We start from the raw sequence: 56,101 nt of genomic DNA, 5'->3' as shown, positions 1-56,101 counted from the left end.
CGTCGGCGGTGAGCGTGGCGGGCACCGCGTCCAGCGTGAGGACGTCGTCGACGGGGTTCAACGCGTCGGCGGGGATATCGAGTTCGGCGACGGTGAGGGCGTCGTACTCGGTGACCTCACCGCTGGTGCGGTCCTTCGATGACACGTCGGCGATCAACTCGCCCTCGGTACCGTCGATCTCGATGGCGAGTTCGCTGAACCGCAGGTCGAGCGCGCCCTCGTGGCCGGTGAAGCGGACGCCGCCGGTGAATTCGGCGTCCAGGGCGGGCGCCTCGGGGTCGAACTCGCCGCCGGCGGCCGGGAAGCGGTAGCCGTCGGCGATCTCGGTGGCGCCGCCGGAGAGTTCGACGTCGCCGCCCGCGATCGGGCCGGTCACATAGCTCCGGAAGGACTCCTTGACGCCCCAGTCGAGCCGGCCCTCCTGGACGGTGCCGGAGGTGTCGGGGTCCTGGGTGCCGGGCTCCTCGGGGTTCTCCGGCTCCTCGGGCGAGGGGTTCTGCGGCCCCTCGGGGGTGCCGGGCTGCTCCGGTTCCTGGGGCGTGCCGGGCTGCTCCGGGGTGCCCGGCTGCTCCGGCGTGCCGGGCTCCTCCGGGGTGCCCGGCCCCTCGGGTTCCTCGGCGACCGGGGTCACGGTCAGCGTGGCGGCGTCGAGCGCGGTGCCCGGCTGGTACATCGGGGTACCGTGGTACTCGAACGCCTCGGCGCCGTCCTCGGTGAGGGTGGCCGGGATGTCCTCGAAGACCATGGCGCCGCGCTCGCCCTGGCCCGGCGCGACGGCCGACAGATCGAGGCTGGCGAACTCGACGTCCTCGGTGGTGGTGCCGGCGACCGTGACGTCCGCGACGATCGATCCCGTGGTGCCCTCGGTGACGACCCGCAGTTCGGCCAGTTTCAGGTCCAACTCGCCGCCGTGGCCCAGGAAGTGGACGCTGCCGTCGAAGCCCGTGTCCACCGCGTGGGTGGTCGGGTCGTAGGTGCCGGTGCCGTCGGTGAAGCGGTGGCTGCCGTCGCCGTTGGTCTCGGCCCCGTCGGCGACGGTGATGCTGCCGCCGGCGATCGGGCCGCTGATGTAGCGGCGGAAGGACTCCTTGACGCCCCAGTCGAGCGTGCCGTCGGTGAGGCCGATGGCCGAGGGCGCGGGGGCGTCGGTGCCGCCGTCCTCGGCGAACGCCGGGGCGGCCAGGGCGGTGACACTCAGCACGGTGGCGGTGGCCGCCGCGAGCAGCAGGGGTCTGGTGGGCCTCATGCGGGGTCTGTCTCCTCGGATGGGGTGGTGTCGGTCGTTGTCTTTGGCCCCGCGCGGCGGTTGCGGCGCAGGATGCCGAACGCGAGGGCGGCCAGGGCGAGTAGGAGCCCGGCGACGATCGCGAACAGGGTGAGGGCCGAGGCGCCGCGGTCGATGTCCTCGGCCTGGACGGACTCCTCGTCGGCGTACGGCTCCCCGGTCGCCGGCTCGGCCGCGGCGGTGGGTTCGCTGCCCAGGTCGGGCAGGGCGGGCAGTTCGGCGTCGGGGTCGAGGGCGACGGCGAGGGTGATCGGGTCCATCTCGGTGCCGGGCCGGTAGAGGCCACCGAAGGCCGCCGCGCCCTGCTCGGTCAGTTGGGCCGGCACCTCGGTCAGGAGGATCAGGCCGTCCCGGGGGGCCAGTCGCTCGGGCTCGGCGGCGAAGGTGACCAGCGGCAGGTCCTCCTCCTGGCCCTGCTCGCTCGCGGTGACGTCGGCGGCCAGGGTGCCGGTGCCGTCCGCGACGGAGACGGTCACGCCGCCGAGGGTGAGGTCGAGGTCGGTGCCTGTGAAGGTGACGGCGCCGTCGAACTCGGCCTGGAGCGTGCCGGCTTCGGGGTCCGCGGTGCCCCGACCCGCCGGGAACCTGAAGAGCGCGCCGCCGTCCTGTGCGCCGTCGGTGAGCGTCCATCCGCCGGCCGCGATCTCGCCGGTGACGTACTCGCGGAAGGTGCGGCGGACGCCCCAGTCGACCACGGCGTCGGCGAACTCCCCGGTGCCCTCGGCCGGTTGGTCCTGCTCCTCGCCGGTCTCCTCGGGCTCGGGCTCGGTCTCGGTCGCGGCCGGCTCGGGGTCCTCGGTGTCGGCGGTGAGCGTCACGGGGTCGAGGGCTTCGCCCGCCTGGTAGTAGCCGGCGAAGGCGGTCGCGCCCTCGGCGGTGAGGGTGGCGGGGATGGCGGAGACGGCGATCCGGGTGCCGCCGCGCAGGTCGACGCCGGTCAGGTCGAGCGCGGCCAGCGGCACCTGCGTCGACTCGGTGATCTCGCCGCTGCCGCGCGCCTTGCCGCGCATGTCGGCGTAGAGGGTGCCGGAGCTGCCGGCGACGCTGACCGTGGGGTTGCTGATGGTGAGGTCCAACTCGTATGAGCCGTCGTCCTGTTGGTGCCCCACGAAGCGGACGCCGCCCGAGTAGCCGGCGGTGAGGGCGCCGGTCTCCGGGTCGTAGTCGCCGCTTGCCGAGTGGAAGCGGAACTGGCTCTGGCCGACGGTCGCTGCGCCGCCGCTCAGCGTCCAACTGCCGCCGGCGATGGGGCCCGTGACATAGCTCTGGAACGACGAACGGATGCCCCAGTCGAGCCGGCCGCCGGCCACGGCGCGTTCGGCGGCGTGCGCGACGCCCGAGAGCGGCGCGAGCGACAGCGCGAGCAGCACGGGCAGCGCGAGCGGCAGAAGCGTGGCGAGTGACAACAGGGCACGTGGACGCGGGTGTCCGGGCAGCATCCTGGACAGCATCGAAGGGACCCTCCCGACAACCAGGGGCGACAAACTGAGGTTAGGCTAACCTAAGTCTCGGCGGCAGATGGCCACCCCGGGAAAGAAGCAGGGAGAGGTGCGGAGACATGAAGCGAGCTGGTCCCCTGACGGCCGTTCTCGGCGCGCTGCTCCTGCTGCCGGCGCTGGCCGCCTGCGGCGGCTCGGCCGCCGGCTCGGGGGACGACGGCCCGTCCACCAGCGTGGTGGAGACCGTCGTCGACCGGGTGGAGCCGCTGTCAGGGCCGGCGCCGACGCCGGAGCTCCCGGTGACGGTCGACTCGGCGGACGGCGAGCGGGTGACCGTGGAGTCCGCCGGGCGCATCGTGCCGCTCTCCGGCTCGCTCTCCGAGATCGTCTTCACGCTCGGGCTCGGCGAGCGGGTGATGGCCCGCGACGTCACGGCCACGTTCGAGCAGGCGGCGGAGCTGCCGGTGGTCACCAGGGGCCACGACGTCTCGGCCGAGAGCGTGCTGTCGCTGCGGCCCGACGTGGTGCTGGCCGAGTCGACGAGCGGGCCCGCGGAGGCCGTCGACCAGATCCGCTCCGCCGGCGTGCCGGTGGTGGTGCTCGACGCGGCGCTCGACCTGGACTCCGTGGCGAGCAGGATCGAGGCGGTGGCCACGGCGCTCGGCGTGCCGGCCGCCGGCGAGGAGCTCAACTCCCGCACGGCGGACCGGATCGCGGCCGTCCAGCGCGACCTCCCGGCGGACGGCGACCGGCCGCGCGTGGCGTTCCTCTACCTGCGCGGCTCGGCCTCCGTCTACCTGATCGGCGGCGCCGAGTCCGGCGCGACCTCGCTGATCGAGGCCGCGGGCGGCATCGACGCGGGCGCGGACTCGGGCCTCGACCGGGACTTCACCCCCATCACGAGCGAGGCGCTGGTCGCCGCGGCGCCGGACGTGATCCTGGTGATGACCAAGGGCCTGGAATCGGTCGGCGGCGTCGACGGCCTCCTCGAACTCCCCGGCGTCGCCCAGACCCCCGCCGGCATGGACCGCCGCGTCGCCAGCGTCGAGGACGGCATGCTCCTCAACTACGGCCCCCGCACGGACCAGGTGCTCGCCTCCCTCACCACCCAGATCCACGAGACGGGCTCCGCCCGATGAGACGTCCTCGGGCCGGACGGGCCACGCCCCGCGCCGCAGGCGCGGAGGTGGCCGCCAGGCCCGCCGCCGGTGCGGCGAGCGCCGAAGGCGCGGGGGTACGGCCGGCCGGCGCCCAGGGGCCTGCGGAGCCGGGCGCCTTGGCGGCGCAGCCGTCCGGCCCTGCCGCGGAAGACGAAGGAACCCCTCGGCCGGCGTCGCCCAACTTCGCACAAGCGACCGGCGAAGCGGAACCTCTCCGGGGCGGCACGGGCGACGCCCGCCGAGCAGCCCGCGAAGCCGGCACGGACGCACGGCCTCACGTCGCCGAAGCCGCGCCGCGGTCCCGCGCCGGAGGCGCGGACCCGCGGCCGGCGGCCGAGCCCGTCACGGAAGCCGACAGCGTCGGTTGGCCGGCCGGTGCGGCAGGTGCCGCCAGCGCGGCTACGCCGGGGCACCCGCCCCGCTCCGCACGGGCGACCGGCGAAGCGGAAGCCCCCGCCGGCTCCGCCGGGGGCGCGCCGGCGCGGAGGGGTGGGTGGGTGGGGGCGGTGCTGCTGGTCGCGCTCGTCGCGACGGCGACGTTGGCCGCCGCGGTCGGCGCGTACGAGATCCCGCTCGGTGAGCTGGTCGGGTCGGTCCGGCACCGGCTGCACCTCGGTGGGCAGCCGCTCGACCGGATCGGGGAGAGCGTGCTGTGGGACGTCCGGCTGCCCCGCGTCGTGCTGGCGATGCTCGTCGGCGCCTCGCTCGGCTGCGCCGGCGCGCTGATGCAGGGCGTCTTCGGCAACCCGCTCGCCGAACCCGGCGTGATCGGCGTGTCGACGGGCGCCGCCGTCGGCGCGGTCGCCGCGATCGCGTTCGGCATCGACGTCCTCGGCAACTGGACGGTCACCGTCTTCGCGTTCGTGACCGGTCTGTTCACGGTGGGGCTGGTGTACGCGCTCTCCAGGGCCGGCGGTCGGAGCGAGGTGGTGACGCTGATCCTCACCGGCATCGCCGTCAACGCCTTCGCCATGTCGCTCGTCGGCCTGTTCATCTTCTTCGCCGACAACGCCCAGGTCTCGCAGATCACCTTCTGGCAGCTCGGCTCGCTCTCCCAGGCCACCTGGCCCAAGGTGCTCGCGGTGCTGCCCTGCGCCGCCCTCGGGCTGCTGGTCGCCCCCGGCTACGCCCGGCGCCTCGACCTGCTGGCGCTGGGCGAGCGCCCCGCGCGTCATCTCGGCGTGAACGTCGAGCGGTTGCGGGTCTCGCTGATCCTGGTGGTCGCGCTCCTCACCGCCGCGGCCGTGGCGGTGGCTGGCGTCATCGGCTTCGTCGGACTGGTCGTGCCGCACCTGCTGCGCATGGTCGCCGGTCCCGGGCACCGCTTCCTGGTGCCGGGCAGCGCCCTCGCCGGGGCGCTGGTGCTGCTCGCGGCCGACCTCGTCGCCCGCACCGTCGCCGAGCCGGCCGAGCTGCCGCTCGGCGTGATCACCGGGCTGATCGGCAGCCCGTTCTTCTTCTGGCTGCTCCGCAGGACCCGCGGCCGGCAGGGGGGTTGGGCGTGATCGGCCGGCTGTTGCGCGCCAGGGCGCCCGAGCCACCGGCCAGGCCCGCGCCGGGCGAGCCGCTGGCCCAGGCCGTCTCGCTCGGTGTCGACCTCGGCGGCCGTGCCGTGCTGAACGATGTCGACCTCACCGTGCGCGCCGGCGAGTTGCTGGCCCTGGTGGGCCCCAACGGCGCCGGCAAGTCCACGCTGTTGGCGGCGTTCGCCGCCGACCTGCCGCCCTCGGCGGGGAGGTTGACGATCGCCGGCCGCCCGCCGGGCGCCTGGGGCGCGCGGGGGCTCGCGCTGCGCCGTGCCCTGTTGCCCCAGTCGGCGACGCTGGCCTTCCCGTTCACCGTCGCCGAGGTGGTGCGGATGGGGCGCGCGCCGTGGGCCGGGACACCGGCCGAGGACGAGGACGACGCGGCGGTCGCCGAGGCGATGGCCGCCACCGAGGTCACCCCGTTCGCGGCGCGGCCCTTCTCGGCGCTCTCCGGCGGCGAACGCGCCCGGGTGGCGCTGGCCAGGGTGCTGGCCCAACGGGCGCCGCTGCTGCTGCTCGACGAGCCGACGGCCGCCCTCGACCTGCGCCACCAGGAGCTGGTGCTCGGCGTCTGCCGGGCGCGCGCCGCGGCGGGCGACGCCGTCGTGGTGGTGCTGCACGACCTCGGCCTGGCCGCGGCCCACGCGGACCGGGCCGCCGTGCTGCACGGCGGCCGGATCGCGGCCGACGGGCCGCCGGAGGCGGTCTTCACCGAGGAGTCGCTGAGCCGGGTCTACCAGCACCCGGTGGAGGTGCTGCCGCATCCGGAGACGGGGGTGCGTCTGGTGGTGCCCCGTCGCGTGGCGCGATCCGGCCGGTGAGCCCCACAAGCAGGGAAAGTTATAGCCAACGCACGCCAAACGGTAGTTGGATGCCCTAGCCTTTTCTGCGGCCCGGCGCGAACTCAGGGGGAGATGAGGACGCGCCGTTCTTCTTCGTATCTCCGCCTCATCAACGCAGTACCGTTGCACTCCTGCCGCAACGGCTTCACCGCTCTCGTGTTGTCGCATCACCTTGGGGGGTCCATGCGTCATCATCAGCCCGACAACTCGGCGACCGGGCTCGTCCGAAGACCAACGGCGGCGCCGCGGCCCATCGGCCGTCGTGAAACCTCCCGCTGGTACCCGCCACTCGCCGTCGCCGCCGACGTGTCGGGCGTCTTCGTCCCCGTCCTCGCCGTCTACGGCCTGGCGGCCGAGCCCCGCCCGCTGGCCGCCGCCACCGTCGCGACCGTCTCCTGGGTCACCGTCCGGGTGATCCACCACCGCTACCGCCCCCGTTCGCTGGGCGAGACCCGCGGCCTGCTGCCCACCGTCCACGACTGGCTGATCTTCCTGGGTCTGTTGGCCGGCCTGCGCGCCGTCACCGGCGAACAGTCGGCCGTCGCCTCGGCGTTAGCCGCCCTCCTGCCCTCCCTGCTGATCACCGCGGCGACGGGCGCGCTGATCCACCGTCACCTGCTGGCGCAGCGGCACCGGGCCCAGGCCGTGCGGCGGGTGCTGGTGGTGGGAGAGCCGGGGCCGGTCGACGAGGTCACCGCGCAGCTGGCCGCCCGCACCGACCACGCCTATGTCGTCATCGGCACCGTGCTGGTCGGCGACGCGGGCGAACTCACCTCGGGCGTCCCGGAGATGGGACGGCTCCCGGCGGCCGTCGACCGCTCCCCCGCCATACCGGACCTGATACCCGAGGGCCCGGACGGCTCCACGGTGCTGGCCGCGGCCCGTCGGCAGGACGCGGACCTGGTGCTGGTCGCGCCCGGCTGCCTGCTCACCGGCGAGCGGCTGCGCCGCGTCTGCTGGGCCGTCCAGGACGCCGGCCTGCAACTCGCCGTCGCCTCCGGCCTCTCGGAGGTGGCGCTGCGCCGGCTGACGGTCTCCACCGCCGCCGGGCTCAACCTCCTGCACATCGCCCCGCCGCTGCGCAACGGCCCGCAGCCGGCCCTGAAGTCGGTCCTCGACCGGGTGGCGGCCGGCGTGGCGCTCGTGGTGCTCTCCCCGCTGCTGCTCACCCTGGCGCTGGCCGTCAGCCTGGACTCGCGTGGGCCGGCGCTCTACCGGCAGACCAGGATCGGCTACCGCGGCACCCCGTTCACGTTGTGGAAGTTCCGCACCATGGTCGCGGACGCCGAGTCGCGGCGGCCCGAACTCGAGGGGCTCAACGAACATCTGAGTGGCCCGCTGTTCAAGATCCGCCGCGATCCCCGGGTGACCAGGCTCGGCCGTTTCCTGCGCCGCACCTCGCTGGACGAACTCCCCCAGCTCGTCAACGTGTTACGCGGCCAGATGTCACTGGTCGGGCCGCGGCCGCCGCTGCCGGAGGAGGTGGCGCGCTACGGCGCGGTGGAGCTGCGCCGGCTCGGCGTCAAGCCGGGGATCACCGGCCCCTGGCAGGTCAGCGGCCGCTCTGACCTGTCGTGGGACGAGGGCCTGGCGCTCGATCTCTTCTACACCGACAACTGGTCGGTGACCGGCGACCTGGACGTCCTGGCCCGCACCTTCCGCGCGGTCGTCGACGGCCGGGGCGCCTACTGATGGCCCGTGCGGGCCGGCGCGGGCACGGTGGCGTAGCTGCGGGGACGCTCACCGGCCGCGCCCTCACCCAGCCACCACTCGTAGGTCTCCCGGACGCCGCGCGGCAGCGGCGTCCGGGGCGTGAAGCCGAGCGCGGCGAGCCGGGAGACGTCGAGCAGCTTACGGGGGGTGCCGTCCGGCTTGCTCGGGTCCCAGGCGATCCGGCCGGTGAAGCCGACGGCCTCCGCGATGACCGCGGCCAGCTCGGCGATCGTCAGGTCCTCGCCTACGCCGACGTTGACCGGCGAGTCGCCGTCGTACTCGCGCAGCAGGGTGACGCAGGCGCGGCCGAGGTCGTCGCTGTGCAGGAACTCGCGGCGCGGCGTGCCGGTGCCCCACAGCGTCACCTCCTCGCGCCCGTCCCGCTTCGCCTCGTGGAAGCGGCGGATCAGCGCGGGCAGCACGTGCGAGTTCTCCGGGTCGAAGGTGTCGCCCGGGCCGTAGAGGTTGGTGGGCAGGGCCACCACGTAGGAGCGCCCGAACTGCCGCCGGTAGGACCTGACCTGGGAGATGCCGGCGATCTTGGCCAGCGCGTAGGGCTCGTTGGTCGGCTCCAACGGGCCGGTCAGCAGGGCGTCCTCGGTGATCGGCTGCGGCGCGTGCTTGGGGTAGATGCACGAGGAGCCGAGGAACAGCAGCCGGTCGACGCCGGCCGCGTGCGCGCCGGCGATCACGCTGAGCTGGATGCGCAGGTTGTCCTCGAGGAACGGCACCGGGTAGCGGTCGTTGGCCAGGATCCCGCCGACCGTCGCGGCGGCGAGGACCACCGCGTCGGGTCGGGTGTCGCGCAGGTGGCGCAGGGTCGCGTCGGCGTCCCGCAGGTCGAGCTCCGCGCGGGTCCTGGTCAGCACCTCGTAGCCCTGTTCCGCGAGTTGGCGGGCGATGGCGCTTCCGGCCAGGCCGCGGTGCCCCGCGACGAAGATCCGCGCGTCGGGCGGCAGCAGTGTCGTCATGGCAACGGATTGTTGCATAACCACACATATCTCTCTGTTCTTCCCGAAGAGAAAGGCTGGGGCCGCGATGAGTGGCGGTAACAGGACGGCGTTGATCACCGGCGTCACCGGACAGGACGGCTCGTACCTCGCCGAACTGCTGTTGGCCAAGGGCTACACGGTGCACGGCCTGCTGCGGCGGTCCTCCTCGTTCAACACCGAGCGGATCGACCACGTCTACCAGGGGCCGCAGGAGCCGTCCCGGACGCTGGTGCTGCACCACGCCGACCTCTCCGACGGCGTGGCCCTGGTGAACCTGCTGCGCGAGCTGAGACCGGACGAGGTCTACAACCTGGGCGCCCAGTCGCACGTCCGGGTCTCGTTCGACGTCCCGATGTACACCGGGGACGTGACCGGGCTCGGCACGCTGCGGCTGCTGGAGGCGATCCGCGCCAGCGGCATCGACACCCGCATATACCAGGCGTCCTCGTCCGAGATGTTCGGCGCGACGCCGCCGCCGCAGAACGAGGAGACGCCGTTCCACCCGCGCAGCCCGTACGGCTGCGCCAAGGTCTACGGCTACTGGTCCACCGTCAACTACCGTGAGGCGTACGGCCTCTACGCGGTCAACGGGATCCTGTTCAACCACGAGTCGCCGCGCCGGGGCGAGACGTTCGTGACCCGCAAGATCACCCGGGCCGTGGCCAGGATCAGGGCCGGGCTCCAGGACCGGCTCTACATGGGCAACCTGGACGCGGTGCGCGACTGGGGCTACGCGCCGGAGTACGTCGAGGCGATGTGGCGGATGCTCCAGCAGGACGAGCCCGGCGACTACGTGGTGGCCACCGGGGTGGCGGCCACGGTGCGGGACTTCCTGGAGGCCGCCTTCGCGGCCGGCGGGCTCGACTGGACGGAGTACGTGCGGTTCGACCCCAAGTACGAGCGGCCGAGCGAGGTGGACGCGCTGATCGGGGACGCGTCCAAGGCGCGGGAGGTGCTGGGTTGGAAGGCGGAGGTGCGCTGGCGCGAGCTGGCCGAGCTGATGGTGGCCGCCGACATCGAGACGCTGGACGCCGAGTTGAGCGGCCGGCGGGTCCGGATCGACCGCTGAGCGACCGCGTGCGCCGGGGCGTCACCACGCGCCCCGGATTCACCACCGTTCGCGCACAACCTGACGGGCCGTTGGTTGGTCCTAGTTGCGCCGGATGGCGGCACAGTGCGGATCGGTAAGGCTGGTTGGGTAGTGGGTGAGGCGATGAGAGCCAGGGGCTTGCGGCGGTTCCTTGCGCGGCGGACACGGCTGGGCGGGGCCGGGGTCGTGGTGGCGTTGGCGGGTGGGTTGTTGGCCGGGCCCGCCGCGCCGGCGGCGGTCGCGGTGACGGAGCCGGTCGGGATGACCGCCGACGAGCTGCCGACCTGGCAGACCAACGGCATCGTGTACGCCCTCGCCGAGGCCGACGGCGTCGTCTTCGTCGGCGGCACCTTCTCCGCCGTCCGGCCGCCCGGGGCCGAGGCCGGCACGCAGGAGCGTCCCGCCGGCAACTTCGTCGCCCTGGACGCCGCCACCGGCGAACCCGTCGACTGCGACCTGTCGTTCTCGGTGGGCTCGGGCACCGCCACCGTGCGGGCGCTGGCCGTCTCACCCGACGGGCGCACCCTGTACGTCGGCGGCACCTTCGGCTCGGTCAACGGCGTCGGCGCCAGCAGCGTCGCCGCCTTCGACATTCCGAGCTGCACCCGCAGGCCCTTCCCGCCGGCCGCCAACGGCATGGTGCGGGACATCGCCGCCACCGCCGACCGCGTCTACCTGGCCGGCGACTTCACCCAGATCGGCGGCACGGCCCGCGGCCGGTTCGCGGCCGTCACCACCGACGGCGCCGTGGTGCCCGGCTGGGTGGCCAACGCCGACGAGATCGGCAAGGCCGTCGAGCTCACGCCCGACGGGCGCAACGTGCTGCTCGGCGGCGACTTCTACACCATGAACGGCGCCAACTCCCACGCCCTGGCCGTGGTCAGCGCCAGCACCGGCGCCAACGTCCGCACCTACCCGCTCGGGTTCATCGACGACGGCTCCACCGTGCAGGACATCGCGGTCGACGCCACCGGCTTCTACACCGCCAACGAGGGCACCGGCGGTGGCGTGTTCGACGGCCGCATCGCGCTCGACCTGGCCACCTTCAACGAGCGCTGGCGCGACACCTGCCTGGGCGCCACCCAGGACGTCGCGGTGCACGGCTCCGTGGTCTACAGCGCGCACCACGCCCACGACTGCTCCAGCATGGGCGAGTTCCCCGACCAGGAGCGCTACCACCTGTTCGCGCAGGCCGTGGACACCGGCGAGAAGCTGGGCTGGTTCCCCAACACCAACGACGGCCTGGGCGAGGCGCTCGGCCCGCGCACCCTGCTGGCCGTCACCGACCACCCCACCGACGACCGGGACTTCATGTGGGTGGGCGGCGGCTTCACCACCGTCAACGGCGCCCCGCAGTGGGGCCTCACCCGCTTCGCCACCTCGCCCGACGTCGGCGCCCCCTCAGTCCCCGAGGCGCACGCCGCCAGCACCACGCCGGGACGCATCGACGTGACCTGGCGCCCCAGCCTCGACCTGGACGACAGCCGGCTCACCTACCGGGTCTACCGGGACGGCGGCAGCCAGCCGATCCACACCGTGCAGGCGTCCTCGGTCCCCTGGCGGCGCGCGCAGCTCAGCTTCGCCGACACCGGCATGTCGGCCGGCGAGAGCCACAGTTACCGGATCACCGCCACCGACGGCGCCGGCAACACCAGCGCGCTCTCCGCCCCCGTGACGGCGACGGCGGCCGGCGGCACCCAGCCGTACGTGACCGCCGTGCTGGCCGACAGCCCGCTGCTGTACTGGCGTTACGACGAGACCGCCAACAACTTCGCCTCCGACGCCTCGGGCAACGGCAACAACGGGGTGCACCGGGGCGGCCCGCAGCGCGGCGTGACACCGGGCGCCGTGCCGGGACCCGAGGCGACCGCCGTCGGCCACGACGGCGTCGACTCGTACACCTACAGCGACCGCTCCTTCTCCGGCCTGCAACGCTTCACCGTGGAGACGTGGTTCAGGACCACGACCACCTCGGGCGGCAAGCTGATCGGCCTCGGCAACCGCACGCTGCAGCCGAGCACCGCCCGCGACAACAACCTCTACATGCTCAACGACGGCCGGCTCTCGTTCGGCATCGTCAACAACAGCAACCGGGTCATCACCAGCTCCGGCCGCTACAACGACGGGCGTTGGCACCACGTCGCGGCGTCCGTCGGCGCGAACGGCATGCGGCTCTACGTGGACGGCCAGCAGGTGGCCAGCAACCTGCTCTACACGACCGCCCGCAACGTGACCGGCTACTGGCGGGCCGGCGGCGACTCCCTGGTCAACTGGGCCAACCGGCCGGCCAGCGACCTCTTCGCCGGCCAGCTCGACGAGACCGCCGTCTACCCCGCCCAGCTGTCCGCCGCCCGCGTCTCGGCGCACTACCAGGCGGCCTCCCAGCCGACCGACACCGTGACGACCGTGACGCCGACGGCCGACACCTATGTCAACGGCGCGGCGGCGACCACCACCTACGGCGGCCACCAGCAGCTGGCGGTGCGCGGCAGCAGCGCCTACGAGAGCTACCTCGGCTTCCGGCTGCCGGCCGCCCCGGCCGGGCAGGTGCTGAAGAGCGCCGCGCTGCGGGTGCGGGTCTCCGACGACTCGGTGGCGGGCTCGGTCGACGACTTCCAGGTGGTGCCGATCGACGGCGCCTGGGACGAGGCCACCACCACCTACGCCACCCGGCCCGCGCTCTCCGCCACGACACTCGGCACGCTGAGCGCCCCCGAGGCGCCCGGCGGCGTCCACTCGGTGCCGCTCGACCTGGCGACCGTGCGGGCCGCGCTCGGCGGCGACTTCGACGTGGCGCTGCGCGGCGCGGGCACGGACAGCCTGTGGCTGTGGGCCAGGGAGGCCGCCCAGAGCGGCTACCGGCCGCAGCTGGTGCTGACCTTCGGGGCACCCTGATGAGGGCCCGCGCACTGGCCTGCGGAGTGCTCCTGGCCGCCGTCGTCTCGCTGACCGCCTGCGGCGGCGGGGACGACGGCGGCCGGGCCGCCAGCGAGCCCGAGTCCGAGCGCACGGCGACCGCGACGGAGGGCCCCGAGGCGGCCGGCGACGAGGCCACGGCGGGCGCCACTCCCGACGCCGGCGCGGGCACCGGGCCGACCGACGACGGCGTTCCGGACGAGACCGTGCCCGAGGGGGAACTCACGCCCGCCGAGGGAGAGTTCGCCGAGGAGGAGCGGGAGTACCTGACCGACCGGGTGCCGGTGGGCGCCGACCCGGCCGCCATCCTGGAGATGGGCGACGAGGCGTGCTACCGCATCGGCTACCTGGAGCGGCACGACCGGGAGGGCGCGGTGCGGGCGTTGCGCGAGGGCGAGATCCCGGACGCGGCGGCCGCCGTCGAGCACCTGTGCCCGGAGTACGCCGAGCTGCTGGCCGAGGCGGAGTCCGAGGCGGCGACCGAAGAGTGACAGCGCGACAGGGAGACGAGTGACCCGACTACCGATCGTGGTGGCGATCCCCACCAAGAACGAGGCGGCCAACATCACCGGCGCGGTGCGTTCCGTCATCGACCACTTCGCGGCCGTGGTGGTCGTGGACTCCGACAGCACGGACGACACCCGCGCCCTGGCCAAGGCGGAGGGCGCGGAGGTCGTCCCCTACACCTGGGACGGCCGCTACCCGAAGAAGAAGCAGTGGTGTCTGGAGAACGTCCACCCGGAGACGGACTGGATGCTCTTCCTCGACGGGGACGAGACGCCGAGCGGCGAGCTGATCGCCGAGCTGCGGCGGATCTTCCACGACGGCCGACCGGTCCGCCCGGCGGCCTTCGACATCCCGCTCGGCTACTGGTTCGCGGGGCGGCGGCTGCGGCACGGCCACACCATTGTGAAGCGGGCGCTGCTCGACCGCACCCGGGCCAGGTTCCCGGAGCCCGACGACCTGGCCGCGCCGGGCATGGGCGAGCAGGAGGGTCACTACCAGCCGCTCGCGGAGCCGGTGCACCGGCTGCGGGCCCCCATCGAGCACCGGGACCTCGACCCGGTGCGGACCTGGTTCGACCGGCACAACCGGTACTCGGACTGGGAGGCGTGGCTTGAGCGCCACCCCGAGGTGCGGGAGCAGATCCGCACGGCGAAGACCCGGCAGGGGCAGATCTTCCACCGGGCGCCGTTCAAGCCGCTGTTGTCGTTCGGGTACTCCTACGTGTACCGGCGGGGCTTCCTCGACGGCCGGGCCGGTTTCGACTACGCGCTGGCCATGAGCTTCTACCGCTGGCAGATCGGGGTGAAGGCGCGGGAGGCGGCCGCCGCCGAGCGGCCGACCGACTGACCGGACGGGGCGGGGTCGGCTCCCCCGCTGATGCGGCGACCGGGTGGCAAACATATGTTTGCTTCCGTGAGCAGCAGTGGATCCAGTCAGCGGACTGTCGAAGCCCCGGCCCCCGCCCGGCTGCCCCCGGCGGCCGGGCGGCGGGCCACGCTGGTCGCGGCGGGCGTCTGCCTGGCGTCCTTCGTGGCCTTCTTCGTGGCGCAGCGGATGGCCGGCGTCACCTGGTTGGACCTGGACGTGTACCGGGCCGAGGGCTGGGCGATCCGCACCGGCGACAGCCTCTACGACCTGCGGGTCACCGAGCACGGGCTGCCGGCCACCTACCCCCCGTTCGCGGCGCTGCTCTTCGTCCCCCTGACCTGGGTCGGCGTGGAGACCATGCGGGTGGCGGCGACGGTGGGCAACCTGCTCCTGCTGCTCGCGCTGGTGTACCTGTCGCTGCGGCTGATCGGCCGACGGCCCCGGGGGCTGCCGCTCCCGGCGGCGGCCTGCGCGGTGGCCGCCGTGGCCGTCTGGTGCGAGCCGGTGTGGACCACGCTGCGGTACGGCCAGATCAACCTGCTGCTCGCCGTCCTGGTGCTGTGGGACCTGACCCGCAGGACCGGCCACCGCTGGGCCGGCGCCGGCATCGGCGTCGCCGCCGGCATCAAGCTCACCCCGGCGCTGTTCGCCGTGCTGCTCGCGGTGGCCGGCGGCGTGCTCGCGGTACGGCGGCTGCGGCGCGGCGCCCCGGCGTGGAACGAGCAGCTGCGGCGCGCGGCGGTGGCGGCGGGCGCGTTCTGCGCCACGGTGGCGATCGGGGCGCTGGCCGCGCCAGGCGACTCCCGCCGCTTCTGGACCGAGGTGGTCTTCGACAAGAACCGGGCCGGCCGGATCGAGGGCACGGCCAACCAGTCGCTGCGCGGGGTCATGGCCCGCGCCCTGCACACCGTCGACCCGGGCGGGGCGTGGCTGCTGCCGGGCCTGCTGGTCGGCCTCGTCGGCCTGGCCACGGCGGTGGCGGCGCTGCTGGCCGGGGACCGGCTGCCACACGCCCGTGCCTGGGCCGCCGTCAGCTGCGGGGTCACCGCGCTGGTGGTCAGCCCCATCTCCTGGTCGCACCACTGGGTCTGGGCGGTGCCGCTGGTGCTGCTGCTGGCCGCCGAGGCGGCACGCCGCCGGCACCGGTGGTGGGTGGCGGGGGCGGCCGCCACCGGGGTGCTGTTCTACACCTTCGCGCTGTGGTGGGTGCCGCACTTCAGGGACGACCACCCGGAGCTGCGGCAGTCCCCCGGCCAGATGCTGCTCTCCGGGATCTACCCGGGGATCGGCCTGGCCTTCCTGACGCTGGCGGCCGTGGTGGTCGCCAGGGCCTGGCTGCGCCGCCCGCCGGGACCGCTCATACCCGCGGTGGACCGGCCGCGCCGGTTACTCGCCCGTACACCGTGAGCAGCTCGTCGAGCACCGCGTCGATGGTGAAGTGCTCCTCGACCAGCCGGAAGGCGGCCTTGGAGGCCCGTTCGTTGGCCTCGGGCGCCAGCAGGTCGAGGATCGCCCCGCCGAGCCGGGGCCCGTTGTCCTCGTCCGCCCGGGAGGCCACCACCCGACCGGCGCCGGCCCGCGCCACGTCGGGGGCGAGCCCGGTGGTCTCGGTGACCACGACGGGCGTGCCCACCGACATGGCCTCCAGCGCCGAGACGGAGAAGGCGTCCTGGACCGACGGCAGCACGAACACGTCGGCCCGCCGCAGCCACGCCATCACCTCGGCCCGGTCGAGCGCCCCGACCCGGTCGAGCGAGCCGCGCACGCCGAGCGCGTCGGCGCGGGCCAGCGTGTCGGCGAGCGCGCCGGTGTCGGGTCCGGCCAGCACGAAGCGGGCGTCGGGGTGGCGGGCCAGCACGGTGGGCATGGCGGCCACGAAGTCCGCCGGGCGCTTGCCGGCCTGCACCCGGGCCAGGTAGAGCACGGTCGGCGGTCCCGACGTCTTGCGGCGCCGCTCCTGCGCCGGCACGCCGTTGACCAGCCGGTACTGCGGCGCGATGGGCTCCGGCGCGACCACGGCGGCGGTCTCGGCCCGCTCCCGCTCGGTCAGGTGGAGCACGGCGTCGGCGCGGCGCAGCACCCGGCGCACGCCGAGCGCGTCCACCAGCCTGGCCACCCGCTTCTCGGTCGGGTCCACCATGCCGTGGGTCTGCAGCACCAGCGGGGTACCGGCCTGGAGCGCGAGCAGCGCGACCGGCAGCGTGATCAGGTCGCGCATCAGGTGCACGTGGACGAGCTCGGCGGACCTGACGTAGGACCAGGCGCGGGCCAGCAGGGTCGGGGAGGTGATGCCGCTGACCTCGAACCTGGGCAGCACGTGCCGGGCCTGGAAGAGCCGGACGTGGGCGCCCTCCACCTCGCGCGGCAGTTCCGCACCCGCCCCGAAGCCGTCCCCCAGGGCGGCGAGCACCGCCCGGTGCCCGCGCTCGCGGAGCCCCCGGCACTGGCTCAGCGCGACCCTGGTGGGGCCGCCGAACTCGTGCGTGGGCGTGTGCAGGGTCACCACGTGCAACACCTTCATGCCACGAACTCCCTCCCCCCACCACGTCGTTGGCCGATCGGTGGACGTCCCAGGCTACTGGTCGTGGCCGGCCGCAGCGGCCCGGCCCGGGTGGTGGCGGCCGAGGGGCAGCACCATCGGGGTGTCGCTGACCGGGTCGACGGTGACGCGGCAGCGCAGCGCGAACACGTCGGTGACCGTCTCCTCGGTGATGACCTCGGCCGGGGTGCCCTCGGCGACGATCCGGCCGGCCTTCATGGCGACGACGTGGTCGGCGTAGCGGCAGGCCTGGTTGAGGTCGTGGAGCACCATCACGATGGTCCGTTTCCGGTCCCGGTTGAGGTCGGTGACGAGATCCAGGACGTCGATCTGGTGGGTGAGGTCCAGGTAGGTGGTGGGCTCGTCGAGCAGCAGCACCGGGGTGTCCTGGGCGACGGCCATGGCGAGCCAGGCGCGTTGCCGCTGCCCGCCGGAGAGTTCGTCGACGGTGCGGTCGGCGTGTTCGGCCATGCCGGTGGCGTCGAGGGCGTCGCGCACGGCTCGTTCGTCGGCGGTCGACCACTGGCGCCACCAGGTCTGGTGCGGGGCGCGGCCGCGGCTGACCAGGTCGACGACGGTCAGGCCCTCGGGGGCGATCGGGGACTGCGGCAGGATGCCGAGGTGCTGGGCCAACTCCCTGGTGGGCAGGGTGTGCAGGGCCCGGCCATCGAGGTGGACGGCGCCGTGGCGCGGCGTGAGGAGCCGGGCCAGGGCGCGCAGCAGCGTCGACTTGCCGCAGGCGTTGGCGCCGACGATGGCGGTGATGCGGCCCGGCGGCACGGTCAGGTCGAGGTCGGTGACCACCGTGCGGTCCCCGTAGGCCAACGTGAGGCCGGTGGCGCGGAGTTCGGGATGGGACGGCACGGCGGGTCAGCCTCCTTGGCCCGAGCGGTTGGCCCGGGCGAGCAGCCAGAGCAGGAAGGGGGCGCCGAGGACGCCGGTGACGACGCCGACGGGGAGTTCGACGTCGGCGAGCAGCCGGCGGGCGGCGAGGTCGGCGGCGAGGACGACGAGGGCGCCGGTGAGTGCCGAGGCGACCAGCGGCGGCCAGGCGGTGCGCGCGAGCCGCTGCGCGATCTGCGGCGCGGCCAGGGCGACGAAGGCGACGGGTCCGGCGGCGGCGGTGGCGAAGGCGACGAGGCCGACGCCGGTGAACATCAGCCCGAGGCGCACCCGTTGGACGGGGGTGCCGAGCCCGGTGGCCACGTCGTCGCCGAGTTGGAGGATCCTGAGGTGGCGGGCGAGCAGCAGGGCGGCGGGGATCAGCACCGCCGACGCCCAGGCGAGCGGGGCGACATGGGCCCAGTCGCGGCCGTTGAGGTTGCCCACCAGCCAGCCGAGGGCCGCCTGTGCCTGGAACCGGCCGCCGCGCGCCAGGAGGTAGTCGGTGACGCTGGCACAGACCCAGGAGACGCCGACGCCGACCAGCACGATGCGGTAGCCGGTGGTGCCGCGCCGCCAGGCCAGGGCGTGCACGAGCAGCGCGGTGGCGAGGGCACCGAGCAGCCCGAGGGTCTGGGTGCCGAGGCCGGTGCCGAAGCCGAGCACGAGGCCGGCGACGACGGCGGTGCCGGCGCCCTGGGTGATGCCGATCAGGTCCGGGCTGGCCAGCGGGTTGCGGGTCATGGTCTGGAAGATCGCGCCCGACATGCCGAAGGCGAGTCCGGCGAGGAGCCCGACGAGCGCGCGGGGCAGCCGGAACTCCCGCACCACCAGGGCGGTTCCCGGGTCGGCGGTGCCGGTGAGGGCGGCGACCACGTCGCCGAGCGGGAGCGGGATGTCGCCGACCGCGAGTCCCCAGCAGAAGAGGAGCAGCACGGCGCCGAGCAGGCCGAGGCAGACGGCGAGTTGGCGGGGCCGCAGCACGCCCGAGACGGGCGGGGCGGCGAGCCTGAAGTGGGTGGGCCCGGAACGGGTGGGCCTGAAGTGGGTGGTCATGGCGGTCACACCTCGGTCAGGCGCTGGCGGCGCACCAGGGCGACGAAGAACGGGCCGCCGACGAAGGCGACCAGGACGCCGGCCTGGATCTCGACGGGCCTGGCGACCAGCCGGCCGGCCACGTCGGCGACGAGCAGCAGGCAGGGCGCCAGGGCGGCCGAGATCGGCAGCAGCCAGCGGTGGTCGGGGCCGATGCCGGCGCGCCGGGCGAGGGCCCTGGCCAGGTGCGGCACGACGAGGCCGACGAAGACGACCGGGCCGATCAGGGCGACGGAGCCGCCGGTCAGCAGGGTCACGGCGACCACCCCCTGGGCCCGGACCAGGCCGACGCGCCGGCCGAGCGAGGTGGCCACGTCCTCCCCCAGCGCCAGGCTGTTGAGGGCGGGCGCGCAGGCCAGCGCGAGCAGCGCGCCGAGCACCAGGAACGGCAGCACCCGGGTCAGCCCGTCGCCGTTCTGGCCGGCGAGCGAGCCGGCGGCCCAGAACCGGTAGCGGTTGAGGGCGTCCGGGTCGGTCAGCACGATGCCGCTGGTGAGGGAGGACAGCAGCGCGGTGACGGCGACGCCGGCGAGCGCGAGCTTGACGGGGGTGAGCCCTGAGGCGCCGAGCCGGCCGAGGAGGTAGACGGTGACGCCGGCGACCAGCGCCCCGGCGAGCGCGAACCAGATCCGGCCGGTGAGGGTGGAGAGGCCGAGCACCCCGGCGGCCAGCACGACGCCGAAGGCGGCGCCGGCGCTGATGCCGAGGATGCCCGGGTCGGCGAGCGGGTTGCGGGTGAGGGCCTGGAGCAGCGCGCCGGCCAGGCCGAGCGCCACGCCGACGGACAGGCCGAGGGCGGTGCGCGGCACCCTGGAGGACCAGATGACGTCGTCCACGCGGGCGTCGGGGGCGTCGCCGAGCAGGGTGCGCACCACCTGGTCGGGTGGCACGCTCAGCGCGCCGAACGCGATGGACAGCAGGCAGGTCACCGCGAGGGCGCCGAGCAGCCCGGCCACCAGGGGGACGCGCCCGCGCACCGCACCGCTCACCGCGCGACCGGGACTTCGGTGTCCGGGTCGCCGTCGACGGCGGCGGCGAGTCGCGGTACCAGCTGGTCGAGGACGTAGGGCAGGCTCAGCACGCTGGAGAAGCCGTAGGCGACGCCGAAGTCGCTGTTCTCCTCGACGAAGACCTCGCGGCCCTCGGTGACCACGGCCAGGTCACCGTAGAGCGGGTCCTGGTGCAGCTGCTCGGCGCCTTCCTCGGGGTCGGGCACGCTCCACACGACGGTGCCCTGGTCGAGGAGGTCGGTGCGCTCCTCGCTGATGTTGGCGCCGAACTCGTCGCCGATGACGGCGTCGACGTCCTCGGGGTAGGTGAAGCCGAGGTCGGTGAGCATGCGGGAGCGCGGGTCCTCACCGCCGAAGACCCAGTAGCCCTCGTAGGGGGAGGCGGGGATGGCGGTGGCCTCGGCGAACTCCGGGTGTTCGGCGCGGGCTTCGGCGAAGAGTGCGTCGACGTCCGCGATCAGCTGCTCGGCCTCGTCGGCCCGGCCCAGGATCCGGCCGATGGTCTCGGTCTGCTGCCGCCACGGCACGCCGTAGTCGACGTACTCGGCGGGCTGGGCCACCACGGGGGCGATCTCGGAGAGGCTGTCGTACTGCTCCTGGGTGATGCCCGCGTACTGGGCGATGATCACGTCCGGCTGGAGGAGGGCTATCTCCTCCAGTTGGGGCCCGGTGCCGGTGTCGGTGAGCAGGGTGGGGAGTTCGGCGTCGCCGAGCAGGTCGGTGGCCCAGGGGCCGATGGCGGCCTCGTGGGTGCCGTACCAGTCGGTGGTACCGACGGGGACGGTGCCCAGCGCGAGCACGGCATCGTGGTCGGTGAGGCCGACGGTGACGACGCGCTCGGGTTCGGCGTCGACGGTGGTGGAGCCGTACTTGTGGTCGATGGTGACCGGGAAGGCGCCGCCGGCGGCGTCGGCGCCCTCGGAGGTGTCGGCGCCCTCGGAGCCCGAACCGCAGGCGGTCAGCGGGAGCAGGGCGGCGGCGAGGGCGACGGCGGCCAGCCGTCTGGGTGAGCGGTGCATCGTTCTGGTTCCTTCTGGAGCGGACGGGTCGGGGTCAGTGGGCGGTGCGGTGGTCGGACCAGGCGTCCCAGAGCGCGGCGTACCGCCCGCCGGCCGCGCGGAGTTCGTCGTGGGTGCCGCTCTCGACGATCCGGCCCCCGGCCATCACCACGATCCGGTCGGCGGTGGCGGCCTGGGTGAGCCGGTGGGCGACGACGAGGGCGGTGCGGCCGTCGAGCGCGCGGTCGGCGGCGCGCTCCAGCGAGCGGGCGCCCGTGCTGCCGGCCTCGGCGGTCGCCTCGTCCAGCACGGCGATCGCCGGGTCGGCCAACACAAGCCGGGCCAGGGCGAGTTGCTGGGCCTGGGCGGCGGTGAGCCGGTGGCCGCCGGCGCCGACGACGGTGTCGAGTCCGCCGGGCAGCGCCTCGGCCCAGTCGAGCGCGCCGACCAGGTCGAGGGCGGCGCGCAGCTCGGTCTCGGTGGCCTCGGGCCTGGCGAGCCGCAGGTCCTCGGCGAGGGGTCCCGCGAAGACGTGCACCTCCTGGGTGACGAGCCCGACGGCACCGCCCCTGCCGATCCGTCCCGCGGTCGGCCGGTGGACTCCGGCGATCAGCCTGGCCAGCGTGGACTTGCCCGCGCCGCTCGCGCCGACCAGCGCCACCCGCTCCTTGGGGCGCAGCGCGAGGTCGACCTCGTGCAGCACGGTCCTGCCCGGCTCGTAGGCGTGGTCGAGCGCGGTGACGGTGACCCGGCCCGGGTCCTCGGTCGGGGCGGCGGGTTCCGCGTCGGCGGCGGGTTCTGGCTGGGGGTGGTGGGCGACGCCGACGATGCGGGCGAGGCCGGCCTGGGCGCTCTGCGCGTCGTCCATCAGCACCAGCGCGGCGTTGATCGGCGTGAACAGGCTGTGGAAGTAGAGGGCGGCGGCGGTGGCGGTGCCGACGGAGGCCGAGCCGTCGCGCACCAGCAGGTAGCCGGTGACCAGCACGGCGGCGAGGCCGGCGAACTCGGCCAGGTGCAGCCGGGAGTAGAAGCTGATGACCAGCCGCACCTCGCGCATGGTGAGGTCGAGGGCGGCCAGCGAGCCGCGTTCGACCCGCTCGGTGTGGTGCGCCTCGTGGCGGAACGCGCGGACGGTGCGGGCGCCGCCGAGCGTCTCGAGCAGCCGCTGCTGCACCCCGGCGACGGCGACGCGTTGGCGGGCGTAGAGCGGCACGGCGTGGCGCAGGTACCAGCGGGCGGTGTGGGCCTGGACCGGGACGCCGACGAGCGCGGCGAGCAGGAAGCGCCAGTCGAGCAGGGCGAGGGCGCCCAGGGTGAGGACGATGGCCAGCGCGGAGCGGGCCAGCGCGGGCAGGGCGTTGCGGACGGCCTGGGCGACGAGCGTGACGTCGCCGGTGACACGGGCCGTCAGGTCGCCGGAGCCGGCGCGCTCCAACTGGTCGAGGGGGAGGGTGAGGGCGCGGTCGACGAAGCGCTCGCGCAGCCGGGCCAGGGTGGTCTCGCCGAGCCGGGAGACCAGCGCCAGGCCGTATGCCAGGGCGCCGCCCTGCACGAGGGCCACGGCGACCAGCAGCAGGGCGAGTTCGGTGAGGTCGCCGGCCGGGCGGCCCTCGGCGACGAGGTCGACGGCGCGGCCGAGCAGCGGCTGGGTGAGCAGCCCGACGGCGGTGGCCGCGGTGAGCACGGCGGCCGCGGCCAGGGCCAGGCCGCGGCGGGGCCGCAGGAGTTCGCGGACGGCGGCGCGCAGTTCGGCCGAGGTGGCGACGGGCAGCCCGGTGGTCTCGGGCGGGGACTCGGTCATGACAGCACCAGTCGCTGGTAGTCGGGGTGGTCGCGCAGCAGGTCGGTATGACCGCCCTCGGCCGCGACGCGCCCCGACCGGTCGAGGAGCACCACCCGGTCGGCGACGGCGAGCAGGGTGGGTCTGGTCGTGAGCAGGACGGTGGTGCGTCCGTGCCGCAGTTCGCGAAGCCCCGCGGCGATCCTGGCCTCGGTCACGGCGTCCACGGCGGTGGTGGGGTCGTGCAGCAGCAGCACCGGCGGGTCGGCGGCCAACGCGCGGGCCAGCACGACGCGTTGCCGCTGGCCGCCGGAGAGGGCGCGGCCGCCCTCGCCGGCCTCGCTGTCGGCGCCGAGCGCGTCGGCGCCGGCGGCGGCCAGGGCCGCGGCCTGGGCGGCGCCCGGCACGTTGTCGGCGACGGTGCCGGAGAACAGGTGCGCGTCGTGCGGCGCGGCGAGCACGGCGGTGCGCAGCCGGGCCGGGTCCAGCTCGGTGAGCGGCGCGCCGTCGAGCAGCACCGTGCCGCCCGCCGGGTCGGCCTCGCGGCCCAGGCAGCGCAGCAGCGCCTCGGCGTGGGCCGGTTCGGCGACGGCGACGCCGAGCAGTTCGCCGGCGCCCACGGTCAGGCGCAGGCCGTCGAGCCCCTCGTGGGCCAGGTCGCGCACCTCGATCTCGCCGCGCACCGGGTGGGCCGGCTCGGCGCCGCCCGGCGTCACCGCCCAGGGGGTGGTGAGCACGTCGGCGACGCGGTCGGCGGAGGCGCGGCCCTGGGCGAGTTCGGTGTTGACCCAGGCGAGGGTCTGCAAGGGGGTCAGCAGGAACAGGGCGAGGCCGAGGGCGGAGACCAGCTCGCCGAGGCTGATGTCGCCGCTGGCCGCGAACCGGCCGCCGACCAGGGCGATCAGGGCGACGAAGAGGCCGGTGACGGCCAGCGTGACGCCCTGCTGGCCGGCCTCGGCGCGGGCCGCGCGCAGGGTGGCGGCGAGCGAGTCCTGGCTGATGCGGCGGTAGCGGTCCGTGGCGGCCCGCTCGGCGCCGAGGCCCTTGAGCACCCGCAGCCCGTCGACGAGGTCGGCGGCGACGCCCGAGGCGCGGGCGGCGGCCTCCTGCTCGGTGGCGCTGCGGCGTTCGAGCGGCCTGCTCAGCAGGTGGCCGAGCCAGAGCAGCACGGGCGTCCCGAGCAGCACGAGCAGCCCGAGCGGCAGCGAGGTCCGCAGCAGCGCGACGGCTCCCACCAGCAGCCCGGCGAGCGCGCCGAAGGCCAGGCTGAGCGCCATCAGGCTGGCGCCGACGCGGCGGGCGTCCTCGGTGGCGACGCTGGCCAGGGCGCCGGGCAGCCGGCCGCGTTCGGCGCCGCCGGCCGGGTGCAGCACCCGGCGCACCAGGTCGAGGCGGAGCTCGTGGGCGGCGGTCTCGGCGGCGCGCTCGCCGAGGCGGGCGCCGAACCGGAAGCTGAAGGAGAGCACGAGGTAGACGCCGCCGAGCGCGGCCAGCAGCAGGAGCAGCGCGCCGGCGTCCTGCCCGGCGATGGCCCGGTCCACGGTGACGCCGATCAACAGCGGGGTCAGCGCCTCGCCGGCCTGGTGGCCGGCGCCGAGCAGCGCGCTCACCACCAGCCGCCGCCGCTGGCCGAGCACCGCGCGCCGCAGCACGTCCCGACCGGTCACCGCGCCCTCCCGCTTTCCGTTTGCCGAGCCACCCAACGAAGACTTCGGTAAGGCTAACCTAAGCTCCGGCCGGGAAATACGGGGGACCGCCCGCCGGTGCCGGTGCTACCTTCGGCTCGCCGGCCGTGGGACTTCGGCGCGACTTCCGGAAACCGTCTGTCCAACGCGTCATTCGCTGCTCGTGCCCCCATTCCCCGGCCGGCCCGCGAGCCAGGGGGAACGGGGAGGGACCATGGCCAGCCAGGGCGACGCCGTCGCCGCCGAGGACGTGCTGCTGTTCGTCAACGCGGCCATCACCGCGACCGGCCAGCGCGAGTTCCACTCCGACGGGGAGCGGCAGCGGCTCTCCCTCGACTTCCTCCACGCGTACATGCTGGTCAACTACCGCGACCTGTACGCCGCGACACTGGCGCTCGGCATCAACCACCACAACACGGCACTGATCGCGCGCCGTCTGCTGGAGACCTCCGCCGACGCCGGCACGCCGGAACGGCGGCGCGCCGAGGGCCGGTTGATCGGGCGGGCGCTGCGCACGCTGCCGCCGCAGCGGGTGTACCGGCTGTTCGCCGCGCTGCGGGCCGCGGGCGTCAACAACCGCCGCACCCGGGCGATCGTCCGGGACTGGCTGGCCGCCCGCCCCGACCTGGCCTTCGACGCCGTCAAGTACCGGGGCCCGCTGAAGGCCGCCCTGCGCCACGCCCACCTCCGCCTCGACGCGGACGGTGAGTTGGGCGCCTTCCTGTTCGCGCCGCACGACCGGCGGACCTTCACGACCCCGCTCTTCGAGACCTGGCGGCGGGCGCACTACGACCGCTCCCAGGTGTTCGAGCTGCCCTACACCGTCGCCGAGGGCCTGGCCGCCCGGCACGGCATGGACCGAGCGGCGTTCCTGGCCGGGATCGAGCCCCGGATGACCCGACTCGAACGACTGCGGCTGCGCGAGGCCACCGGGGACCGGGACCAGACGGCGCTCGCCGGCGCGTCGCTGACCCGGATCGCGAGCTACGCGCTCGCCCTCCCGCTGGACGAACGGGCGGCGCGGCGCACCGAGTTGACCGACGCGCTGCGGGCCGCCGCGCGCCGGACCGCCGGCCCCCGCGCCGCGAGCTGGGGGCGCGTGGTGGCCGTGCTCGACGACAGCTACTCCGCGCTCGGCTCGGGCGAGAAGCGGCGCCGGCCGCTCGCCGTGGCGCTGGCCGCCCACTTCCTGCTGGCGGAGCTGGCCGGCGACGGCTACACGGGACTGTGGACCTCGGGCCGCACCGACCCGCTGTTCGTGCGTCCGCTGGGCCCCACGCCGCTCGGCGAACGAATCCTGGACGGGCTCGAACTCGCCCCGGAGCGGCTGCTGATCGTCTCGGACGGCTGGGACAACGCGCCGCCCGGGCTCGCCGCCGAGGTGCTGCGGGTGTGGTCGGCGCGGTTCGACCCGACCGGCCGCACGGAGATCGTCCACCTCAACCCGGTGTACGACGCGGACGACTTCACCGTGCGCGCGCTGGCGCCGGCGGTGCCCACGGTGGGCGTCAGGGACGCCGAGGACCTGCCGGCGCTGGTCGAGTTGGCGCGCTTCGCGCACGGCCGGACCGGGCTGGCCCCGCTCACCGCCCATCTCGCGGCCCGCGTCGCCGACTTCCTCGGGGAGGACGCGTGACCACCCACTCGCCCTCCGGGATCGACCTGGCGGGCCTCACCACGGGACCGCCCCAGGCGTGGGGCGGGGTGCGTCTGGTGCCGCTGCTGCGCGCGGCACCCGTCGTCGACCTGCGGCTGCACCCGCGCGCCTACGGGGAGTCGATCGGCGTGGTGGACGTGGACGGGCGCTCGGGGTACGCCGCCTACGTGCCGCACGGCTACGTGGCGAACTGGACCAGGGACGGCGCGCCCGCCGCCGCCTACGGCACCCGGCTGAGCGACGGCCGCACCGCGGGGACCGACCGGGCGGCGCCCGTCGAGCACCTGCGGCTGCACTTCCACCGGCGGATGGCCCGCCGGGAGGCCAGGAACCGGCTGCGCTTCCTGCCGCTGCACCTGGCCCTGGAGGGCTATCTGGCGCTGCACTTCGGCGGCCCGACGATCGTCTGGGAGGAGTGGGCCAGGCGCGCGGTGAACCGCGGCCTCTCGCCGCGCGCCGAGCGGGCGTACGTGGGCGCCGAGGTGCCGGGGCTCGCGGACGCGCTGCGGGTCTTCGAGATCCACCCGGGCCAGTGCGGGGCGCTGCTGTACGTCGCGGACGCGCTGGCCGGCGCGCTGGTGGTGCCGCACCCCGACGACTACCGCGTTCTCCACCCGACCCTGCTCAAGGACCTCTACGGCGAGTTGGTCCACCAGTACGCGCTGCTCTCGGCACCGGTCCAGGAGTTCCGCGCCCGCCTCGACGACTCCGCCGTGCGGACGCCGGCCGACCTGCGCGCCGCGGTGCGGCGCCAGCGGGAGGAGTGGGCGGCGTTCCACGACGGCACGATGGCCGGCGGGCTGCTGGGCGCCGAGTACTCCTTCCAACGGGTGTACCGGCTGGGCCGGTTCAGCCTGTGGCGGTTCCTGCCGACCTTCCACCGGCACGTCGAGAACCACATCGGCGAGTGCGTGCTGGACAGTTCCGGGCGGCTGGCCTACCTGAAGACGTTCCGGCTGTCCGAGGCCCAGGTGAGGCGCGGCCACCTGCTGTCCTCGCTGGCCGCCCAGGACTGGCACCCGGCCCGCACGGCGGCGGCGCTCGGCATCACCACCGAACAACTGTCGCTCCGCGTCGAACACGCCGGCTTCGGCCAGCTGCTCGTCCACCACCACCGGCGGGCGGCGCTCACCCGTTGAGTGCCGCCCTGGCCGCCGCCACCGTGGCGGGCAGTGCGTCGTGCACCGACAAGCCCGGCCTGACCAGCGCGAGTTGGCAGCGCACGTCGGTCGCGCGCGGATAGCCGGGGTCGACGCCGACGGCGATCAGCCGGTCGGGGGTCGCGGCGGCGGCCCCGAGTTCGTAGAGGGTGATGGGCTGCGTGGTGACGGCGGGGTCGCTGGCCGGGAACCAGAAGAGCGTGACGTCGGCCAGCCGCAGGTGGTGGAACTCCCAGGCGATCTGGGCCTCGCTCGCCGCCGGGTCCGACAGGTCGAAGCCCGCCCGGCGCGGGTTGAACACCACCAGGTCCCGCAGCGCCCCGGCGGCCTCGCGCTGCCAGTCAGGGCAGTCGCTGATCCCGCCGGCCAGGAACACCGACGGCGGATCGCCCGGCTCGGGAGAGTACCGGCGCGGGGCCTCGACGTAGTGGCTGACCGTCATGCCCACCATCCTGCCCCAGGGCCGCCAGGTCCTAGACTGAGCCACCGATTCGAGGGGTGGGTGCCGGTGGCGGTCGAGGTCACGGGGCGGGCACGTGGGGTGCCGAGTCGCGCGGTGTTGTCGCGGCCGCTCTCCGTGCCGTTGATCGGCGGCCTGGTGGGGATACTGCCGCTCGCGGTGGCCGCGCAGCCGGGCGAGGGGGTCAGGGACACCACGTTCTGGCTCCAGCTGGTGGTGGCCTGCTACGCCGGCGTGCGGCTCTCGGCCATGGTGCTGTCCGGCCGACGGCGGCTGGTGCAGGGCGCGTTCTGGCTGTTCTGCTACCTGGCGATGGGCATCGCGCCGCTCGCCCAGTCGGTGCTCGGCCGCGACCCCACGCCGGTGCTCGGGCCGCGCGGCGACACCCAGTTGGCCACCATGCTGGTGCTCTGCGGGATGGTCGCCTTCGACGTCGGCGCGCTGCTCGCCAGGCACCGCCCGGCCACCCGCGGCGCGCGACGCCCGCCGGCCACCGTGCACCGCACCCGGCTCTACGTGCTGGTGGCCTTCGCCTACCTCGCCAGCGCGCTGCTGATCGTCCAGCTCGGCGGCCCCGCCGTGTTCTTCGCCAGCCGGCAGGAGATCAGTGCCACCCTCAGCGAGGCCACGGGCGCCGAGGCGAGCGGCGGCGAGGCGGGCAACGCGCTGCTGCGCGGCTTCGGCACGGTGCCGGCGATGCTGGCGCTGCTGTTCCTCACCCGCTGGATGGTGACGTCGCGGCGGGCCCGCCGCCAGCCGTCCGTCGTGCTGCCGTGGGCCGGCCTCGTCGTCATCAACGCCATCGTCAACAACCCGATCTCCAACCCGCGTTACTGGTTCCTGACGGTGCTGTTCGCGCTGCTGTTCACCGTCTTCCCGCGCAGCACCGTGATGTACCGGGCGGCGCTCGCGCTGGGCGTGGTGATCGCCCTGCTGGTCTTCCCGTTCACCGACCGCTTCCGCTACGACGAGAACGGGCGGCAGCCGGTCGAGGCACAGTCGTTCATGGAGCCGCTGGTCATCAAGGACTACGACCAGGTCGGCATGTTCGCCAACACCATCACCTACGCGGCCGACGGCAACGGGCACACCTACGGCCGGCAGGTGACCGGCGCGGCGCTGTTCTTCGTGCCGCGCGACATGTGGCCGGCCAAGCCGCAGGACACCGGCTTCCTGGTGGGCGGCTGGATGGGCACCAACAGCGCCAACCTCTCCTCCCCGCTGTGGGCCGAACTCTGGCTCGACTTCGGCCCGTTGGGCATGACGGCCGGCTTCCTCGGCATCGGCTACCTGGCGGCGCGCACCGACCGGGGCTATGTGCGGCGCACCCTGGACGACCCCTCCCCCGGCAACGTGCTGGCCGTGGTGGCGCCGGTGCTGGCCGGCTACAGCTTCATCCTGCTGCGCGGCTCCCTGCTCCAGGCCTCGGGCCGGATCGGCATCGCCGTGCTGTGCCTGCTGCTGGTCACCACCTTCCGCCCGGGCCAGCGCAGCCGGCTGTACTGAGCCGAGCTGGCCCCGCCCATGCCCGTGGACAGGCATGGCGCTCACGAAGGCGTGATCCCCACTTACCGCTGCTGCCGCACCCGCCGCGTCATGACGACGCCGGGGATGGCGACCGCGAGCAGGACGGGGATCGCGGCGGCGATCACCACCCAGAGAACGAGGGCGAGGTAACCGTAGGCGGCCTTCCTGTCGTCCGCGTCCGCCAGTGCGAGGAGGACGAGGCTCACCACGAACGCGACCACCACGAAACCCCCGATGGCGATCGCCAGCCAGCTGAGAATGCTGGCCCACCGCCGGTAGCGGGTGCTGACGCCCCCCGTCATTTCTTCCTGGCGTCCCACGCGCCACCGCTGAAGGTACGCAGCAGGACGACCAGCGCGGCCCCGAGCCGCCAGTCCATGTCCGGCGCGTGCAGATGCAGCTTGTCGCCTCCGGACCTGAACTCCAACGGCATCTGACGGCCCGCGCGCCACCTGATGCGCCGGGGTCCGCGCGCGGCACCACCCTCGTTGCCGGCGACACCGTCGAAGACGGAGTACACGAGGATCAGCGCCATCATGGGCAACGCCAGCCACCACACCCACCACCAGAGGATCCGGCCCTTGTAGCCCACCGCGTCAGGGCCGCCGGGCCGCGTCACCGTCCAGCGGGTCCGCAGGCCCCGGCCACGGAACGCCTTCTCGCGCACGAACGTGCCGATGAGCTCGCCGTGCGCACCGAGCGCCTGGAACGTCGCGACACCACCGGTGGCCGACACGGTCACCACGGTGGCCACCCGCTCCCGGTGGTCCTCGTCGGCCCACAGGGCGAAGGAGCGTGCGCCGCTCTTGCGGGCCGCGCGGTACGCGGGTATGCCGCCCGGCGGCAACTCGCGCTCGGCGTACGCGACCGCCTGGTTCGTTCCCGACGCGTCGGCGAGGTAGACCACGTCCATGAAGGGCGCGGGAGAGCCCTCGCGGACCCTGCTTCGCAAGGTTGCCATGGTCAGTACGTTGCTCACCCGACGTGCTCCTTCGTGTGTGGGCAGGCGGCGTCTCCGGTCGCACGCACTCAAGACCCTTCCGGTCGGTGTTGTCGCCTCAGGAGCGGACTCGTCCATGGACCTTAGAGTCATCGTGGGCTTCGGACTTTGTCATCCACGCAGGGAACTGTGTCAGCGGTGCACAGCCCTCACGTTGACGCCGCGGCAGGCGAGGAGCGCCCCGCGTGCTCGTCGAAGCCGTTGCGCGGCGAGAGAGAGTCGTGCCAAGCTCTTGCCGAAACTGTCCGTGCAAGGGGGGCTTGTGGGGGAACGAGCCGAGGCGTTGTCACGCCTGCCGGATGACCGACGCGGGCAGAGGTCCGCCTCGTGAGTCCGGTCCTGGACACCGCGTTCATACCGCCGCGGGACCGGGAGGAAGTAATCCGCAACGCGGTGTGGGAATCCATGGTGGCGGTCGATATCGACCACCGTCCTCCGGCTGAGGACATCTCCGTTCGCATAGGGCTCGGCGCCGCGGGGCCCATCAGGATCTGTTCGGCGCGGTCGACCGCGGTCACTCTCCGTCGGACGGAGCGGCTCGCCCGGGAGGACGAGGAGCCGGCCGTCACCCTGGGTGTTCAGATGACGGGCAGCAGCATGGTGGTACAGAACGGTCGCCAGTGCCTGCTGAGGCCGGGAGACTGCGCCGTCTACGAATCGATCGCTCCCTACACACTTCTCTTCGACGAGGGAGTCGACCACCGCTTCATCCGGTTCCCCCGCGCGGCACTCGCACTCCCCGACCGGTTGCTACGAGACATCACCGCGGTCCCCCTGGGATCCGACAACCCCGTAGCGCGCCTCGCCTTCACCTACTTCTCCCAACTGGCCGTCACCGGCGAATTACACCAGGGTGCGTACGCTGACGCCGTAGTGGAACCCAGCGTCGAACTGCTCCGCGCCGTCCTGACGTCCCAGCACGGCAACTCCAGCCTGGCCAAGGGGCCGTTGGAGGCGACACTCAGCCTGCGGATCACCCGGTACATCCGGGCCCACCTGGCTGACCCCGATCTGTCGGCGGCACGGATCGCCGCCGCACACGGTATCTCCGTGCGTCATCTCTACGCGGTGCTGTCCCGGGCGGGCATCAGCCTCGGAGACTGGGTCCGGACACGCCGCCTGGCCGAATGCAGGCGAGAGCTGGCCGGACCGAGCGGCCGGCTGCGGACCATCGCGGCGATAGGGCGACGTTGGGGCTTCGTAGACGCGTCCCACTTCAGCAAGGTGTTCAAACAGGCATACGGAATCTCGCCTCGGGCCTGGCGCGACCAGAACCACCCCCGCTCCTCCGCGTGATGTTCTCCGCGCGCCCACGTCGCGCGCGACCGGCCTTGGACTGCACGGCGTCGGCCAACTCCCCGTAGGACTTGGCGATGAGCGCCGCGACGAGTGCCTCCCGGTTCGGAAAGCAGGGGTAGGGGCGGCGGGCAGGGGTCCGCGCCGACGCACCATTGCCGGCTCGCCATGCTCACGACACGATGGGCGGATGCCCCGTACCCTGCGCGCCCTGTGCGCGACCCTCGCCTGCGTCGCCGTCACCACCGCCCTCACCGGCGCACGCTCCGCTCCCCCGACGGCGGCCGCGGCGCCAGACATACCCGTGGCCGAAGTCCTCGACCACCTCGACGAGTTGCAGGCCATCGCCGCCGCCAACGGCGGCAACAGGGCCCACGGCCGCCCCGGTTACACCGCCTCCCTCGCCTACGTCGAGGCACAGCTCAGGGCCGCCGGCTACGTGACGGAGCGCCAGCCCTTCGACTACGGCGGCACCATCGGCTACAACCTGCTCGCCGAATGGCCGGACGCCCGCACCGACGCGGTGCTGATGGCCGGCGCCCACCTCGACTCCGTCGGCGCGGGTGCCGGCATCAACGACAACGGCTCGGGCTCCGCGGCGCTCCTCGCCACGGCCCTCGCCGTCGCCGAGTCCGGCACCGCCCCCGAGCAGACCCTGCGCTTCGCCTGGTGGGGCGCAGAGGAACTCGGCCTGATCGGCTCCCGCGCCTACGTCGACGACCTGAACGACCTCGAACTCGCCGCCATCACCGGCTACCTGAACGTCGACATGATCGGCTCCCCCAACGCGGGCTACTTCGTCTACGACGACGACCCCACGATCGAGACGGTCTTCACCGACTGGTTCGACGCCCGCGGCATCCCCACCGCACCTGCCACCGAGGCGGACGGCCGCTCCGACCACGCGCCCTTCGCGGCGGCCGGCGTCCCCGTCGGCGGCCTCTTCACCGGCGCCGGCAGCGTGAAGACCACCGCCCAGGCCGTCGTCTGGGGCGGCACGGCCGGGCGGCCCTTCGACCCCTGCTACCACCGCGCGTGCGACTCCACCACCAACATCAACGCCACCGCCCTCGACCGCAACGCGGACGCGCTGGCCCACGGCGTGTGGGAGTTGGCCGGTCTCTGACCGTCCGGCCCGGCGGCCTGCCGGACCGGCCTGCCGGCCTGAGCGGTTCGAAGGGCAGGTGGCTGATGTAGCCGTCAGCCGCCGGCTCCGCCGAGCCGGCGCGAGCCGCGGCCCGGCAGGGGCCGGACAGCCCCGGCGAAGCCAGCCGCAGCCGCGAGCAGCGCCAACCGGCGGAACGCTGTACGGCCCGCGCGCACGAGCAAGCACACATGCCCGGCCCGGCCGGCGAGGCCGCAGGCCCGCGGCGGACAAGCCTGGCCGCCAACTCGCCCCGGCCACCGGCGCCAACCATCCGACTCACCTCCGGGCGAACGGCCGTGCCGCCGAAGGGACCGGAGGGCCCGGGCGTCCGACGCCCCGCCGGCGCCGGTGGCGCGCCGCTCAGCTGGCGCGGGCGGCGGAGAGGCGGGCCTCGAAGCCGTCCAGGATGGCCCGGAGGCCGAACTCGAAGCTGTTCTCCGGCGCCCCGGCGTACTCGACCGCGGCGGCGGTGTCCAGGCGCTCACGCAGCCGCGGGAACCGCGCCGCGATCTCGGCGGCCCGCGCGACCGTGTCGGCCAGCTTCCGCCGGGCGTCCTCACCGTTCCTGCCGAGCCGCCGCGTCAGGGACACCTCGGCCGCGGGCCCGAGGGCACTGCCCAACACGTGGACGAAGACCGTGGCGGCCGCCCGGTCCGCGTCGGCCGCCGCGAAGCCCGCCTTCTCGTAGACGGCGAGGCTCAGGTCGTCGTGCCGGGACTTGCCGGGGCCGTAGAGCAGATAGCTGCCGAACGCCTGCCCGAACCACGGATGCCGGCCGAGCATCGCGTGCATGCCGGTGGCCAGGGCGGTCGCGGCCGTCCGCCAGTCGACGGCCTCCACGTCCGGGAGTTCGATCTCGTCCCAGATCGCGTCACCGGCGAGCCGGACCAGGTCGTCCTTGGTCTTGATGTGCCAGTAGATCGCCGTGGCGGCGGAGCCCAGGCGCTTGCCCAGGCTGCGCATGTTGAGGCCGTCGAGGCCCTCCTCGTCCAGGAGTTCGATGGCGGCCTGGACGATCTGATCCGTGGTGAGCGTGTCTCGCGCCATGCCGAGCAGCCTACTTGAACTAAGTTCACGGCCCACTTGTACATAGTTCAAGTACGGCCCTACAGTTGTCCTCGAACTTAGTTCAAGAGAGGGAGGGCGCACCCATGGCGCACGAGACACTGACCGACGCCGTCGAGGCCACGGCCAAGGAGTTCGAGATCCCCGGCGTCGCCGTCGGGGTGCTCGCGGACGGTCGGGAGAGCTACGCCTCGTTCGGCGTGACCAGCGTCGACAACCCGCTGCCCGTCGACGAGAAGACGCTGTTCCACGTCGCCTCCGTGACCAAGACCTTCACGGCGACCGCGCTGATGCGACTGGCCGCGGAGGGGAGGGTGGAGCTGACCGCGCCGGTGCGCCGCTACGTGCCCGAGCTGGCCCTCGCCGACGAGCGGGCCGCCGCGGAGATCACCGTGCTGAACCTGCTCAACCACACCTCGGGGCTCGACTGGAACCTGATCGACCCCGAGGAGGGCGACGGTTCCCTGGCCGGCTTCGTGGCCAAGATGGCCGAGCTCGACGTGATCGCGCCGCCCGGCGCCCGCGCCTCCTACAGCCAGGCCGGCTACAACCTCGCCGGCAGGGTCGTCGAGAAGGTCACCGGGTTGCCCTTCGAGAAGGCCGTGACCACGCTCGTGGTCGAGCCCGCGGGCCTGTCGAACACGTTCTTCGACCTGGACGAGATCATGATCCGCCGGTTCGCCGTCGGGCACGTCGGCGGCGAGGAGGGAGCGCCGCGGCCGGCGCGGCCCTGGCGGGCGAACCCGGCCACCACCCGCGGCAACAACCCCGGCGGTGGCCTCGTCTCCTCGACGAGCGACCTGCTGCGCTGGGCCCGGTTCCAGCTGGGCACCGACGACGGCGTACTGCCCACCGAGGCCCTGCGCCGCATGCGGCAGCGGACCGTCGAGCTCCGGGGCAGCACCCTGGGCGACGCCTTCGGCATCTGCTGGTTCCTGCGCGAAGTGGACGGGGTGCACACGATCGGGCACGGCGGCTCGGGCAACGGACAGTTCGCCGAGCTGCTCATCGTGCCAGAACGGGACTTCGCCGTCGTCTCCCTCGCCAACGCCGGCCCGCACGGCTACTCGTTCAACCAGTCGGTGGTCCGGTGGGCGCTCGAACACCACCTCGGCGTGGTCGACCGGGACCCGGAGCCCATCCCGTACGACGCGGCGCGGGCCCGGGAGGTCGCCGGTCGCTACCAGATCGACGCCATGAACCTCGACATCGCCGCCGACGACGCCCGGCTCACGCTCGCGGTCGGCATCAAGCCGGAGATCCGCGCGGCGTCGGACGCCGACATGCCTCCGGACTACCCGGCGGCCGACATCGGTTTCCTGCCGGGCGACGGCGACGAGTACATCGTCACCGACGGCGGCCTCAAGGGGCAGCGCGGCTACTTCAGCCGCGACGACAGCGGCGCGATCGTGGGCGTCGACCTCGCCGGCCGGCTCTTCACCCGCGCGACGCCGGCGTCCTGACCGCCCGGCCGGCTGCGCGTCACCCGGACTACCGGGCCACCAGGCGGAGTTCGAACGCGGCGCGGAGCCAGCTCGCGGTGGCCTTCGCCGCCGAGCCGGCGGCGAGGCCCCAGGCCGCGCCGAGGATGCCGCCGAGGGCGTAGCCGAGCAGCAGGCACAGGACCGAGAAGAGCGAGAAGGTCAGCTGGACCGGGAGCGTGGCGCGCGGGCTCAGCACGCGCAGCAGGAGCAGGCCGCAGGTGCCGAGGGCCATCACCGTGTACTGGGCGCCGGTGGCCGGGAGCAGGGAGACGGCCGCGTCCCAGGTGTCGCCGAGCAGGGCGCGGCCCGCCGCGTCGGGTAGGAGGGCGAGCGTCACCGCCCAGCAGGCCGCGACGCCGGCCAGCGCGCCGCCGGCGGTGGCCGCGGCGCGGGCCTGGCCGTGCGCGCTCGGCCGGCGGCCGAGCAGCGGCGGGCCGAAGCCGGTGGCCGCGTTGAACAGCACGTTCATCGGCCCGAAGAGCGTGCTCGCGCCCCGCAGGGCGCCCACGGCCAGCGGGTTGGCGAGCAGGCCGAGGAGGACGATCGCCAGCTGCGAGGCCGCGTTGCCGACGCCGAACTCGACGACGAAGCGGCGGCCGAGGTGGCGCCGGTCCAGCAGGGTGCGGGGGTGGACGGGCCTGGCGCCCCGGGTGAGGGCGAGGAGCAGCGCCGCGCCGAGCAGCAGCGCCGGCAGCGAGGAGAGGCCCCAGACCAGCACCATCCGGCCGGGTCCGGTGCCGTACGGCTGGAGCGCCAGCGCGGGCACGGCGACGGCAAGGCGCAGCGCGTCGGTGGCCAGGGCGAGTTGCGGCCGGCCGAGAAGCGAGAACGCGTAGCGCAGCCCGTCCTGGGTGAGGACCAGCGGCAGCACGAGGCCGAGCGCGGTCAGGCCGTCCGCGATGGAGCCGGGGACGGCGAGCGTGACCAGCGCGGTGGCCGCGCCCATCGCCGTCGCGGCGCCGAGCGTGAAGAGCGCCGCGGCCCGGCAGTGGCCGTGCAGGTCGGCGGCGGTGCCGCGGCGCAGCACCAGCGCCTGCCCGACGTAGGCGGTGGCCGCGCCGAGCAGCAGCGCGAACACCGTGTAGACGACGGCGAACGAGGCGAAGTCCGCCGCCGTCGACTGCCGCGCGGCGCACACCACGACGGCGATGTTGGTCAGCGCGGCCACGCCCTGGTCCGCTATGGCGGCGACCGTGGCGCGCCGCGCGGATGGTTCGCTCACTTCGCTCACTGCCGTGGGGAACCGTCTTCAAGATCGGCGGGGTCGAGGACGCGCAGGCCCAGGGTCTCGGAGCCCACGTCGCGGTGCTCGGGCGGCGCCGGCTGCCGGGTGCTGGGCGGCCGCTGGAGTCGCGGCCTGACCTGCGCCGGCGGCTGGGGCCTGGGCAGCGGCTCCGCCGCGATCGGCTCGTCGCCCTCGGCGAGGGGCGCCCGGTCCGAGTCGCTGCCGCCGCCCCAGGAGTGCAGCACCGCGCCCAGCAGGATGCCGCCGGCGCCGACCACCAACTCGCGGACCCTGGCCAGGTCGTCGCGCCGCACCTGGCTCGGGTCGCAGACCACCAGCACGCCGTCGACCCGGTCGGTGAGCGCGATCGCGTCGGCGTAGGAGAGGACGGAGGGGGCGAGCACCACCACGACGGCGCCCTTGGTGTCGGCGTGCCCGATCAGCTTGGTGGCGGCCGGCGAGGTCAGGGCACGTGGCACGTTGCGCACCCGGCGCCCCGGCACGAGGTCGAAGATGCCGGACTCGCCGCCGTCGATGGGCACCCGGGCGCCCGGCCAGCCGCTGTCCTGGCCCCGCCCGCCGCCGCTGCCCGCCCAGCCGGGGCGGGCGCCGTCGGCGTGCCTGAGCTGTTCCGAGAGGGTCGGGGTGCGCAGGTCGGCCTCGACGAGCAGCGCGTCCATACCCATCTCGGCGAAGGCCGCGGTGAGGTTGACCGAGGTGGCGAGCGGCGTCTCGATGCTGCCACGCGGGGCGACCACCAGCAGCCGGCGGCGCTGCGCGAACGTCTCGTCGTAGGCGAGGCGGAACGCGACGGAGCGGTACTCCTCGGCCAGCCGGCCCTCGGCGAGCAGCTGGTCGGGGTGGCCGCGCCCGGTGCGCGGCAGCACGCCGAGCACGGGCGCGCGCAGGGCGCGGGTGACGTCGCCGGCGGAGCGCACGGTGGGGTCGAAGACGAGCCTGACCCAGGCGGCGAGCAGCCCGAGGCCGATGCCGACGACGTAGCCGAGGCCGAGCAGCAGCGGCAGCCCGGGGCCCGACGGGCTGGTGGGCACGCTGGCCTCGGTGATGACCCGGCCGCCGCTGGTGTCGAGGGCCTGGAGGCCGGAGATGCTGGAGGTCAGTTCGGAGAGCTCGGCGGTGACGGTGGACAGGTCGGCGACCGCGTTGTCGTAGGCGGTGGTGCCCTCGATCAGGTTCTGGTCCAGGTCGAGCTGGATCTGGTCGCGGCGCTCCAGCAGCGGGGCGCGCTGCTCCTCCAGGGCGGCGACGTTGTGGGCGATGGTCTCGTCGGCGTCGGCCTGCCGGTGCGCGAGGTAGGCGTCGACGAAGGCGTTGGCCCGCTCGGCGGCGACCCGCGGGTCGTCGGCCGAGTAGGCGAAGCGCAGCACCTCGGTGTTGGGCGGGTTGGTGACGGTGAGGCCGCGCTTGAGCGAGCCGGCGGCGCTCGGCCGGCCGAGGGCCTCGGCGGCGCGCTGGGCGACGACGTCGCTGACGGCGGTGCGGCGCTCGGAGCCCATCACGACGCGGTCGACGGCGGTGGGCGCGAACGGGTCGGCGGTGGGCACCCGCACGGTGATCTCGCTGGTGGCGATGTACGTCTCGTTGCTGGAGAGCCCGAGCCAGGCGCCGCCGGCGAGGCCGAGCAGGATGCCGCAGACGATCAGCAGTCGGTAGCGCAGCAGTTGGCGGAACTGGTCGCGCAGCAGGTCGGGTTCGTCGTACGGGTGGTGGCCCGGGAGCCCGCCCGGGTTCCCGCGACCGTCCTCGCGCACTGCGCTCATGCGGTACTTCCTCTCGAGTGGGCGGCGCGGGCCTCGTCGAGCAGCGCGGTGACGCGGCCGAGCCCGGCGGCACGGGACAGGTGGGTGCGGGCGTAGTCGGCGCCGCGCGCGCCCATGGTGTCGGCGGTGGCCGGGTCGGCGGCCAGCTCGCGCGCCGCCGCGGCGAGCGCGGCCGGGTCCTCGGGCGGGACCAGCATGCCGGCCTTCGACCTGCGGATCTCCTGGGCCGTGCCGCCCTGGGCCGCGACGGAGGCGATCACCGGGCGGCCGGCGACGAAGTACGAGGTGAGCTTGGACGGCAGGCTCATGTCGAGGACGCTGGCGCGCTGGGTGACGACGAGGGCGTCGGCGGCGGCCAGCACGTCGGGGAACTCGTCGTCGGACGCCGGCGGCAGGAAGTCGACGTTGGGCAGCCCGGCGGCCAGCTCGACGAGGCGGCCGCGCTGGCTGCCGTCGCCCATCAGCACGACGCGCAGCTCGGGGGCGTGCCGGGCGGTCTCGACCAGCACGTCGAGGCCCTGCTTGAGGCCCATGTTGCCGGAGTGCAGCAGCACCGGCCGCCCCTCGGGCCAGCCGAGCCTCGCCCTGGTCTCCCGGCGCGGGGCCGAAGGGCCGGCGACGTGCGACCAGTTGGGCACCAGGCGGATGCGGTTCTCGGGCACGCCGAGGGCGGTGACCCGGTCGCGGAAGCTGTCGTGGATGATGCCGACGAGCGTGGCGTCGCGCAGCATCCGGCGCTCGACGGCGGCCGCCGCGCCGGCCGCCCGGCCGCCGCCGCTGATGCCGCTCTGCTCGGCTGCCGCGCCCATCAGGTCCTGGACGATGGGCAGGTAGGGCACGCCGTGGCGCTTGGCGAGCCGGGCGGCGAGCAGCCCGCCGGCCAGGCTGGGCACCTGGGCGACCACGATGTCGGGGCGGCCCATCCGGGGCGGGGCCAGCACGCCGTGCGCGAGGATGGTCGCCTCGTAGAGGGCGCGGCGCGCGGCGGTCTGCCGCGGCGGCACGGTGTGCCGCCTGCGGTGTATCAGGACTCCCGCCCGACTGTCCACGCTGCGCCACTTCCCGCGATAGGCCGGATCGACGCGCCAGGAGGGGTAGTGCGGCATGCCGGCCAGCACGTGCACCTCCGCCTGCCGCTCGGCCGCCCAGTGTTCGGCGAGCTGCGCGGCGTAGGGACCGATGCCGGCCTGCTCCGGCGCGTAGTTGGTCGACACGAGCAGCAGCCGCTCGTGCGCCACCACACCCTCACTCATGGTAGTTCCCCTCCCCGGTGCACCTCCCCCGTGCGTGACGGGTGCTCAGCCTATCCCCAAAGTTTGCACACCATGTCAGCATCCGGACCTGTTCTGTGAGGAGTTGGGGCTAGAGTGGGGGATCCTCTTTCGCGACGGGCCAGTGGGGGGTTCGGGCGTATGCAGCATGCCGTTCGCCATACCGTGGGCTACGCACCCGGGGTCTACGACCTCTTCCATGTGGGGCATCTCAACCTCCTCCGGCACGCCAGGAGCCGCTGCGACTACCTCGTCGCCGGTGTGGTGTCGGACGAGATGGCGCTGCTGGCCAAGGGCCGCCCGCCGGTGATCCCGCTGATGGAGCGGCTGGAGATCGTGCGGAGCATCCGGTTCGTGGACGCCGCGTTCGTGGAGACCGTGCCGGACAAGCTGGAGACCTGGCAACAGGTGCGGTTCGACGTGCTGTTCAAGGGTGACGACTGGCGCGGCACGCCGCGCGGGGACAAGTTGGAGCGCGACTTCGCCACGGTCGGCGTCGAGGTCGTCTACTTCCCCTACACGGTGCACACGTCGAGCACTCAGCTGCGGGCCGCGCTGTCGGCGTTGACGGCGGACAGTTCGCGGAACCACTTGACGGAGAACGCGGCGCAGAACGCGACATAGGCGCAGCACAGGGCGGCGTAGCCGAGGCGGAACGCCCGCTCGTCGCCGAGCAGCAGGAACACCGCGCACATCACCCCGTAGTCGACGGGCAGCAGCGCCACGGCGCGCAGCCGGGACGGCGGGGCCTGCGGGGCGGCGGCGGGCGCGGCAGCGGGGCGCGGTTTGAGCTTGTCGGTGAGCAGGCCGCCGAAGAAGACGAGTACGGCGGCGAGTTGGAAGACCAGCGGCAGCAGCAGCCAGCCATCGCTGGGTAGTTGGAAGTGGCGGTAGAAGGCGATCAGCACCGCGCCGTGCAACGCGGTGATCTTGGCGCAGTCCACGGTGTGGTCGAGCCACTCCCCGGCCGGGCTCGACCGGCCGCGCAGCCTGGCGAGTTGGCCGTCGGCCGAGTCCAGCGCGAAGCCCAGCACCAGCGCCGCGTACACGCCCACGGCCAGCGGCCAGGACGGCGGCAGGGCCGCCACCGCGGCCACCCCGGCGAAGCTGAACACCGCGCTGACCACCGTGACCTGGTTGGGCGTCAGACGCAGCCGGTAGGCGGCGGCCGCCAGCCGGCGGCCGAGCGGGCGGTTGACGTACCGCGAGTAGAGCGACACCCCCTTGGCGGTCTTCTGTGCCCCCCGCAGCCGTTCGAGCGCCGCTCCGTAGCTCAGCTCAGCCACCGTCCATCACCTGGTCCCCACCTGCTCACACACCGGATCCGGCTCCCCCGCGATGCGTGGCATCATCGCATGGGCGGATAGCATGCGGGGGCCACAGCGCCCATGGGACGACGGGGAGGACCGACGATGCGGCTGCGAGCACGGCTGTCGACGACCGTGGCTGGGCTGACCGCGGTCCTGACGCTCACGGCGACCCTGTCGGGGTGTATGACGGTGCACGGCGAGGAGGCCATCGTGCCGGCCGCCGACACCGAGGAGGCGCAGGACGTCCTCGAGAACTACGTCGAGGTCTACAACGAGGCCAAGCCGGCCAACGACTCGGAGCTCAACGCGACGATCGAGGTCGGCGGCCTGGGCGCCATCAACGGCGCCGTGCTCGACGCGCGGGCCGGAGCCATCGCCGACGCCGAGGAGCAGGGCGACCAGCGGATCATCGACCAGATCAACGAGGCCTACGGCCCGGAGGCGTTCACGCCCCTGGAGCTCGAGGACGTCCGGTACCACATACCGGAACAGGCCGGTTGGCCCAAGTTCTTCATCGCCGACGCGCAGTCGAACCTGACGGACAGCCGCTGGCTGCTGGTCTTCACGCGGAACGCGATCGACGAGGACTGGCGCGCCTCCTACCTGGGCCAGGTGCCCACCGCCCAGCTGCCGGAGTTCGCCGAGGAGGAGAACGGCGCCCTGGTGGACATCCCGCTCACCGGGACGGACGGGGACGACCTCGCGGTGGCGCCCGGCGAGCTGAGCGCGGCCTACGCCGACTACCTGACGGCCGGCGGCGTCGACCCGACGTTCACCGCCGGCCCGTACACCACCGAGGCGCTGGCCGGCCGCGAGGAGGCCAACGGCAACGCGGCCTTCCGCACCGACTACATCGACGAGCCGGCCGAGGACGAGCAGTACGCGCCGGTCGCCGTCCGCACGGCGGACGGCGGGGCGCTGGTCTTCTTCACCACCGTGCACAACAGCAAGCAGACGGTGGCCGAGGGCGAGGACCCGGTGGAGGTGCTGAGGCTCGACCCGGCGTCGCTGGCCCTGATGGACGGGGAGGCGCGGCGCGCCGTCACCTGGCAGCGCGTCGCCTACCAGGTCGCCTACGTGCCGGCGGGCGAGGGCCAGGTGGAGATCCTCGGCCAGAGCCGCGGCGCGACGTCCGTCACCGGCGAGTAGGCCAGGCGGAGGTGCCGGCCGGCTCCTCCTCGTCCTCGGCCGGCAGCCCGGCGGAGGCGTCGGTCAGCGCCTCGAGCAGCGACAGCGGCTCGGGCAGCGGCCGCTCGGGGCCGTACAACCAGCGCACCCCGGTCGCCGCTGTGGCGCCCGGGGTGCGGGATGGCGGCACGAGCACGTAGCTGCCGCGGCAGTGCCAGCGGAGGCCCGGGTGCTCGTCCAGGGTCTCGGGATGGCAGTCCAGCTCGCACGGCCACCACTCGTCCTCGTCGTCCGGGGTGCCGCGGGTGGCCGTGAAGAACAGCATCCGGTCGTCGACGACGGCGACCGGGCCCACCTCGGTGCCCTCGGCCGAGAGCCGCTCCAGCGCCGCCCGGCCGGCGGCGGCCGGCACGTCGAGCACGTCGTGGGCGCGGCCGGTCGCGGTGACGAAGTTCGCCTCCGGCGCGCCGTGCAGCCAGCGGAGCACCTGGTCGCGGTCGGTGGTGGCCTGCGTCTGCCAGGCGAGGGACACGGGGTGCCGGCCGGGCGTGGGACAGCCGATGCGCTCGCAGGAACAGCCGTAGTCGTCGGGGTGCGCGGCGGGCGCCAACGGGAAGCCGGCCTCGGCGGCGGCGAGCAGCAGCTCCTCCCTGACCCTGGCCGCGGCCGCCCCGGCGGCGGCCTCCCGAGCTCCGCGACGCAACCACCGAGGGAGTCTGCTCTCGCGTTCCATGGTCCCCCTACCGCCTCACTAGCCGTTTCCCGAATCGTGCAGCGCGGGAGGCGCGGTGCTTATTCCGTGGAAACGTCTCAGCTGTCACTCGGTTGTAAGTTGTAACGAACCATCCTGCCCTGCGATGCCCTCCGATGGGTAATCGGGAGAAACCCACCCCTCGGTGACCATCGATGGCGCGGCGCACACGCCATCTCCCCACGGACCGTGTGTTACGGCGCGGCAGCGGCAGCGCTCCGCGCGGGGATCGACCCCACCCACCCGCCCCTTTCGCGCTCCGCGCGGCGGGTGGCGGCTCCGCCGCACCCGCCCGCCCTTCGGCCGGATACGCGGCCCAGCCGCAGGCCGGCGCCGCCCCCGTGCGGCGAAGCCGCAGACGGCTGGCCGCAGGCCACCACCGCGCCGCGCCCACCCACCCGCCCTCGTCGCGCTACGCGCGGGCCGCGCGCCCGTGGCGGCTCCGCCGCACCCGCCCGGCTACGGGCCACCAGGCCCGGCCGCAGGCCGGATTCGCTCCGCCGCGACGACCCTCCCGGAGGCGGGCGGCACGGCACCGCCGGCGCCGCCCGCGGCGAAGCCGCAGCGCACACGGCCGCAGGCCGAGACGGCGTCCGCCGCCGAGCCACGGACCGCCCGGCCGCTTCGCCGCGCAGCGGCCCGCCCGGGGGGCGGGGGCACGGCACCGCGGACGCGGCCCGCGGCGAAGCCGCAGCACGCACGGCCGCAGGCCGGAACGGCGTCCGCCGCCAAGCCACGGGCCGCCTGGCCCAGCCACAGGCCAACGCCTCGCCGCGCCACGACCTGCCCGGCGGATCGGTGGCCGACACCGGAAGCGCCGCCCGTGCGGCGAAGCCGCAGGCTGCGCAAGGCCACCCGCCGAGGGCGGGTGGGCGGCGCGGCGCGGCCCGGCCGCAGGCCGTCGCGCAGGCGGGAGGCGGCCGTCAGGTCGCCGGCCAGACGCCGCCCCACGGCGTGTCCCGCGCCGTGCGGTAGTCCGCGCCCTGGCGGCGGGTGACGGTCTCCCGCCGGAGGCCGGCGGCCGGCTCCGGGTCGCACAGGTCGAGCAGCACCTGGCCCTTGCGGAGCTGCGGGCGGCGGACCACCCGCGCCCGCGCCGGCGCGGCCACCGGCAGAGACGTCGCCGCCACGTAGGAGAACTTCTCGTCCTCGTAGGGCAGCACCCCGCCCTTGACCCGCCGGTGCAGCGCCGAGCGGCCGACGCGGGCCGCGAAGTGGCACCAGTCCGCGCCCGGCTCGATGGGGCAGGCCGCGTCGTGCGGGCAGGGCGCGGCCACCCGCAGGCCGGCGGCGAGCAGCCGGTCGCGGGCGGCGCGCACCCGCAGGTAGCCGTCGGGGGTGCCGGGCTCGATGACCAGGACGGCGGCGCCGGCGGCCGTGGCCGCCGCGTCGACCACCCCGTCGCGGGCCGCCTCGGGGAGCTCGCCGAGGAGGTAGGAGACGGTGACCAGGTCGGCGGTGGGGAGCCGGACGCCGGGCGCGAGCCGTTCACGGCGCCACTCCACGCGGAACGCGGCATCCGCCGCCAGCTCGCGGCCGAGCGCGAGCGCGGGCTCCGACCAGTCGACGACGACCGTCTCGCGGTCGCCGGGCCAGGCGTCGGCCGCCGCCCAGACCGCCGCGCCGGTGCCGCCGCCAAGGTCGAGGTGGCTGGCCGGGGCCCAGTCCGGGAGCCGCGCGGCGAGTTGGTCGAGCGCGGCGGCGATCGCCTCGTGGGTGGCCGGCATCCGGTAGGCGGCGTAGGCGACGGCGTCGGCCCGGTCCCGCAGGATGGGCGTCGCGGCGACGGTGCGCCCCCGGTAGCTGGCGATCAGCCGCTCGACGGCCGCCGCGGCCTGCCGTGGCGGCAGGCCGTCGAGCAGCCGGTCGAGGGCGGCGCCCAGGGGCGTGGTGGTGGGGCTGGTCACCGCCGCAGTGTAGGCACGGCGGCGGTGGCGGCGCGCCGCCACGGGCGGCACAGCAGCAGGAAGCAGGCCGCGGAGAGCAGCACCGAGGCGAGCTGGACGACGGCCATCGGGACGGCGGTGTCCTCGCCCGCGACGCCGACCAGCGGCGAGGCGACGGCGCCGACGAAGAACTGCGAGGCGCCGAGCAGGGCGGCGGCGGAGCCGGCCGCGTGCGGGGCCCGCTGCAGTCCCTCGGTGTTGGCGTTGGGCAGCACCAGCGGCATGGCGCCCATCAGGACGAAGAGCCCGGTGGCGACGGGCACCAGGCCGAGGTCGCCGAAGACGCCGGTGGTCATCAGCAGCAGGGAGGTGGCGGCGAGCACCAGCAGCGCGTGTCCGACGGCCATGATCCGGTGCGTGGGGACGCGGCCGACCAGGATCTTGCCGTTGACCTGGCTCATCACGACCAGGCCGACGGAGTTGACCATGAACAGCAGGCTGAAGGTCTGCGGGGAGGCGCCGTAGATCTCCTGGATGACGAACGGTGAGGCGGCGACGTAGGCGAAGAGGCCGGCGAAGGTGAGGCCGCCGACCAGCAGGTGGCCGGTGAAGACGCGGTCCCTGAAGAGGCCGCCCATGGTGCGCAACGCGGCCGGCAGGCCGCCGCGTTCGCGGCGCTCGGCGGGGAGGGTCTCCGGCAGCCAGCGGGCCGCGACCAGGGTGAGCAGCAGCCCGGCGACGGCGAGGACGACGAAGATGCCGCGCCAGTCGGTGAACCGCATCAGCTGCCCGCCGAACACCGGGGCCAGGATGGGGGCGAGGCCGGAGATCAGCATCAGGGTGGAGAAGAAGCGGGCCATGGCGACGCCGTCGAACATGTCGCGGACGATGGCGCGGGCTATGACGACGCCGGCCGAACCGGCGAGGCCCTGGACGAGGCGGAAGGCCGTGAGCGTCTCGACGTTGGGCGCGACGGCGCAGGCCACGGAGGCCAGGACATAGCCGCCCATGCCGGCGAGCAGCGGCAGCCGGCGGCCGAGCTGGTCACTCATCGGGCCGACGATCAGCTGCCCGAGGCCGAGGCCGAGGAGGCAGGCGGTCAGGGTGAGCTGGACGGTGGCGGCGCCGGTGCCGAGGCTGTCGGCGACCTCGGGGAGAGCGGGGAGGTAGGTGTCGATGGAGAGTGGGGTGAGGGCGCTGAGGCTGCCCAGGATGAGGGTGAGCAGCAGTCCGGCCCGCCTGCGGCGTGAGAGCTTCGGTGCTCCTTCGCCGGCGGTGGCGGGCCGGGGGATCTGGGTGGCGGTGTGGTCTTGGGCGGGTTCGGCCGTCGGGGATTGGCCGGGCTGAGTCATGCACCTCTCCGGTGATAGCGCTCGGAACAATCCGATCATCCCATGATTGGCCGGACCACCCCCGCTTCTTTTCCTCCCTCCGGGGGACCCCACGCGGTGCGTTTCGTCACACGCCCCGGCTACGGACGCCGCCGCTCAGCGCCGCGCCACGCTGAGCAGGTGCGAACTGGCGGCCAGCAGCTCGGGGTACGGCTCAGCCATCCGGGCCGCGGCCAGCGCCGACTCGAACAGCGGGGTACCGATCACCGATTCGCCCGTGAACTGCTCGGTCGCTTTGAGCATCCCCCAGGTCGGCCCCTCGACGCCGAACACCTCGACCCCCTCGAACCCCGCCGCGGCGACCTCACCCCGTAGCTCGTCGGCACTGTGGAAGTAAGCCTGGGTGAAGGACTTCTTCCCGTCATGGACCCGGGACTCGAGGATTCCCGCGATGCTCCGCCGGACGTCGTCCCGGTGCAGGTGCGCGAAGGCCGTGTGCTCGAACAGTGAGGCATACCTGTTGATGCCGGCGGCGGCCAGGAGCCCTCCGGGGCGTAGTACGCGGAACGCCTCGGTGAGAGCCTGCCGCCGGTCGCCGGCATCAGTGAGATGGTAGAGCGGACCGAGGAGCAGCACGACGTCGAACGAGGCGTCGGCCATGGTGAGTTGCCGCGCGTCGCCCAACTCGGTGGTACATCCGGCGATCTGTCCAGCCTGGTCGACATGGCGGGGAACCGGATCGACCAGGTGCACGCCGTAGCCGTCCGCGATCAGCCACCGCGCGTGCGTCCCGGGCCCACCGCCGACGTCGAGCACCCGCGCCGGGGGCCGGGGCAGGTAGCGGCGCAGCAACTCCTGGGTACGCAGGAGCTCCAATGTGCCGTCAGCCGACGACGACAACCGGTCGGCCTCGGTGACCTTCGAGGTGTAGAACGCCATCACCTCGGGAGCTATCCGTGGAACAGTCATGTGAGCCTTCTATTACCGCAGGTAGGTGCGCTGCCACTCGGCCGACGACATGCCCTGGGCAGCGTTGGCGAGTGCGATGGCCGACGGCGTCTTGAGCTTCGCCCGTGTGCTGTCCACCCACTCCTGGGCATTGCGGTAGCCCTGTTCCAGGTACTCGAGGCCCTGGATCATGCACTCCAACTTGTCGGCGTCGTGAGCGACCAGCACTTCGAGGGAGTCGCCGTTCTCGTACTCGTCCACGATGGCCTGGATCCCGGCGGCCACGACCGGAGGGGCGTCGGCCACCTGGTCCGCCGTGACGTCCTCGTTCCTGGCCGCGGTGAGGTAGCGACGTCCCACCCACGGGATGTCGCCCACGCGCGTCTCCTGGGTGTCATGAAAGGTGCACAGCAGAGCACCTTCGCCGGATCGGCACCTTCGAGCATCGCCAGCACGGACCCGATGATCGCCGTGCGAAAGCTGTGCTCGGCGATCGTCTCCGGATCCTTCACGCCCGCGATCCACCACCCGCTGCGCTTGCCGCGCTTGAGCGTCCCCATCTCCATGAGGTACGTGACCGCCCCCCGGGCGTGCTGCTCGTCCAACATGCGGCGTCCTCTCCGTGGATCAGGCTCTGGTCATTCGTAGACCGCAGTTCAACTGCTCCAGCTCCCGCCGGGCTCGCGACGACGCGCTGTCCGAGTCGAGCAGTCGTAGCACCCGACCAGCAAGGTCGGCGGTGAGGCGCGCGTCAACCGTCAGCAATGCCGGGTGCGCGGCAAGCAGGGCCCACACCGAGTGCACGTTCAGGTCGATACACGCCAAGCCGGGGTCGAGTCGACTGGCCATGGCCCGTAGCAGAGCGCTCGCATCCCACTGTCGCGAGGAACGGGAAGCCATGAAGCCGTCATCGGCCCGCGGAAGAGGGTCCAGTCCAAGCCAGTAGGCCCAGTAGTTCAAGTTGGCGGCTTCTCCGGCATCGTCCTGCATGCCGTGGTCAATGAAGGCCCAGAGCACATCCTGTTCCCCGTGCCTCGTCAGGGAGGTGGCGATCGACCGTGCGTCCGACCACTCCAGGGGCGAGGTGAAGGTGAACCGCATCGGTTTGCGCATGTGGCCGACCCAGGCGTGGGTGTCTGGGGCGCTGTCATAGCTGCACAGGTAGACGGCCTGTCGCCGGAGTAGGGCCCCGTCTTGGCCGAGCCTTTCGGCTTCCTCGGCGCACCGCCTGAGGTGGCTGAACGCAGCCTGACGCTCCGCTGCCGGCAGGAGCGGGGAATCGGGGGTCGGCCCTCGCCGACGCGGCGTTTCGGGAGGGTTTTGCGGAAGCGCCGCCGGGGGCGCCCCCGTGAGTGCCCAGGCGATCATGTGGGCGGCAGTTCGGGTGTACACCCACTGGGCGAGGGGATGGTGCTCAACGCTCTGCCGCGAGGGCACTGGGTTCTCCAGCGCGTGGGTGATGACCGCGTCCGCCTGACCAGCGGCCTCCAGAAGCACCACGAGTTCGGGATCGGCGGCGTTTGGGCGTCAGCCTGCTGGATTGAACTACCTGAGAATCTCCGACTCAGGTCACCAGGTCACCTACGGCGCTGCGGACGCGCTGGGGATCGACCCGCCGGCCGTCTTCGTCGAGGTCCATCGGTCCAACATGAGCAAGCTCGACGCGGACGGCCGGGTCCTCCGCCGAGCCGATGGCAAGGTGCTCAACGGCCCCGGCTACCGACCACCCGTCCTCGACGGGCTCGTCGAGTGGCCGCCGGCCGGTTCCTGAGCGCCCCGCCGGGACCGACACGCAACCGGGAGGTGCCCGTGTACAACCATGAACCCGCCGACTACCACTGCCCGTTCTGCCACCTCACCCCGGATCGGGAACCCGACGTGGTCTACCGCGACGAGCGCGTCTTCGCGCTGGTCTGCCCCCGCTGGTGGCTACGGAACGCGGGCCATCTGCTGGTCATCCCCGTCGCCCATCACGAGAACCTCTACGACCTGCCCGCCGCCGACGGCCACGCGGTCTTCGACGCCACCCGCGTACTCGCTCGCGCCATGCGCACCGCCTACGGCTGCGCCGGGGTCTCCACCCGCCAGCACAACGAGCCGGCCGGCGACCAAACGGTCTGGCACTTCCACCAGCATCTCTTCCCCCGCTACCCGGGCGACGACCTCTACGGCACGCCCCCGCAGCCCGACTGGCTCCCCGCCGACCGCCGTCGCGCCTACGCGGAACGGCTGCGCGCTGCGCTCGCCTCCTGGTGACGACCCGGCCCGCCGTTGGTGGTGGCGGGCCGGGCGGTCGACCGGACTACGCGGGCCGCAGGCCGGGGGCGCCGGCCGGGGAGACGAAGGTGGCGGCGGTGAGGACCCCGGCGCCCGGGGTGGTGACGGTGGGCACCACCCGGTACTCGGCGGTCAGTTGGCGGCTGTCCAGGGTGAGCACCACGTACCCGCGGCGGCCGTCGTAGAAGCGCAGGTGCGGGTTGGCGCCGGTCAGGGCCGGCCAGTTGGCCGGTCGTTCCGAGCCGTTGCCGCCGCTGGAGATCGAGCTGGTGACCAGTTCGACGCCCAGGGTGCGGGAGGCCGGGTCGTCCCAGTCCGCCTTGAGGTCGAAGGCGTAGTGGACGTGCACGTCCCCGGTCAGCACCACCAGGTTGTCCACGCCGGCGTCGCGGGCGGCGGTCAGGAAGCGCTCGCGGGCCGCCGGGTAGCCGTCCCAGGCGTCCATCGACAGCGGCCACGGGCCCTCGACCCGGTTGCGGCGACGGGCCAGCACCACCTGCTGCGGCACCAGGTTCCACACCGCGCGCGAGCGGCGCCAGCCGTCGGCCAGCCAGCGCTCCTGGCTCGCGCCGAGCAGCGTGCGTCCCGGCGCCGCGACCTCGTCCGTCGGCACCTGCCAGCCGTCGCCGAGCGCCTGGTCGTCCCGGTACTGGCGGGAGTCGAGGATGTCCAGCTGGGCGAGGCGGCCGTAGTCGAGACGCCGGTGGAGCCGGGCGTCGGGGCCGTGCGGCAGCTGGGCGCGGCGCAGCGGCATGTTCTCGTAGTAGGCGCGGTAGGCGGCGGCGCGGCGGACCAGGAACTCCTCGGGCGGCACGTTGTTCTCGGGGATCGAGCCGGCGTAGTTGTTCTCCACCTCGTGGTCGTCCCAGGTGACGACGAACGGGTGCGCCGCGTGCGCGGCCCTGAGGTCCGGGTCGCGGTGGTAGAGGGCGTAGCGCAGCCGGTAGTCCTCCAGGGTGACGGTCTCCCGGTTGAGTTCGGCGGGCAGCGCGTCGGGGCCGGTGTAACCGCGGGCGCCGGCGGCCGAGTTGACCGGGTACTCGTAGAGGTAGTCGCCGAGGTGCAGGACGGCGTCGATGTTCTCCTCGCGGGCCAGGTGGCCGTAGGCGGTGAAGTAGCCCTGGTCGTAGCGCTGGCAGGAGACCAGCGCGAAGCGCAGCGACTCGGCGTGCGCGCCGGGGGCCGGCGCGGTCCTGGTGCGGCCGGTGGGGCTGGTCCAGCGGCCGACGTGGAAGCGGTAGTGGTACGTGGTGGCCGGGCGCAGCCCGTCGGCCTCGACGTGCACGGCGTGGTGGAACTCGGGGTGGGCCTCGGTCCGGCCGGTCCGCTCGATCCGGCGGAACGCCTCGTCCCTGGCGATCTCCCAGCGCACGGTGACCGGTTGGGCCGGCAGCCCGCTGTCGACGGCGAACGGCTCGGGTGCGAGTCTCGTCCACAGCACCACCGAGTCGTGGCGCGGGTCCCCCGAGGCGACGCCGAGGGTGAAGGGGTCGACGGTCAGCGCCTCCGGGTCGAGCGGTTCCGCGGCCTGGGCGGTGTTGGGGAGGTTGGTGGAGAAGGCGATGGCCGCGGCGGCGCCGGTGACGGTCAGGAAGCGGCGTCGGTCGAGGAGCCGGGCCGCGACACGCAGCGCGTCCGTGGGAGAGGACTCGGGAGGGCGGGCGGGAGAGGAGGAGTGCGTCATATCGTCGAGTGCAGCGGGGCCGGCCGTCCGCCGGCCATCCCGCGCCCGTCGCGCGCATGGCGTCTCCATGACAATCCGGCCGGCCGGAATAGCCGCGGTGGGCCGCGAGTTGAACGCCACATGACCAACGATCCCGAGGTGCTGCGCTACGCCGCCTTCACGACAGACCCCGAGGGCGGCAACCCGGCGGGCGTGGTGCTGGACGCCACCGGCCTGTCCGACGCGGCCATGCAGGACATCGCGACCTCCGTGGGCTATTCGGAGACCGCGTTCCTCACCCCGACCGGCGAGGCCGGCCGGTACGCGGTGCGCTACTTCAGCCCGCTGGCCGAGGTGCCGTTCTGCGGGCACGCCACGGTCGCCACCGCGGTGGCGCTGGCCGAGCGGCTCGGCCCCGGCGAACTGACGTTCCACACGCCCGTCGGCGAGGTGCCGGTCGTGGTGCGGCCGGGCGACGACGGGCCGGCGGCGACGCTCTCCAGCGTCGAACCGCACCAGGAGCCGGTCGCCGCCGCCGACCTGGCCGAGGCGCTGGCCGCGCTCGACTGGTCGGCCGGCGAGCTCGACCCCGCCCTGCCGCCGGTGATCGCGTTCGCCGGCGCCCGGCACCTGGTGCTCGCGGCGGCCGACCGCAAGCGGCTGGCCGCCCTCGACTACGACTTCGAGCGGCTGAAGTCCCTGATGCTGCGCCTGGACCTCACGACGCTACAGCTCGTGTGGCGGGAGTCGCCCACCGTGTTCCACGTGCGCGACCCGTTCCCCGTGGGCGGGGTCGTGGAGGACCCGGCGACCGGCGCTGCGGCCGCCGCGCTCGGCGGCTATCTGCGGGAGATCGGCCTGGTCGAGCCGGCGGCGGTCCTCACCCTGCACCAGGGCCACGACCTCGGCCGGCCGTCCCTGCTGACGGTCGAACTGCGCGCCGCCGACCCCCGCGTCCACGTCTCGGGCACGGCGGTCCGCATCCCGGACGGGACGGCGTAGCGGGCGCGCGGCGCGTCACACGCGCAGCCGCCGCACCCGTTCGTGGGTGTGCGCCTCGATGTCCTGCACCGTGGTGTGCAGCAACTGGTGCGACAGCTCGGAGAGCGCCCGCGCCACCGCCAGCTCGCGCCCGATGTCGGGCACGTTCTCGTCGGCGGGATGCGCGCGGGCCACGCCCTCGGTGACCAGCACGACGTCCGGTCGGTCCTCGAGGCGCGCCTCGGCGCGCGTCATCCGCCCGCCGTCGTCGCTCGAGTCGATGGACAGGCGCACGTTCCAGGTCTCCTCGTGTGCCATGATCGGCCTCCCTGGTGAACATCGGGAACGTCTGAGGAGTGCTCGGGCATTCGCCCTTCTTCCATGGTCGCTCTCGCTCGCCGCCACTGCACACCCCCTGGTCGGGGCCCCGTGCCGGGCCGGAGCCCGGGTGCTGGCAAGCTGGGGGCTTGGGGGAAGCCGGGCCGTACGACAGACCAGGTGGACCGATGCCGGAGCGAACGACAGCAGGACCCAGCGGCGCCGAGACACCCGCCCGATGGGCGGTGGCCCTGCGCCGCACCCCGGTGTCGATGTGGCGGGACGACATCGACCACTGGGCCGCGGCGCTCACCTACTACTCGGTGCTCGCCGTCTTCCCCACCCTCTTCGTGGCCCTGTCGGTCATCGGGATCATCGACTACCGGGTGGCGCAGGAGCTGCTGTGGCAGTTCAGCGCGCTGGTCCCGGCCGGCTCCCGGGGGGACGTGGTGAGCGCGCTGCACGACCTGGCCGACCAGCGCTCGGCGGCCTGGGTGGTGACGGTGGTGGGCGCGGTCAGCGCGCTGGTGTCCGCCTACAACTACCTGGCCATCTTCCGGCGGGTGCAGCACGCGATGCACGGCGTGACCGACCACCGCGCACCTTGGCGGACCATCCCCCGCACCATGCTGTCGGCCCTCGGGCTGCTCGCCCTGCTGGTCGGCAGTGCCACGGTGCTGGTGCTCACCAGCGGCGCGGTGCGCGTGATCGGGCGGCTCCTCGGGCCGGGGGAGGCGGGCAGCACGGCGTGGGAGCTGCTGAAGTGGCCGCTGCTCGTGCTGCTGGTGACGGGCCTGGTGCTGGTGCTCTTCCGCACCGGCCCGGCGGGCGCCCAGGTGCCGGCCAGGGGCGTGCCGGGCGGGGCGCTGGCGGTGCTGCTGTGGCTGGTGACCTCGGCCGCGTTCGCGCTGTACGCCTCGGGGGTCGGCACCTACGACCGGCTCTACGGCTCGCTGGCCGGGATCATCGTCTTCCTGGTGTGGCTGTGGGTGTCCAACCTGAGCCTGCTCGCCGGGGCCCAGTTCAACGCGGAGCTGGCCCGGCTCACGCCGCCGCCGGCGCCGCCGCGCCCGGCCGTGCCGCCGCTGCCGGCGTACCCGCCGGCCGCCGGCCGGGCGCCGGTGCCCGCCAGGCCCACGGCCGGGAAGGACGACCTGCCGTGACCCGGCCGCCCGTGCCGCTCGACGACCTCGACCGGAAGATCGTCGCCGCGCTGATCGCCAACGCGCGGACCAGCTTCGCGGAGATCGGCGCGGCCATCGGCCTGTCAGCGCCGGCCGTCAAGCGCCGCGTCGACCGGATGCGGGAGGCCGGCGTGATCACCGGCTTCACCGCGACCGTGCTGCCCGGCGCGCTCGGCTGGCGCACCGAGGCGTACGTCGAGGTCTACTGCGACAGCGCCGCTCCGCCGCGCCGGCTGGCCGAGGTGGTGCGCGACTACCCGGAGATCACCGCGGCGATGACCGTCACCGGCGGCGCGGACGCGTTGCTGCACATCAGGGCCACCGACATCGAGCACTTCGAGCGGGTGCTGGAGCGGATCAGGGCCGAGCCGTTCATCCGCAAGACGATCAGCCAGATCGTCCTCTCCCACCTGATCGCCAACTCCCCCGAGGCCGGAGCCAGCCCGAGCCCCCCTCCCGCGCAATGAACCGCCGCCTGGCGGCCTGACGACGCAACGGTCTTGCGCACACGCGCAAGTGCCGTTTCTTGTCGCCCACATCCTCCCGTTTCTACCGTCAAAGGGAAGAACCGAGAGGAGAGTCGCCAGTGCCAGGCAAGCTCGCCCGCCCGCGGCGCTACCTGATGTGCGAGCCGCGCCACTTCGACGTGGCCTACGCCATCAACCCCTGGATGGACCCGGCGGGCACCGTCGACCGGTCCCTCGCCCAGGCCCAGTGGACCGCGCTGGTCGACGCGTACCGCACGCACGGCCACACCGTGGAGACGATCGCCCCGGTGCCCGGGCTGCCGGACATGGTGTTCGCCGCCAACTCGGCGCTGGTGGTGGGCGGTCGGATGCTGGGGGCCAGGTTCCACGCCCCGCAGCGGCAGCCCGAGTCCGGCGCCTACCTGACCTGGTACAAGGACGCCGGCTACCAGGTCCACGAGCCCGCCGAGGTCTGCGAGGGCGAGGGCGACCTGGTCCCGGTCCGCGGCCTGGTGCTGGCCGGCACCGGCTTCCGCACCACCCGGGCCGCCCACGAGGAGGTGCGGCGGCACTTCGGCCTCCCGGTGGTCACGCTGCCGCTGATCGACCCGCGCTTCTACCACCTGGACACCGCGCTGTTCGCGCTGGACGACGGGCCCGAGGGGAACATCGCCTACTACCCGGGCGCCTTCTCCGCCGAGGCCCGGGCCACGCTGGCCGAGCTGTTCCCCGACGCGCTGCTCGCCACCCGCGAGGACGCGCTCGCCTTCGGCCTCAACTCGGTCTCCGACGGCCGCCACGTCTTCGTCGCGCCCCAGGCCACCGGCCTCGTCTGCCGCCTCGCCGAGCGCGGCTACGTCCCCGTCCCCGTCGACCTGTCGGAGATCCACAAGGCCGGCGGGGGCATCAAGTGCTGCACCCAGGAGCTCCGGCCATGACGAACCCCACCCGCCACTCCCACCGTTCCTCCGCCGAGCTGATCCGCGCCGAGGAGACCACGCTCGCCCACAACTACCACCCGCTGCCCGTCGTCGTGGCCCGCGCCGAGGGCGCGTGGGTCGAGGACGTCGAGGGCCGCCGCTACCTCGACATGCTGGCCGGCTACTCGGCCCTCAACTTCGGCCACCGCCACCCCGCGCTGATCGAGGCCGCGCACCGCCAGCTCGACCGGCTCACCCTCACCTCGCGCGCCTTCCACAACGACCGGCTCGCCGACTTCGCCGAGGGCCTCGCCGAACTCACCGGGCTCGACATGACCCTGCCGATGAACACCGGCGCCGAGGCCGTGGAGAGCGCCGTCAAGGTGGCCCGCCGCTGGGCCTACCGGGTGCGGGGCGTGGCCCCCGACCGGGCCACCGTCGTGGTCGCGGCCGGCAACTTCCACGGCCGCACCACCACCATCGTCGGCTTCTCCGACGACCCGGACGCGAGGGACGGCTTCGGCCCGTTCACGCCCGGCTTCCGCACCGTCCCCTACAACGACCTGCCAGCGCTGGCCGCCGCGATCGACGAGACCACGGCCGCCGTGCTGATCGAACCCATCCAGGGTGAGGCCGGCGTCCTCATCCCGGACGACGGCTACCTCGCCGGCGTCCGCGAACTGACCAGCCGCGCCGGCGTGCTGTGGATCGCCGACGAGATCCAGTCCGGCCTCGGCCGCACCGGCCGCACGCTGGCGGTGGAGCACGAGGGCGTCCTGCCCGACCTGCTGCTGCTCGGCAAGGCGTTGGGCGGCGGCATCGTCCCGGTCTCGGCGGTGGTCGGCCGGCGGGACGTCCTCGGCGTCCTCACCCCCGGCAGCCACGGCTCCACCTTCGGCGGCAACCCGCTGGCCGCGGCCGTCGGTTCCGCGGTGCTCGACCTGCTGCGCACCGGCACCTACCAGCGCCGCGCCACCGAACTCGGCCGGATCCTGGACGCCGGCCTGTCGGGCCTGGTCGGCGAGGGCGTCCTCGCCTACCGCTGCCGCGGCCTGTGGGCCGGCGTCGACATCGACCCCACCATCGGCACCGGCCGCGAGATCGGCGAACGCCTGCTGCGCGAGGGCGTCCTGGTCAAGGACACCCACGGCTCCACGATCCGGCTGGCGCCGCCGCTGACCATCACGGAGGACGAACTCACCACGGCGATCGAGACCCTGGCGAAGACGCTGGCCCGCGGAGCGGGCCGCGGAGCCGGGTAGCACGGCGGTCGGTGCGGGTCCGCGGCCTGCCGGCTTCGCGGCGGGTTTTCCCCCACCCACCCGCCCTTCCGCGCTGCCGCGAGCCGCGGGCCTGCGGCCCGGGCGCTGCGCGCCCGCGGCGTGGCGCGGGCCGTCGCCGAAGGCGCGGCTCGGCCGCAGGCCGCCGGCCGGTGGTCGCGGCGCTTCGCGCGGTGACTCCCCCGCCCACCCGCCCTTTCCGCGCTGCCGCGAGCCGCGGGCCGCGCGCTCGTCGCGCGAGGCCACCGGCCGGGGGGC

The 56,101-nt window shown here is 74.1% G+C and carries 49 protein-coding genes and 1 pseudogene (1 of these 50 cut by a window edge); 24 read left to right on the top strand and 26 right to left on the bottom strand.

Features of this window, described 5'->3' with window-relative positions:
• Positions 1–1,246, bottom strand: the 5' portion of a protein-coding gene (locus tag ACFWI8_RS23210) for an HtaA domain-containing protein (protein ID WP_387094749.1). 302 nt of this gene lie to the left of the window's left edge; 1,246 of the gene's 1,548 nt are visible here — the first part of the coding sequence; it begins with the start codon at positions 1,244–1,246; its stop codon lies beyond the left edge, outside the window.
• Positions 1,243–2,736 (bottom strand): HtaA domain-containing protein, encoded by a 1,494-nt coding sequence (locus ACFWI8_RS23205; RefSeq protein ID WP_387094747.1) that lies wholly within the window; start codon positions 2,734–2,736, stop codon positions 1,243–1,245. Before ACFWI8_RS23205 ends, ACFWI8_RS23210 begins: the two co-directional genes overlap by 4 nt.
• A 107-nt stretch (positions 2,737–2,843) precedes the next feature.
• On the opposite strand from ACFWI8_RS23205, the gene ACFWI8_RS23200 reads away from it, so the two are divergent.
• The 4 genes from ACFWI8_RS23200 (at position 2,844) to ACFWI8_RS23185 (ending at position 7,944) form a co-directional block, all read left to right on the top strand.
• On the top strand, positions 2,844–3,863 hold the full coding sequence (locus tag ACFWI8_RS23200) for a hemin ABC transporter substrate-binding protein (protein ID WP_387094746.1): 1,020 nt from the start codon (positions 2,844–2,846) through the stop codon (positions 3,861–3,863).
• Positions 3,864–4,381: 518 nt separating this feature from the next.
• Complete coding sequence (locus ACFWI8_RS23195) at positions 4,382–5,389, top strand: FecCD family ABC transporter permease (RefSeq protein WP_387094744.1); 1,008 nt, start codon at positions 4,382–4,384, stop codon at positions 5,387–5,389.
• On the top strand, positions 5,386–6,231 hold the full coding sequence (locus tag ACFWI8_RS23190; RefSeq protein WP_387094742.1) for a heme ABC transporter ATP-binding protein: 846 nt from the start codon (positions 5,386–5,388) through the stop codon (positions 6,229–6,231). The genes ACFWI8_RS23195 and ACFWI8_RS23190 overlap by 4 nt, the downstream gene beginning before the upstream one ends.
• A 204-nt stretch (positions 6,232–6,435) precedes the next feature.
• Entirely contained in the window at positions 6,436–7,944 is a 1,509-nt protein-coding gene (locus tag ACFWI8_RS23185) for a sugar transferase (protein ID WP_387094740.1), read from the top strand.
• On the opposite strand, the gene ACFWI8_RS23180 is transcribed toward ACFWI8_RS23185, so the two are convergent.
• Positions 7,938–8,936 carry a GDP-L-fucose synthase family protein gene (locus ACFWI8_RS23180; RefSeq protein WP_387094738.1) on the bottom strand — a complete coding sequence of 333 codons (999 nt, stop codon included), beginning with the start codon at positions 8,934–8,936 and terminating at the stop codon, positions 7,938–7,940. The genes ACFWI8_RS23185 and ACFWI8_RS23180 overlap by 7 nt on opposite strands.
• Before the next feature lie 67 nt (positions 8,937–9,003).
• On the opposite strand from ACFWI8_RS23180, the gene gmd reads away from it, so the two are divergent.
• From gmd to ACFWI8_RS23155, 5 genes are all read left to right on the top strand, one after another.
• Positions 9,004–10,026 carry a GDP-mannose 4,6-dehydratase gene (gmd, locus tag ACFWI8_RS23175; RefSeq protein ID WP_387094736.1) on the top strand — a complete coding sequence of 341 codons (1,023 nt, stop codon included), beginning with the start codon at positions 9,004–9,006 and terminating at the stop codon, positions 10,024–10,026.
• Positions 10,027–10,170: 144 nt separating this feature from the next.
• Positions 10,171–12,942: a LamG-like jellyroll fold domain-containing protein gene (locus tag ACFWI8_RS23170; RefSeq protein WP_387094734.1), complete on the top strand. Its 2,772-nt coding sequence runs from the start codon at positions 10,171–10,173 to the stop codon at positions 12,940–12,942.
• Positions 12,942–13,454, top strand: coding sequence for a hypothetical protein (locus ACFWI8_RS23165; RefSeq protein ID WP_387094732.1), 513 nt, complete (start codon positions 12,942–12,944; stop codon positions 13,452–13,454). The genes ACFWI8_RS23170 and ACFWI8_RS23165 overlap by 1 nt, the downstream gene beginning before the upstream one ends.
• Before the next feature lie 19 nt (positions 13,455–13,473).
• Entirely contained in the window at positions 13,474–14,316 is an 843-nt protein-coding gene (locus ACFWI8_RS23160) for a glycosyltransferase family 2 protein (RefSeq protein WP_387094730.1), read from the top strand.
• Positions 14,317–14,382: 66 nt separating this feature from the next.
• Entirely contained in the window at positions 14,383–15,744 is a 1,362-nt protein-coding gene (locus ACFWI8_RS23155; RefSeq protein ID WP_387094728.1) for a glycosyltransferase 87 family protein, read from the top strand.
• Here ACFWI8_RS23155 and ACFWI8_RS23150 read toward each other — a convergent pair.
• Genes ACFWI8_RS23150 through ACFWI8_RS23120 form a run of 7 tightly spaced genes read right to left on the bottom strand, consistent with a single transcriptional unit; the run spans position 15,695 to position 24,308 of the window.
• The gene (locus tag ACFWI8_RS23150; protein WP_387094726.1) at positions 15,695–16,858 is read right to left on the bottom strand and encodes a glycosyltransferase; all 1,164 of its coding nucleotides are present in this window, start codon (positions 16,856–16,858) and stop codon (positions 15,695–15,697) included. The two genes, ACFWI8_RS23155 and ACFWI8_RS23150, sit on opposite strands and share 50 nt — an antisense overlap.
• A gap of 54 nt (positions 16,859–16,912) precedes the next feature.
• Positions 16,913–17,740 carry an ABC transporter ATP-binding protein gene (locus ACFWI8_RS23145; RefSeq protein ID WP_387094725.1) on the bottom strand — a complete coding sequence of 276 codons (828 nt, stop codon included), beginning with the start codon at positions 17,738–17,740 and terminating at the stop codon, positions 16,913–16,915.
• 6 nt (positions 17,741–17,746) lie between these two features.
• Entirely contained in the window at positions 17,747–18,814 is a 1,068-nt protein-coding gene (locus ACFWI8_RS23140) for a FecCD family ABC transporter permease (RefSeq protein ID WP_387094723.1), read from the bottom strand.
• Positions 18,815–18,819: 5 nt separating this feature from the next.
• The gene (locus ACFWI8_RS23135; protein WP_387094721.1) at positions 18,820–19,842 is read right to left on the bottom strand and encodes a FecCD family ABC transporter permease; all 1,023 of its coding nucleotides are present in this window, start codon (positions 19,840–19,842) and stop codon (positions 18,820–18,822) included.
• Positions 19,839–20,882, bottom strand: a complete 1,044-nt coding sequence (locus tag ACFWI8_RS23130) for an iron-siderophore ABC transporter substrate-binding protein (RefSeq protein ID WP_387094720.1) — start codon at positions 20,880–20,882, stop codon at positions 19,839–19,841. Before ACFWI8_RS23130 ends, ACFWI8_RS23135 begins: the two co-directional genes overlap by 4 nt.
• A gap of 34 nt (positions 20,883–20,916) precedes the next feature.
• On the bottom strand, positions 20,917–22,662 hold the full coding sequence (locus ACFWI8_RS23125; protein ID WP_387094718.1) for an ABC transporter ATP-binding protein: 1,746 nt from the start codon (positions 22,660–22,662) through the stop codon (positions 20,917–20,919).
• Positions 22,659–24,308, bottom strand: coding sequence for an ABC transporter ATP-binding protein (locus ACFWI8_RS23120; RefSeq protein WP_387094716.1), 1,650 nt, complete (start codon positions 24,306–24,308; stop codon positions 22,659–22,661). Before ACFWI8_RS23120 ends, ACFWI8_RS23125 begins: the two co-directional genes overlap by 4 nt.
• 232 nt (positions 24,309–24,540) lie before the next feature.
• Between ACFWI8_RS23120 and ACFWI8_RS23115 the strand changes: the two genes are divergently transcribed.
• Together ACFWI8_RS23115 and ACFWI8_RS23110 are read left to right on the top strand one after the other, a co-directional pair.
• Positions 24,541–25,962 carry a hypothetical protein gene (locus ACFWI8_RS23115; RefSeq protein ID WP_387094714.1) on the top strand — a complete coding sequence of 474 codons (1,422 nt, stop codon included), beginning with the start codon at positions 24,541–24,543 and terminating at the stop codon, positions 25,960–25,962.
• Positions 25,959–27,122 (top strand): hypothetical protein, encoded by a 1,164-nt coding sequence (locus tag ACFWI8_RS23110; protein ID WP_387094712.1) that lies wholly within the window; start codon positions 25,959–25,961, stop codon positions 27,120–27,122. The genes ACFWI8_RS23115 and ACFWI8_RS23110 overlap by 4 nt, the downstream gene beginning before the upstream one ends.
• Here the strand turns inward: ACFWI8_RS23110 and ACFWI8_RS23105 are convergent.
• Positions 27,112–27,585: a nucleoside 2-deoxyribosyltransferase domain-containing protein gene (locus tag ACFWI8_RS23105; protein WP_387094710.1), complete on the bottom strand. Its 474-nt coding sequence runs from the start codon at positions 27,583–27,585 to the stop codon at positions 27,112–27,114. The two genes, ACFWI8_RS23110 and ACFWI8_RS23105, sit on opposite strands and share 11 nt — an antisense overlap.
• A 60-nt stretch (positions 27,586–27,645) precedes the next feature.
• Between ACFWI8_RS23105 and ACFWI8_RS23100 the strand changes: the two genes are divergently transcribed.
• On the top strand, positions 27,646–29,109 hold the full coding sequence (locus tag ACFWI8_RS23100; protein WP_387094708.1) for an O-antigen polymerase: 1,464 nt from the start codon (positions 27,646–27,648) through the stop codon (positions 29,107–29,109).
• 62 nt (positions 29,110–29,171) lie between these two features.
• On the opposite strand, the gene ACFWI8_RS23095 is transcribed toward ACFWI8_RS23100, so the two are convergent.
• Both ACFWI8_RS23095 and ACFWI8_RS23090 read right to left on the bottom strand, forming a co-directional pair.
• Positions 29,172–29,432: a hypothetical protein gene (locus tag ACFWI8_RS23095; protein WP_387094706.1), complete on the bottom strand. Its 261-nt coding sequence runs from the start codon at positions 29,430–29,432 to the stop codon at positions 29,172–29,174.
• A complete protein-coding gene (locus ACFWI8_RS23090) occupies positions 29,429–30,091 on the bottom strand; it encodes a hypothetical protein (protein ID WP_387094704.1) in 663 nt (220 codons plus the stop codon). Before ACFWI8_RS23090 ends, ACFWI8_RS23095 begins: the two co-directional genes overlap by 4 nt.
• A 366-nt stretch (positions 30,092–30,457) precedes the next feature.
• Between ACFWI8_RS23090 and ACFWI8_RS23085 the strand changes: the two genes are divergently transcribed.
• Positions 30,458–31,426 (top strand): helix-turn-helix domain-containing protein, encoded by a 969-nt coding sequence (locus tag ACFWI8_RS23085; protein ID WP_387094702.1) that lies wholly within the window; start codon positions 30,458–30,460, stop codon positions 31,424–31,426.
• Between the two features lie 190 nt (positions 31,427–31,616).
• Entirely contained in the window at positions 31,617–32,552 is a 936-nt protein-coding gene (locus ACFWI8_RS23080; RefSeq protein ID WP_387094700.1) for a M28 family peptidase, read from the top strand.
• A 381-nt stretch (positions 32,553–32,933) separates the two neighbouring features.
• On the opposite strand, the gene ACFWI8_RS23075 is transcribed toward ACFWI8_RS23080, so the two are convergent.
• Positions 32,934–33,620: a TetR/AcrR family transcriptional regulator gene (locus ACFWI8_RS23075; protein ID WP_387094698.1), complete on the bottom strand. Its 687-nt coding sequence runs from the start codon at positions 33,618–33,620 to the stop codon at positions 32,934–32,936.
• Positions 33,621–33,724: 104 nt separating this feature from the next.
• Between ACFWI8_RS23075 and ACFWI8_RS23070 the strand changes: the two genes are divergently transcribed.
• The gene (locus ACFWI8_RS23070; RefSeq protein WP_387094696.1) at positions 33,725–35,101 is read left to right on the top strand and encodes a serine hydrolase domain-containing protein; all 1,377 of its coding nucleotides are present in this window, start codon (positions 33,725–33,727) and stop codon (positions 35,099–35,101) included.
• A 28-nt stretch (positions 35,102–35,129) separates the two neighbouring features.
• On the opposite strand, the gene ACFWI8_RS23065 is transcribed toward ACFWI8_RS23070, so the two are convergent.
• Genes ACFWI8_RS23065 through ACFWI8_RS23055 form a run of 3 tightly spaced genes read right to left on the bottom strand, consistent with a single transcriptional unit; the run spans position 35,130 to position 39,381 of the window.
• Entirely contained in the window at positions 35,130–36,344 is a 1,215-nt protein-coding gene (locus tag ACFWI8_RS23065; protein ID WP_387094694.1) for a hypothetical protein, read from the bottom strand.
• Positions 36,345–36,349: 5 nt separating this feature from the next.
• The gene (locus ACFWI8_RS23060) at positions 36,350–38,128 is read right to left on the bottom strand and encodes a lipopolysaccharide biosynthesis protein (protein ID WP_387094692.1); all 1,779 of its coding nucleotides are present in this window, start codon (positions 38,126–38,128) and stop codon (positions 36,350–36,352) included.
• Positions 38,125–39,381, bottom strand: a complete 1,257-nt coding sequence (locus tag ACFWI8_RS23055; protein ID WP_387094690.1) for a glycosyltransferase — start codon at positions 39,379–39,381, stop codon at positions 38,125–38,127. The genes ACFWI8_RS23060 and ACFWI8_RS23055 overlap by 4 nt, the downstream gene beginning before the upstream one ends.
• Before the next feature lie 159 nt (positions 39,382–39,540).
• Between ACFWI8_RS23055 and ACFWI8_RS23050 the strand changes: the two genes are divergently transcribed.
• The gene (locus ACFWI8_RS23050) at positions 39,541–40,023 is read left to right on the top strand and encodes an adenylyltransferase/cytidyltransferase family protein (protein WP_311602435.1); all 483 of its coding nucleotides are present in this window, start codon (positions 39,541–39,543) and stop codon (positions 40,021–40,023) included.
• Here the strand turns inward: ACFWI8_RS23050 and ACFWI8_RS23045 are convergent.
• Positions 39,939–40,685 carry a CDP-alcohol phosphatidyltransferase family protein gene (locus ACFWI8_RS23045; RefSeq protein ID WP_387094688.1) on the bottom strand — a complete coding sequence of 249 codons (747 nt, stop codon included), beginning with the start codon at positions 40,683–40,685 and terminating at the stop codon, positions 39,939–39,941. The two genes, ACFWI8_RS23050 and ACFWI8_RS23045, sit on opposite strands and share 85 nt — an antisense overlap.
• A 126-nt stretch (positions 40,686–40,811) precedes the next feature.
• Between ACFWI8_RS23045 and ACFWI8_RS23040 the strand changes: the two genes are divergently transcribed.
• Entirely contained in the window at positions 40,812–41,858 is a 1,047-nt protein-coding gene (locus tag ACFWI8_RS23040; RefSeq protein WP_387094686.1) for a hypothetical protein, read from the top strand.
• Here the strand turns inward: ACFWI8_RS23040 and ACFWI8_RS23035 are convergent.
• The 6 genes and pseudogenes from ACFWI8_RS23035 to ACFWI8_RS23010 all read right to left on the bottom strand — a co-directional run bounded on the left by ACFWI8_RS23035 (position 41,845) and on the right by ACFWI8_RS23010 (position 48,253).
• Positions 41,845–42,570: a bifunctional DNA primase/polymerase gene (locus tag ACFWI8_RS23035; protein WP_387094684.1), complete on the bottom strand. Its 726-nt coding sequence runs from the start codon at positions 42,568–42,570 to the stop codon at positions 41,845–41,847. The genes ACFWI8_RS23040 and ACFWI8_RS23035 overlap by 14 nt on opposite strands.
• A gap of 941 nt (positions 42,571–43,511) precedes the next feature.
• A complete protein-coding gene (locus ACFWI8_RS23030) occupies positions 43,512–44,495 on the bottom strand; it encodes a small ribosomal subunit Rsm22 family protein (protein WP_387094682.1) in 984 nt (327 codons plus the stop codon).
• A complete protein-coding gene (locus ACFWI8_RS23025; protein WP_387094680.1) occupies positions 44,492–45,826 on the bottom strand; it encodes a Bcr/CflA family multidrug efflux MFS transporter in 1,335 nt (444 codons plus the stop codon). Before ACFWI8_RS23025 ends, ACFWI8_RS23030 begins: the two co-directional genes overlap by 4 nt.
• Before the next feature lie 135 nt (positions 45,827–45,961).
• Entirely contained in the window at positions 45,962–46,774 is an 813-nt protein-coding gene (locus tag ACFWI8_RS23020; RefSeq protein ID WP_387094678.1) for a class I SAM-dependent methyltransferase, read from the bottom strand.
• A 12-nt stretch (positions 46,775–46,786) separates the two neighbouring features.
• Positions 46,787–47,361: pseudogene (locus ACFWI8_RS23015) on the bottom strand (HD family hydrolase).
• A 19-nt stretch (positions 47,362–47,380) separates the two neighbouring features.
• Positions 47,381–48,253 (bottom strand): XRE family transcriptional regulator, encoded by an 873-nt coding sequence (locus tag ACFWI8_RS23010; protein WP_387094676.1) that lies wholly within the window; start codon positions 48,251–48,253, stop codon positions 47,381–47,383.
• A gap of 40 nt (positions 48,254–48,293) precedes the next feature.
• Here ACFWI8_RS23010 and ACFWI8_RS23005 point away from each other — a divergent pair, with 40 nt between their 5' ends.
• Entirely contained in the window at positions 48,294–48,524 is a 231-nt protein-coding gene (locus ACFWI8_RS23005; protein WP_387094674.1) for a hypothetical protein, read from the top strand.
• A gap of 38 nt (positions 48,525–48,562) precedes the next feature.
• Positions 48,563–49,009, top strand: a complete 447-nt coding sequence (locus ACFWI8_RS23000) for an HIT family protein (protein WP_387094672.1) — start codon at positions 48,563–48,565, stop codon at positions 49,007–49,009.
• Positions 49,010–49,055: 46 nt separating this feature from the next.
• On the opposite strand, the gene ACFWI8_RS22995 is transcribed toward ACFWI8_RS23000, so the two are convergent.
• A complete protein-coding gene (locus ACFWI8_RS22995; RefSeq protein WP_387094670.1) occupies positions 49,056–50,714 on the bottom strand; it encodes an alkaline phosphatase D family protein in 1,659 nt (552 codons plus the stop codon).
• A gap of 120 nt (positions 50,715–50,834) precedes the next feature.
• Between ACFWI8_RS22995 and ACFWI8_RS22990 the strand changes: the two genes are divergently transcribed.
• Positions 50,835–51,695: a PhzF family phenazine biosynthesis protein gene (locus ACFWI8_RS22990; RefSeq protein WP_387094668.1), complete on the top strand. Its 861-nt coding sequence runs from the start codon at positions 50,835–50,837 to the stop codon at positions 51,693–51,695.
• Positions 51,696–51,710: 15 nt separating this feature from the next.
• Here the strand turns inward: ACFWI8_RS22990 and ACFWI8_RS22985 are convergent, their stop codons facing one another.
• Entirely contained in the window at positions 51,711–51,992 is a 282-nt protein-coding gene (locus tag ACFWI8_RS22985; protein ID WP_387094666.1) for a dsRBD fold-containing protein, read from the bottom strand.
• Positions 51,993–52,180: 188 nt separating this feature from the next.
• On the opposite strand from ACFWI8_RS22985, the gene ACFWI8_RS22980 reads away from it, so the two are divergent.
• From ACFWI8_RS22980 to rocD, 4 genes are all read left to right on the top strand, one after another.
• The gene (locus tag ACFWI8_RS22980) at positions 52,181–53,155 is read left to right on the top strand and encodes a YihY/virulence factor BrkB family protein (RefSeq protein ID WP_387094664.1); all 975 of its coding nucleotides are present in this window, start codon (positions 52,181–52,183) and stop codon (positions 53,153–53,155) included.
• Positions 53,152–53,643, top strand: coding sequence for an Lrp/AsnC family transcriptional regulator (locus tag ACFWI8_RS22975; protein ID WP_387094662.1), 492 nt, complete (start codon positions 53,152–53,154; stop codon positions 53,641–53,643). The genes ACFWI8_RS22980 and ACFWI8_RS22975 overlap by 4 nt, the downstream gene beginning before the upstream one ends.
• 155 nt (positions 53,644–53,798) lie before the next feature.
• Positions 53,799–54,581, top strand: coding sequence for a dimethylargininase (ddaH, locus tag ACFWI8_RS22970; RefSeq protein ID WP_387094780.1), 783 nt, complete (start codon positions 53,799–53,801; stop codon positions 54,579–54,581).
• Entirely contained in the window at positions 54,578–55,825 is a 1,248-nt protein-coding gene (gene rocD, locus ACFWI8_RS22965; protein WP_387094660.1) for an ornithine--oxo-acid transaminase, read from the top strand. Before ddaH ends, rocD begins: the two co-directional genes overlap by 4 nt.
• Positions 55,826–56,101: the final 276 nt, after the last annotated feature.

Origin of the sequence: Streptomyces sp. NPDC127098 (assembly GCF_042722465.1) — a bacterium.
Classification (GTDB): Bacteria; Actinomycetota; Actinomycetes; order Streptomycetales; family Streptomycetaceae; genus Streptomyces; species Streptomyces millisiae.
This window is presented reverse-complemented; position numbering and strand designations above follow the sequence as displayed.

Coding starts and splice junctions, on each gene's coding strand:
- ACFWI8_RS23205 (WP_387094747.1), bottom strand. CDS start 2,736: ATGCTGTCCAGGATGCTGCCCGGACACCCGCGTCCACGTGCCCTGTTG.
- ACFWI8_RS23200 (WP_387094746.1), top strand. CDS start 2,844: ATGAAGCGAGCTGGTCCCCTGACGGCCGTTCTCGGCGCGCTGCTCCTG.
- ACFWI8_RS23185 (WP_387094740.1), top strand. CDS start 6,436: ATGCGTCATCATCAGCCCGACAACTCGGCGACCGGGCTCGTCCGAAGA.
- ACFWI8_RS23180 (WP_387094738.1), bottom strand. CDS start 8,936: ATGACGACACTGCTGCCGCCCGACGCGCGGATCTTCGTCGCGGGGCAC.
- gmd (WP_387094736.1), top strand. CDS start 9,004: ATGAGTGGCGGTAACAGGACGGCGTTGATCACCGGCGTCACCGGACAG.
- ACFWI8_RS23170 (WP_387094734.1), top strand. CDS start 10,171: ATGAGAGCCAGGGGCTTGCGGCGGTTCCTTGCGCGGCGGACACGGCTG.
- ACFWI8_RS23165 (WP_387094732.1), top strand. CDS start 12,942: ATGAGGGCCCGCGCACTGGCCTGCGGAGTGCTCCTGGCCGCCGTCGTC.
- ACFWI8_RS23150 (WP_387094726.1), bottom strand. CDS start 16,858: ATGAAGGTGTTGCACGTGGTGACCCTGCACACGCCCACGCACGAGTTC.
- ACFWI8_RS23140 (WP_387094723.1), bottom strand. CDS start 18,814: ATGACCACCCACTTCAGGCCCACCCGTTCCGGGCCCACCCACTTCAGG.
- ACFWI8_RS23130 (WP_387094720.1), bottom strand. CDS start 20,882: ATGCACCGCTCACCCAGACGGCTGGCCGCCGTCGCCCTCGCCGCCGCC.
- ACFWI8_RS23125 (WP_387094718.1), bottom strand. CDS start 22,662: ATGACCGAGTCCCCGCCCGAGACCACCGGGCTGCCCGTCGCCACCTCG.
- ACFWI8_RS23115 (WP_387094714.1), top strand. CDS start 24,541: ATGGCCAGCCAGGGCGACGCCGTCGCCGCCGAGGACGTGCTGCTGTTC.
- ACFWI8_RS23105 (WP_387094710.1), bottom strand. CDS start 27,585: ATGACGGTCAGCCACTACGTCGAGGCCCCGCGCCGGTACTCTCCCGAG.
- ACFWI8_RS23095 (WP_387094706.1), bottom strand. CDS start 29,432: ATGACGGGGGGCGTCAGCACCCGCTACCGGCGGTGGGCCAGCATTCTC.
- ACFWI8_RS23090 (WP_387094704.1), bottom strand. CDS start 30,091: ATGGCAACCTTGCGAAGCAGGGTCCGCGAGGGCTCTCCCGCGCCCTTC.
- ACFWI8_RS23080 (WP_387094700.1), top strand. CDS start 31,617: ATGCCCCGTACCCTGCGCGCCCTGTGCGCGACCCTCGCCTGCGTCGCC.
- ACFWI8_RS23075 (WP_387094698.1), bottom strand. CDS start 33,620: ATGGCGCGAGACACGCTCACCACGGATCAGATCGTCCAGGCCGCCATC.
- ACFWI8_RS23070 (WP_387094696.1), top strand. CDS start 33,725: ATGGCGCACGAGACACTGACCGACGCCGTCGAGGCCACGGCCAAGGAG.
- ACFWI8_RS23060 (WP_387094692.1), bottom strand. CDS start 38,128: ATGAGCGCAGTGCGCGAGGACGGTCGCGGGAACCCGGGCGGGCTCCCG.
- ACFWI8_RS23055 (WP_387094690.1), bottom strand. CDS start 39,381: ATGAGTGAGGGTGTGGTGGCGCACGAGCGGCTGCTGCTCGTGTCGACC.
- ACFWI8_RS23050 (WP_311602435.1), top strand. CDS start 39,541: ATGCAGCATGCCGTTCGCCATACCGTGGGCTACGCACCCGGGGTCTAC.
- ACFWI8_RS23040 (WP_387094686.1), top strand. CDS start 40,812: ATGCGGCTGCGAGCACGGCTGTCGACGACCGTGGCTGGGCTGACCGCG.
- ACFWI8_RS23035 (WP_387094684.1), bottom strand. CDS start 42,570: ATGGAACGCGAGAGCAGACTCCCTCGGTGGTTGCGTCGCGGAGCTCGG.
- ACFWI8_RS23025 (WP_387094680.1), bottom strand. CDS start 45,826: ATGACTCAGCCCGGCCAATCCCCGACGGCCGAACCCGCCCAAGACCAC.
- ACFWI8_RS23020 (WP_387094678.1), bottom strand. CDS start 46,774: ATGACTGTTCCACGGATAGCTCCCGAGGTGATGGCGTTCTACACCTCG.
- ACFWI8_RS22995 (WP_387094670.1), bottom strand. CDS start 50,714: ATGACGCACTCCTCCTCTCCCGCCCGCCCTCCCGAGTCCTCTCCCACG.
- ACFWI8_RS22990 (WP_387094668.1), top strand. CDS start 50,835: ATGACCAACGATCCCGAGGTGCTGCGCTACGCCGCCTTCACGACAGAC.
- ACFWI8_RS22985 (WP_387094666.1), bottom strand. CDS start 51,992: ATGGCACACGAGGAGACCTGGAACGTGCGCCTGTCCATCGACTCGAGC.
- ACFWI8_RS22980 (WP_387094664.1), top strand. CDS start 52,181: ATGCCGGAGCGAACGACAGCAGGACCCAGCGGCGCCGAGACACCCGCC.
- ddaH (WP_387094780.1), top strand. CDS start 53,799: ATGTGCGAGCCGCGCCACTTCGACGTGGCCTACGCCATCAACCCCTGG.
- rocD (WP_387094660.1), top strand. CDS start 54,578: ATGACGAACCCCACCCGCCACTCCCACCGTTCCTCCGCCGAGCTGATC.